The 54,449-nt window shown below is 66.5% G+C and carries 60 protein-coding genes and 1 riboswitch (2 of these 61 running past the window's edge); of the genes, 21 read left to right on the top strand and 39 right to left on the bottom strand.

Annotated features, from left to right (window positions below):
- On the top strand, positions 1-719 hold the 3' portion of the coding sequence (locus tag ACZYY4_RS17735) for a class I SAM-dependent methyltransferase (RefSeq protein WP_463811299.1). 103 nt of this gene lie to the left of the window's left edge; only the last 719 of its 822 coding nucleotides appear in the window; its start codon lies beyond the left edge, outside the window; it ends in the stop codon at positions 717-719.
- Here ACZYY4_RS17735 and ACZYY4_RS17740 read toward each other — a convergent pair.
- Positions 716-1,108, bottom strand: a complete 393-nt coding sequence (locus ACZYY4_RS17740; protein WP_463811300.1) for a GntR family transcriptional regulator — start codon at positions 1,106-1,108, stop codon at positions 716-718. The two genes, ACZYY4_RS17735 and ACZYY4_RS17740, sit on opposite strands and share 4 nt — an antisense overlap.
- Positions 1,109-1,136: 28 nt before the next feature.
- Between ACZYY4_RS17740 and ACZYY4_RS17745 the strand changes: the two genes are divergently transcribed.
- Positions 1,137-1,850, top strand: a complete 714-nt coding sequence (locus tag ACZYY4_RS17745; protein ID WP_463811301.1) for an NAD-dependent deacylase — start codon at positions 1,137-1,139, stop codon at positions 1,848-1,850.
- A 17-nt stretch (positions 1,851-1,867) separates the two neighbouring features.
- Here ACZYY4_RS17745 and ACZYY4_RS17750 read toward each other — a convergent pair whose 3' ends face one another.
- Complete coding sequence (locus ACZYY4_RS17750; RefSeq protein ID WP_463811302.1) at positions 1,868-2,506, bottom strand: methyltransferase domain-containing protein; 639 nt, start codon at positions 2,504-2,506, stop codon at positions 1,868-1,870.
- Positions 2,507-2,675: 169 nt separating this feature from the next.
- On the opposite strand from ACZYY4_RS17750, the gene ACZYY4_RS17755 reads away from it, so the two are divergent.
- Positions 2,676-2,801, top strand: a complete 126-nt coding sequence (locus ACZYY4_RS17755; protein ID WP_019738104.1) for a hypothetical protein — start codon at positions 2,676-2,678, stop codon at positions 2,799-2,801.
- Between the two features lie 137 nt (positions 2,802-2,938).
- On the opposite strand, the gene ACZYY4_RS17760 is transcribed toward ACZYY4_RS17755, so the two are convergent.
- Genes ACZYY4_RS17760 through ACZYY4_RS17780 form a run of 5 tightly spaced genes read right to left on the bottom strand, consistent with a single transcriptional unit; the run spans position 2,939 to position 6,412 of the window.
- Entirely contained in the window at positions 2,939-3,322 is a 384-nt protein-coding gene (locus ACZYY4_RS17760) for a type II toxin-antitoxin system death-on-curing family toxin (protein WP_463811303.1), read from the bottom strand.
- On the bottom strand, positions 3,319-3,450 hold the full coding sequence (locus tag ACZYY4_RS17765; protein ID WP_463811304.1) for a hypothetical protein: 132 nt from the start codon (positions 3,448-3,450) through the stop codon (positions 3,319-3,321). The genes ACZYY4_RS17760 and ACZYY4_RS17765 overlap by 4 nt, the downstream gene beginning before the upstream one ends.
- A gap of 44 nt (positions 3,451-3,494) precedes the next feature.
- The gene (locus ACZYY4_RS17770) at positions 3,495-4,493 is read right to left on the bottom strand and encodes an NAD(P)H-dependent flavin oxidoreductase (RefSeq protein WP_463811305.1); all 999 of its coding nucleotides are present in this window, start codon (positions 4,491-4,493) and stop codon (positions 3,495-3,497) included.
- Between the two features lie 40 nt (positions 4,494-4,533).
- A complete protein-coding gene (locus tag ACZYY4_RS17775; protein ID WP_463811306.1) occupies positions 4,534-5,286 on the bottom strand; it encodes a 3-hydroxyacyl-CoA dehydrogenase in 753 nt (250 codons plus the stop codon).
- A 40-nt stretch (positions 5,287-5,326) separates the two neighbouring features.
- Positions 5,327-6,412, bottom strand: a complete 1,086-nt coding sequence (locus tag ACZYY4_RS17780) for a CaiB/BaiF CoA transferase family protein (protein WP_463811307.1) — start codon at positions 6,410-6,412, stop codon at positions 5,327-5,329.
- Between the two features lie 51 nt (positions 6,413-6,463).
- Here ACZYY4_RS17780 and ACZYY4_RS17785 point away from each other — a divergent pair, with 51 nt between their 5' ends.
- Positions 6,464-7,273 carry an enoyl-CoA hydratase gene (locus ACZYY4_RS17785; RefSeq protein WP_463811308.1) on the top strand — a complete coding sequence of 270 codons (810 nt, stop codon included), beginning with the start codon at positions 6,464-6,466 and terminating at the stop codon, positions 7,271-7,273.
- A gap of 87 nt (positions 7,274-7,360) precedes the next feature.
- On the opposite strand, the gene ACZYY4_RS17790 is transcribed toward ACZYY4_RS17785, so the two are convergent.
- From ACZYY4_RS17790 to ACZYY4_RS17805, 4 genes are read right to left on the bottom strand one after another with little or no spacing between them, the layout of a single operon-like run.
- On the bottom strand, positions 7,361-8,080 hold the full coding sequence (locus tag ACZYY4_RS17790) for a lysostaphin resistance A-like protein (protein ID WP_463811309.1): 720 nt from the start codon (positions 8,078-8,080) through the stop codon (positions 7,361-7,363).
- A 45-nt stretch (positions 8,081-8,125) separates the two neighbouring features.
- A complete protein-coding gene (locus ACZYY4_RS17795) occupies positions 8,126-8,644 on the bottom strand; it encodes a gamma carbonic anhydrase family protein (protein WP_463811310.1) in 519 nt (172 codons plus the stop codon).
- 5 nt (positions 8,645-8,649) lie between these two features.
- Positions 8,650-9,438 (bottom strand): crotonase/enoyl-CoA hydratase family protein, encoded by a 789-nt coding sequence (locus ACZYY4_RS17800; protein ID WP_463811311.1) that lies wholly within the window; start codon positions 9,436-9,438, stop codon positions 8,650-8,652.
- Positions 9,435-10,580, bottom strand: a complete 1,146-nt coding sequence (locus ACZYY4_RS17805) for a thiolase family protein (protein ID WP_463811312.1) — start codon at positions 10,578-10,580, stop codon at positions 9,435-9,437. Before ACZYY4_RS17805 ends, ACZYY4_RS17800 begins: the two co-directional genes overlap by 4 nt.
- A 103-nt stretch (positions 10,581-10,683) precedes the next feature.
- On the opposite strand from ACZYY4_RS17805, the gene ACZYY4_RS17810 reads away from it, so the two are divergent.
- Complete coding sequence (locus ACZYY4_RS17810; RefSeq protein WP_463811313.1) at positions 10,684-11,346, top strand: SDR family oxidoreductase; 663 nt, start codon at positions 10,684-10,686, stop codon at positions 11,344-11,346.
- Positions 11,347-11,400: 54 nt separating this feature from the next.
- Positions 11,401-11,599: riboswitch (cobalamin riboswitch) on the top strand.
- A gap of 116 nt (positions 11,600-11,715) precedes the next feature.
- Positions 11,716-14,019, top strand: coding sequence for a 5-methyltetrahydropteroyltriglutamate--homocysteine S-methyltransferase (gene metE, locus ACZYY4_RS17815; protein ID WP_463811314.1), 2,304 nt, complete (start codon positions 11,716-11,718; stop codon positions 14,017-14,019).
- Positions 14,020-14,096: 77 nt separating this feature from the next.
- Here the strand turns inward: metE and ACZYY4_RS17820 are convergent, their stop codons facing one another.
- From ACZYY4_RS17820 to ACZYY4_RS17830, 3 genes are read right to left on the bottom strand one after another with little or no spacing between them, the layout of a single operon-like run.
- Positions 14,097-14,582 carry a hypothetical protein gene (locus ACZYY4_RS17820; RefSeq protein ID WP_463811315.1) on the bottom strand — a complete coding sequence of 162 codons (486 nt, stop codon included), beginning with the start codon at positions 14,580-14,582 and terminating at the stop codon, positions 14,097-14,099.
- Between the two features lies 1 nt (position 14,583).
- Positions 14,584-14,775: a VOC family protein gene (locus tag ACZYY4_RS17825; RefSeq protein WP_463811316.1), complete on the bottom strand. Its 192-nt coding sequence runs from the start codon at positions 14,773-14,775 to the stop codon at positions 14,584-14,586.
- 21 nt (positions 14,776-14,796) lie between these two features.
- Positions 14,797-15,603 (bottom strand): MerR family transcriptional regulator, encoded by an 807-nt coding sequence (locus ACZYY4_RS17830; RefSeq protein WP_463811317.1) that lies wholly within the window; start codon positions 15,601-15,603, stop codon positions 14,797-14,799.
- Positions 15,604-15,667: 64 nt separating this feature from the next.
- Between ACZYY4_RS17830 and ACZYY4_RS17835 the strand changes: the two genes are divergently transcribed.
- The gene (locus ACZYY4_RS17835) at positions 15,668-16,546 is read left to right on the top strand and encodes a crotonase/enoyl-CoA hydratase family protein (protein WP_463811318.1); all 879 of its coding nucleotides are present in this window, start codon (positions 15,668-15,670) and stop codon (positions 16,544-16,546) included.
- Positions 16,547-16,835: 289 nt separating this feature from the next.
- Positions 16,836-20,849, top strand: a complete 4,014-nt coding sequence (locus tag ACZYY4_RS17840; RefSeq protein ID WP_463811319.1) for an HAD-IC family P-type ATPase — start codon at positions 16,836-16,838, stop codon at positions 20,847-20,849.
- A gap of 5 nt (positions 20,850-20,854) precedes the next feature.
- Here the strand turns inward: ACZYY4_RS17840 and ACZYY4_RS17845 are convergent, their stop codons facing one another.
- From ACZYY4_RS17845 to prpD, 4 genes are read right to left on the bottom strand one after another with little or no spacing between them, the layout of a single operon-like run.
- Positions 20,855-22,588 (bottom strand): DUF3556 domain-containing protein, encoded by a 1,734-nt coding sequence (locus ACZYY4_RS17845; protein ID WP_463811320.1) that lies wholly within the window; start codon positions 22,586-22,588, stop codon positions 20,855-20,857.
- Between the two features lie 47 nt (positions 22,589-22,635).
- The gene (locus ACZYY4_RS17850; protein WP_463811321.1) at positions 22,636-23,754 is read right to left on the bottom strand and encodes a bifunctional 2-methylcitrate synthase/citrate synthase; all 1,119 of its coding nucleotides are present in this window, start codon (positions 23,752-23,754) and stop codon (positions 22,636-22,638) included.
- Positions 23,751-24,668, bottom strand: coding sequence for a methylisocitrate lyase (gene prpB, locus ACZYY4_RS17855; protein WP_463811322.1), 918 nt, complete (start codon positions 24,666-24,668; stop codon positions 23,751-23,753). The genes ACZYY4_RS17850 and prpB overlap by 4 nt, the downstream gene beginning before the upstream one ends.
- A complete protein-coding gene (gene prpD / locus ACZYY4_RS17860) occupies positions 24,665-26,179 on the bottom strand; it encodes a 2-methylcitrate dehydratase PrpD (RefSeq protein WP_463811323.1) in 1,515 nt (504 codons plus the stop codon). Before prpD ends, prpB begins: the two co-directional genes overlap by 4 nt.
- A 130-nt stretch (positions 26,180-26,309) precedes the next feature.
- On the opposite strand from prpD, the gene ACZYY4_RS17865 reads away from it, so the two are divergent.
- Positions 26,310-27,758, top strand: coding sequence for a short-chain fatty acyl-CoA regulator family protein (locus tag ACZYY4_RS17865; RefSeq protein WP_463811375.1), 1,449 nt, complete (start codon positions 26,310-26,312; stop codon positions 27,756-27,758).
- Here the strand turns inward: ACZYY4_RS17865 and ACZYY4_RS17870 are convergent.
- The 5 genes from ACZYY4_RS17870 to ACZYY4_RS17890 are packed head-to-tail and all read right to left on the bottom strand — an operon-like array spanning position 27,719 to position 31,375.
- Entirely contained in the window at positions 27,719-28,240 is a 522-nt protein-coding gene (locus ACZYY4_RS17870) for a DoxX family protein (protein WP_463811324.1), read from the bottom strand. The two genes, ACZYY4_RS17865 and ACZYY4_RS17870, sit on opposite strands and share 40 nt — an antisense overlap.
- Before the next feature lie 10 nt (positions 28,241-28,250).
- Positions 28,251-29,474: a WS/DGAT/MGAT family O-acyltransferase gene (locus tag ACZYY4_RS17875; RefSeq protein ID WP_463811325.1), complete on the bottom strand. Its 1,224-nt coding sequence runs from the start codon at positions 29,472-29,474 to the stop codon at positions 28,251-28,253.
- A gap of 26 nt (positions 29,475-29,500) precedes the next feature.
- Entirely contained in the window at positions 29,501-30,391 is an 891-nt protein-coding gene (locus ACZYY4_RS17880; protein WP_463811326.1) for an alpha/beta fold hydrolase, read from the bottom strand.
- Between the two features lie 10 nt (positions 30,392-30,401).
- On the bottom strand, positions 30,402-30,875 hold the full coding sequence (locus ACZYY4_RS17885) for a hypothetical protein (protein ID WP_463811327.1): 474 nt from the start codon (positions 30,873-30,875) through the stop codon (positions 30,402-30,404).
- The gene (locus ACZYY4_RS17890) at positions 30,872-31,375 is read right to left on the bottom strand and encodes an Mce protein (RefSeq protein ID WP_463811328.1); all 504 of its coding nucleotides are present in this window, start codon (positions 31,373-31,375) and stop codon (positions 30,872-30,874) included. The genes ACZYY4_RS17885 and ACZYY4_RS17890 overlap by 4 nt, the downstream gene beginning before the upstream one ends.
- 25 nt (positions 31,376-31,400) lie before the next feature.
- On the opposite strand from ACZYY4_RS17890, the gene ACZYY4_RS17895 reads away from it, so the two are divergent.
- Complete coding sequence (locus ACZYY4_RS17895; RefSeq protein ID WP_463811329.1) at positions 31,401-32,252, top strand: alpha/beta fold hydrolase; 852 nt, start codon at positions 31,401-31,403, stop codon at positions 32,250-32,252.
- A complete protein-coding gene (locus ACZYY4_RS17900) occupies positions 32,253-33,071 on the top strand; it encodes an adenylate/guanylate cyclase domain-containing protein (RefSeq protein ID WP_463811330.1) in 819 nt (272 codons plus the stop codon). It abuts the gene before it with no gap.
- Here ACZYY4_RS17900 and ACZYY4_RS17905 read toward each other — a convergent pair.
- Positions 33,068-33,232: a hypothetical protein gene (locus ACZYY4_RS17905; protein ID WP_463811378.1), complete on the bottom strand. Its 165-nt coding sequence runs from the start codon at positions 33,230-33,232 to the stop codon at positions 33,068-33,070. The two genes, ACZYY4_RS17900 and ACZYY4_RS17905, sit on opposite strands and share 4 nt — an antisense overlap.
- A gap of 19 nt (positions 33,233-33,251) precedes the next feature.
- Between ACZYY4_RS17905 and ACZYY4_RS17910 the strand changes: the two genes are divergently transcribed.
- A complete protein-coding gene (locus ACZYY4_RS17910) occupies positions 33,252-33,944 on the top strand; it encodes a guanylate cyclase (RefSeq protein WP_463811331.1) in 693 nt (230 codons plus the stop codon).
- Between the two features lie 5 nt (positions 33,945-33,949).
- Here the strand turns inward: ACZYY4_RS17910 and ACZYY4_RS17915 are convergent, their stop codons facing one another.
- On the bottom strand, positions 33,950-34,273 hold the full coding sequence (locus ACZYY4_RS17915; protein WP_463811332.1) for a putative quinol monooxygenase: 324 nt from the start codon (positions 34,271-34,273) through the stop codon (positions 33,950-33,952).
- The gene (locus ACZYY4_RS17920; protein ID WP_463811333.1) at positions 34,270-34,791 is read right to left on the bottom strand and encodes an OsmC family protein; all 522 of its coding nucleotides are present in this window, start codon (positions 34,789-34,791) and stop codon (positions 34,270-34,272) included. The genes ACZYY4_RS17915 and ACZYY4_RS17920 overlap by 4 nt, the downstream gene beginning before the upstream one ends.
- Positions 34,792-34,871: 80 nt before the next feature.
- Between ACZYY4_RS17920 and ACZYY4_RS17925 the strand changes: the two genes are divergently transcribed.
- Complete coding sequence (locus ACZYY4_RS17925) at positions 34,872-35,222, top strand: Fe-S protein (RefSeq protein WP_463811334.1); 351 nt, start codon at positions 34,872-34,874, stop codon at positions 35,220-35,222.
- A gap of 48 nt (positions 35,223-35,270) precedes the next feature.
- On the opposite strand, the gene ACZYY4_RS17930 is transcribed toward ACZYY4_RS17925, so the two are convergent.
- From ACZYY4_RS17930 to ACZYY4_RS17940, 3 genes are all read right to left on the bottom strand, one after another.
- Positions 35,271-35,834, bottom strand: a complete 564-nt coding sequence (locus ACZYY4_RS17930) for a VOC family protein (protein ID WP_463811335.1) — start codon at positions 35,832-35,834, stop codon at positions 35,271-35,273.
- A gap of 64 nt (positions 35,835-35,898) precedes the next feature.
- The gene (locus ACZYY4_RS17935) at positions 35,899-36,297 is read right to left on the bottom strand and encodes a VOC family protein (protein WP_463811336.1); all 399 of its coding nucleotides are present in this window, start codon (positions 36,295-36,297) and stop codon (positions 35,899-35,901) included.
- A 134-nt stretch (positions 36,298-36,431) separates the two neighbouring features.
- Positions 36,432-37,064, bottom strand: a complete 633-nt coding sequence (locus ACZYY4_RS17940; protein ID WP_463811337.1) for an NAD(P)-dependent oxidoreductase — start codon at positions 37,062-37,064, stop codon at positions 36,432-36,434.
- Between the two features lie 449 nt (positions 37,065-37,513).
- On the opposite strand from ACZYY4_RS17940, the gene arr reads away from it, so the two are divergent.
- Positions 37,514-37,924 carry an NAD(+)--rifampin ADP-ribosyltransferase gene (arr, locus tag ACZYY4_RS17945; RefSeq protein WP_463811338.1) on the top strand — a complete coding sequence of 137 codons (411 nt, stop codon included), beginning with the start codon at positions 37,514-37,516 and terminating at the stop codon, positions 37,922-37,924.
- Between the two features lie 553 nt (positions 37,925-38,477).
- Here arr and ACZYY4_RS17950 read toward each other — a convergent pair.
- From ACZYY4_RS17950 to ACZYY4_RS17975, 6 genes are all read right to left on the bottom strand, one after another.
- Entirely contained in the window at positions 38,478-38,978 is a 501-nt protein-coding gene (locus ACZYY4_RS17950; RefSeq protein ID WP_463811339.1) for a hypothetical protein, read from the bottom strand.
- A 133-nt stretch (positions 38,979-39,111) separates the two neighbouring features.
- Complete coding sequence (locus ACZYY4_RS17955; protein ID WP_463811340.1) at positions 39,112-39,687, bottom strand: recombinase family protein; 576 nt, start codon at positions 39,685-39,687, stop codon at positions 39,112-39,114.
- A 128-nt stretch (positions 39,688-39,815) separates the two neighbouring features.
- Positions 39,816-40,814 carry a DUF6602 domain-containing protein gene (locus ACZYY4_RS17960; protein ID WP_463811341.1) on the bottom strand — a complete coding sequence of 333 codons (999 nt, stop codon included), beginning with the start codon at positions 40,812-40,814 and terminating at the stop codon, positions 39,816-39,818.
- A 305-nt stretch (positions 40,815-41,119) separates the two neighbouring features.
- Complete coding sequence (locus ACZYY4_RS17965) at positions 41,120-42,607, bottom strand: hypothetical protein (protein ID WP_463811342.1); 1,488 nt, start codon at positions 42,605-42,607, stop codon at positions 41,120-41,122.
- A 279-nt stretch (positions 42,608-42,886) separates the two neighbouring features.
- The gene (locus ACZYY4_RS17970; protein ID WP_463811343.1) at positions 42,887-44,326 is read right to left on the bottom strand and encodes a DUF3631 domain-containing protein; all 1,440 of its coding nucleotides are present in this window, start codon (positions 44,324-44,326) and stop codon (positions 42,887-42,889) included.
- On the bottom strand, positions 44,326-44,511 hold the full coding sequence (locus ACZYY4_RS17975; protein ID WP_463811344.1) for a helix-turn-helix transcriptional regulator: 186 nt from the start codon (positions 44,509-44,511) through the stop codon (positions 44,326-44,328). The genes ACZYY4_RS17970 and ACZYY4_RS17975 overlap by 1 nt, the downstream gene beginning before the upstream one ends.
- A gap of 138 nt (positions 44,512-44,649) precedes the next feature.
- Between ACZYY4_RS17975 and ACZYY4_RS17980 the strand changes: the two genes are divergently transcribed.
- Together ACZYY4_RS17980 and ACZYY4_RS17985 are read left to right on the top strand one after the other, a co-directional pair.
- Positions 44,650-45,174: a helix-turn-helix domain-containing protein gene (locus tag ACZYY4_RS17980; protein WP_463811345.1), complete on the top strand. Its 525-nt coding sequence runs from the start codon at positions 44,650-44,652 to the stop codon at positions 45,172-45,174.
- A complete protein-coding gene (locus tag ACZYY4_RS17985; protein ID WP_463811346.1) occupies positions 45,171-46,337 on the top strand; it encodes a tyrosine-type recombinase/integrase in 1,167 nt (388 codons plus the stop codon). The genes ACZYY4_RS17980 and ACZYY4_RS17985 overlap by 4 nt, the downstream gene beginning before the upstream one ends.
- Positions 46,338-46,357: 20 nt before the next feature.
- Here ACZYY4_RS17985 and ychF read toward each other — a convergent pair whose 3' ends face one another.
- Positions 46,358-47,431 (bottom strand): redox-regulated ATPase YchF, encoded by a 1,074-nt coding sequence (gene ychF, locus ACZYY4_RS17990; protein ID WP_463811347.1) that lies wholly within the window; start codon positions 47,429-47,431, stop codon positions 46,358-46,360.
- Positions 47,432-47,495: 64 nt separating this feature from the next.
- Here ychF and ACZYY4_RS17995 point away from each other — a divergent pair, with 64 nt between their 5' ends.
- Positions 47,496-48,596, top strand: a complete 1,101-nt coding sequence (locus ACZYY4_RS17995; RefSeq protein WP_463811348.1) for a DUF6542 domain-containing protein — start codon at positions 47,496-47,498, stop codon at positions 48,594-48,596.
- Between the two features lie 44 nt (positions 48,597-48,640).
- Here the strand turns inward: ACZYY4_RS17995 and ACZYY4_RS18000 are convergent, their stop codons facing one another.
- Positions 48,641-49,666, bottom strand: coding sequence for a 4-hydroxy-3-methylbut-2-enyl diphosphate reductase (locus tag ACZYY4_RS18000; protein ID WP_463811349.1), 1,026 nt, complete (start codon positions 49,664-49,666; stop codon positions 48,641-48,643).
- 96 nt (positions 49,667-49,762) lie between these two features.
- On the opposite strand from ACZYY4_RS18000, the gene ACZYY4_RS18005 reads away from it, so the two are divergent.
- From ACZYY4_RS18005 to ACZYY4_RS18020, 4 genes are read left to right on the top strand one after another with little or no spacing between them, the layout of a single operon-like run.
- On the top strand, positions 49,763-50,386 hold the full coding sequence (locus ACZYY4_RS18005; protein ID WP_463811350.1) for a lipid droplet-associated protein: 624 nt from the start codon (positions 49,763-49,765) through the stop codon (positions 50,384-50,386).
- Complete coding sequence (xseA, locus tag ACZYY4_RS18010) at positions 50,383-51,627, top strand: exodeoxyribonuclease VII large subunit (RefSeq protein ID WP_463811351.1); 1,245 nt, start codon at positions 50,383-50,385, stop codon at positions 51,625-51,627. Before ACZYY4_RS18005 ends, xseA begins: the two co-directional genes overlap by 4 nt.
- Positions 51,617-51,859 (top strand): exodeoxyribonuclease VII small subunit, encoded by a 243-nt coding sequence (locus ACZYY4_RS18015; RefSeq protein WP_463811352.1) that lies wholly within the window; start codon positions 51,617-51,619, stop codon positions 51,857-51,859. Before xseA ends, ACZYY4_RS18015 begins: the two co-directional genes overlap by 11 nt.
- A 54-nt stretch (positions 51,860-51,913) precedes the next feature.
- Entirely contained in the window at positions 51,914-53,023 is a 1,110-nt protein-coding gene (locus ACZYY4_RS18020; protein ID WP_463811353.1) for a 3-beta-hydroxysteroid dehydrogenase, read from the top strand.
- A gap of 210 nt (positions 53,024-53,233) precedes the next feature.
- Here the strand turns inward: ACZYY4_RS18020 and ACZYY4_RS18025 are convergent, their stop codons facing one another.
- Together ACZYY4_RS18025 and ACZYY4_RS18030 are read right to left on the bottom strand one after the other, a co-directional pair.
- On the bottom strand, positions 53,234-53,395 hold the full coding sequence (locus ACZYY4_RS18025; protein WP_463811354.1) for a hypothetical protein: 162 nt from the start codon (positions 53,393-53,395) through the stop codon (positions 53,234-53,236).
- A gap of 105 nt (positions 53,396-53,500) precedes the next feature.
- Positions 53,501-54,449 carry the end of a helix-turn-helix transcriptional regulator gene (locus ACZYY4_RS18030; protein WP_463811376.1) on the bottom strand. It continues 1,631 nt past the right edge of the window, so 949 of the gene's 2,580 nt are visible here — the last part of the coding sequence; its start codon lies beyond the right edge, outside the window; the stop codon is at positions 53,501-53,503.

Genomic DNA, 54,449 nt, shown 5'->3' on the forward strand with positions numbered 1-54,449 from the left:
ACGATCCGATGGCGGTCCGGCTGGCGGACTCGATCGACTTCGATTTCGCCAAGTTCGGCTCGACCCGCCAGGACATCGCAGTGCGCGCGCTCGGCATCGACACCGAGGCCCTCCGCTTCCTGCGGCAACACCCGACGGGCACCGTGGTCGCCCTGGCCGAGGGCCTGCAGACGAGCTTCTGGCGGCTGAGCGAGGCGGTGCCGGACCCGCAATTCCGTTGGCTCACTGTTGATCTGCCACCGATCATTGAGATCCGCGAACGACTGCTCCCGGCCGCGCCGCAGGTATCGGTCTGCGCGCAGTCCGCGCTGGACTACAGCTGGATGGACCGGGTCGACACGTCTGACGGGGTGTTCATCAGCGCCGAGGGCCTGCTGATGTACCTGCAGCCCGAGCAGTCCCTGGGGCTCATCGCCGAGTGCGCCCGCCGCTTTCCGGGCGGCCGGATGATTTTCGACCTTCCGCCCGCCTGGATCGGTTGGCTGATCCGCCACGGCGTGCCCACCTCATTGCGCTACCGGGCGCCCTCAATGCCGTTCACCCTGTCGGCTGCCGACTCTGCCGGGCTGGTGGACACGGTGCCGGGCGTCCGGGCCGTCCACGACCTGCAGCTGCCCCAGGGCCGCGGGTGGTTGTTCAACACCGTGCTGCCGAACGCCTACCGGCTGCGATTCCTCGACGACGCGCGCCCGTCGCTGACCCTGCTGGAATTCGGCTAGGCACCGCCCGTACCGGCGTGGCCGAAGGCGGCATCGAGGTACCGCAGTGCGTCGGCCTTGCCCAGGCCGACGGCGCGGGCTGCGGCGACGAATGCGCCCGCCGCCACCGTCATGGTTGCATCCGCCGGATCGCTACTCGCCACGAAAGTGCCGAAACGGCCACGGGTTTCGACGATCCCGGCGGCCTCCAGTTCCCGGTACGCCCGGGCCACCGTGTTGACCGCCAGGCCCAGCTGCCCGGCCAGCTCACGCACCGTCGGCAGCCTGGTTCCCGCGGGCACGGCTCCTTCCCGGACCGCCTCGATCATCTGAGTCCTGATCTGCTCGAACAGCGGCCCGTCCGGCTGCACATCGACCTGCGGGATCCTCAGCAGCTCCGTGAAGTCCATTCGCCCAGTATCCCGCTATGTTGGTCTCGTGCAGGTGGCGGTGTTCAGCGGCGCGGGTATCTCAGCGGAGAGCGGGGTGCCCACCTTCCGTGACGACGAGAACGGACTGTGGGCGCGCTACGACCCCTATGAGGTGTCCAGCATCGACGGCTGGAACCGGCACCCAGAGTTGATCTGGGGCTGGTACCTGTGGCGCCATCAGCTGGCCAGCCGTGTCGGACCGAACGCCGGCCATCGCGCGGTCGCGGACTGGGAGCAACACGCCGACGTACACGTGATCACTCAGAACGTCGACAATCTGCACGAGCGCGGCGGCAGTTCCACGGTGCATCATCTGCACGGCAGCATGTTCAGTTTCCGATGCGCGGATTGCGATCATCCCTACACCGAGAAATTGCCGGCGATGACAGAACCGGAGCTGGAGGTGGCGCCGCCGATTTGCGGTTGCGGCGGATTGATCCGCCCGGACATCGTCTGGTTCGGCGAAAACCTGCCCGAGGGGCCGTGGAACGCCGCGGTCGAGGCCATCGACGGCGCCGACGTGCTGGTCGTGGTGGGCACCTCCGGGGTGGTCTACCCGGCGGCCAGCCTGCCCGAGCGAGCACTGGAGCAGGGCAAGACCGTCATCGAGGTCAACCCCGAGCCGACCCCGTTGACGCCCAGCGCCACGGTGAGCCTGCGCGATACCGCGTCGGTCGCCTTACCGGGACTATTGCAGCGGCTTCCCGCCCTGCTGGGTTAGCGCTGAGTTAGAACGGCTCAGGCCGGTCGGCTGGCACGCCCCAGCGCGAACTCCGACACCGGCACCGGCGCCCACGCCGGGAACTGGTGCCCGCGCCGCGACGTCTCCACCGCGAAGCCGGCGGCGGTGATCGTCTGCTCGGTGTCGCGATGGGTATGGCAATTTCCGAACAGCCTCGGCCAGATCGTGGCGTCGGCCAGTCGCTGCAGCCCACCGCGCGCGCCACTGCTGGCGACGTGCTCGAAGTAGCGCAGCTCTCCCCCGGGCTTGAGCAAGGTGAACAGCTGACGCAGCACATCCTCAGGCTGTTCCACCGAGCACAGCACCAGCGAGCAAACAATCGCGTCGAACCGTTCACCGGCGTCCAACGCCTCCACGGTGCTCGCTACGACGGTGACCGGCACCGGCGCTGCGGCCGCGGCTTCGCGGGCGGCCTCCCGCAGCCGCGATTCGGGCTCGGGGGCGACCACCTCGGTGACGGTGTCAGGGTAGAAAGCGAAGTTGCTTCCGGTGCCGGCGCCGACTTCCAGCACTCGCCCGGTTAGCCCCTCCAAGTTTTCCCGGCGCCGGTCCCGCAGCCAGTCGGTCTCGCGACTGGACATGAACGTCCAGATCCGGGCGAACAGGGGGTTATCCAGAGTCGCAGGTGATGCCATGAAGCCCACCCTAGCGCCCCCGCAAAGCGACCCCGACCATACCGATGACCAGGCAACGAGACCGATCTCAGCCGAAAAGACCGGCAAACGCTACTCGCCAGTAGGATTGCCACAGTTTCCCGAAACGTGACTCAAAGATCCCTTAATAGTGACCCATACGCTCAGTGCCATGTGGATCGACGACTCAAGTGCCGACGTAATCAAGGTCGACTTCGAGGCCCTGTACCACGGCGATGTCCTGGTCGAGGGCGATACCTCGGAGCAGCTGGACGACTGGCATCCGCTGGCCAGCTGATTGACGGGCGCCGCAACAGCGGCGCCTTTCAGTCTGACCTGATCGTGCGAGGCGCACCTGCCCGCGATCGGCCGATCCCCCCGTTTTTGTGATTGACGCACTCTGACCCTTGCCTCAACCGGCGCTCACCATGCGCGTCAGCCCTCCCGGTAGCTCCAGGTTCGCAGCTGTTCGGCGATCGTGTCGAGATCGGGCAGCGCGCCGGTGGCGACCGCGATCACGAACTCGAAGCGGTCATCCTCGGGGGCACTGATCCAGTGGCCGTTGAGGGCGAGGAAGGTCCGGCAGGCCGTCCACGCCAGCCGCTTGTTCCCGTCGACCAGCGCATCATTACGGGCCAGCGAGTGCAACAATGCGGCGGCTTTGAGGTGTAGATCGGGGTAGGCGTCCGCGCCGAACACCGATGCGCGGGGACACGCCAACGCCGATTCAAGCAGGCCGTAATCACCGACGGCGACGTGCGCGCCCACGGCCACCCGAGCGATATCGAGCAGATCCTCAAGATCCAGGTAGTCGATCATGCGTCCTTGAGACGCTCCAGAACCCGGGCCTCCTCACGCACCACCCGCTGCAGCGCCTCGGCCACCTTGGCCTTGTGCGTCCGCCGCTCGATGTACTCATCGATCGCCGACAACGCAACGGCCTGCATCGACCGGCCCTCGGTGGCGGCCTGCCGACGCAGAGCTTCGGTCGCTAGGCGACGTTCTCCTCGTCGTCATCCTCGAGCATGCCGCCCAGCCGCCCGGTGATGATCTCCTCGGCTTCGGCCACTATTCGCGCCACCAGGTCACCGCAGGTGGGGATGTCGTTGATCAGCCCCATCGCGGTACCCACCGACCAGATGCCGGCCTCGACGTCACCGTCCTCGAAGACCCGCCGGCCCCGCACCCCGGCCACCAACTCCTGCACGTCGGGGAACTGTCCGCCCTTGTCGAGGATGTCGACGACTTCGCGCGAGACGGTGTTGGACGCCACCCGCGCGGTGTTGCGCAGCGGCCGGAAGATCAGCTCGGTGCCGCGCTCGTCGCCGGCGACGATGGCTTCCTTGACGTTCTGGTGGATGCAGGACTCGACGGTGCACATGAATCTCGAGCCCATGTTGATACCGTCGGCGCCCAGCGCCAGCGCGGCGACCAGTCCCCGGGCGTCGGCGAAGCCGCCGGAGGCGATCATCGGGATCTCGATCTGATTCGCCGCGGCCGGGATCAACACCAGGCCCGGGATGTCGTCCTCGCCGGGGTGCCCGGCGCACTCGAAGCCGTCGATGCTGATGCCGTCCACCCCGAGGCTCTGCGCCTTGACCCCGTGGCGTACCGAGGTGCACTTGTGCAGCACCTTGATTCCGTTGTCGTGAAACATCGGCAGGTGCGGGGCCGGGTTGGACCCGGCGGTCTCGACGATCTTGATGCCGGCGTCGACGATCACCTGCCGGTACTCGTCATAAGGGGGCGGGTTGATGGTCGGCAGGATGGTCAGATTCACCCCGAACGGTTTGTCGGTCAGATCCCGGGTCTTGGCGATCTCGTTGGCCAGGTCCGCCGGGGTGGGCTGGGTGAGCGCGGTCAGAAAACCCAAGGCGCCCGAATTCGCGACCGCTGCAACAAGTTCGGCGCGGCCCACCCACTGCATTCCGCCTTGGGCGATGGGATGCTCGACCCCGAAGACTTCGGTGAATTTCGTAGTCAGTGACATATGGACTCCTAGCTCTGTTTGACGTTCTTCGCGCGAGCGCTCAGCGCGGGGCCATTCGGATTGCGCCGTCGAGACGGATCACCTCGCCGTTGAGCATCGGGTTGCTGATGATGTGCTCGGCCAGCGCGCCGTACTCGTCGGGGTCCCCGAGCCGGGCCGGGTGCGGCACCTGCCCGCCCAGCGACTTCTGCGCCTCCTCGGGCAGCGAACCCAGCAGCGGGGTCTTGAACAGGCCCGGCGCGATGGTGCAGACCCGGATCAGATCGCGGGACAGGTCCCGCGCGATCGGCAGTGTCATACCGACCACGCCGCCCTTGGATGCGGAGTAGGCGGCCTGGCCGATCTGGCCGTCGAAGGCGGCCACCGATGCGGTGTTGACGATGACGCCGCGTTCTTCACCGATGGGTTCGGTCTTGGCGATCCGTTCGGCGGCCAACCGCAGCACGTTGAAGGTCCCGATCAGGTTGACCTGCACGACCCTGGTGAACTCTTCCAGCGGGAAGGCGCCGTTTTTGCTCAGCGTCTTGATCGCATTGCCGATGCCTGCACAGTTGACGTTGATCCGCAGCGGCCCCAAGGATTCGGCGACGTCCAATGCCGCGCCGACCGCCTCGGGGTCGGTGACGTTGGCCTCGGCGAACCGGGCCCGGTCGCCCAACTCCGCCACGGCGTCGGCGCCCCGCAGGTCGATCACCACTACCTGGGCGCCGGCATCCAGCAGGCGTTTGGTCGTCGCCAAGCCCAGCCCGGAGGCACCGCCGGTGACGACCGCCACGGCATCTTTGATCTGCACTGAAATCCCCTTCGTCGACCAACCAGATGGTTGGTCGGGACTATACCCAGTCCCCCAGGATGGCGTCGTTGTCGGCCCCCAGTACCGACGGCGGTGTCGGGATGTCGGGGATGCTGCGGGAGAACCGTGGCGCCGGCATGGGCTGCAGATAGCCGTTGACGTCGTAGAAGGTGTCGCGCTCGGCGATGTGTGAGTCGGACAGCACCTCGCCGAACGCCAGGACCGGCGCCACACAGGCGTCGGAGTCGGCGAACACCTTGGCCCAGTGGTCACGGTCGTTCGCGGCGAACGCCTTGGTGAAGACCTCGCGCAGCTCCGGCCAGCGGCTGGTGTCGTTCTGCGCCGGCAACTCGGCCGGGTCCAGCCCCAGTTTGGCGAGCAGTTCGGCGAAGAACTGCGGCTCAATCGCACCCACCGAGACGTAGCGGCCGTCGGCGCATTCGTAGGTGTCGTAGTAGGGCGCGCCGGTGTCGAGCATGTTCACGCCGCGCTCGTCACTCCACATGCCTTGCGCGCGGAAGCTCCACATCATCGCCCCGAGCATGCTGGCACCGTCGACCATGGCCGCGTCGATCACCTGGCCCTTGCCGGAGCGCTGCCGCTCCCACAGCGCGGACAAGATGCCGACCAGCAGGAACATCGATCCGCCACCGAAGTCGCCGGCCAGGTTCAGCGGTGGCACCGGGCGCTCCCCCTTGCGGCCGATCGAGTGCAGGGTGCCGTTGAGCGAGATGTAGTTGATGTCGTGGCCGGCCTGCAGCGCGCGCGGCCCGGTCTGTCCCCAGCCGGTCATCCGGCCGTAGATGAGCTTGTCGTTGACCTTGGCGCAGTCTTCCGGTCCGAGTCCGAGCCGCTCGGTGACGCCGGGGCGGAAGCCCTCGATCAGCACGTCGGCCTGGGCGACAAGTTTCAGGACCAGGTCACGGCCCTCGGGCGACTTCAGGTCGGCGGTCACCGACCGCCGGTTGCGCAGCATGGTGTCCTTCGGGGCTTCGCCACCGAATTTCGGCGGGCGGTCCACCCGAACCACCTCGGCACCGAGGTCCCCGAGGATCATCGCCGCGTGCGGCCCCGGTCCGATCCCGGCCAGTTCGATGACCCGTAACCCCGCCAGTGGTCCCGCCATGTCTGCCTCCTCGTCGAATGCCTCTGTGATGTGCATCCTAGGGTGACACCCATGACCGCAATCGACTCCGGCATCGACACCCTGGCCCCGGTGGAGGGCCTGTCCGTAACTCTGGCCGATGGGGTGCTCTCGGTGACCATCGACCGCCCCGACAGCCTCAACTCGGTGACCACCGGCGTATTGGTCGGTATCGCCGACGCCATGGAGGGTGCCGCACGCGATCCGCGGGTGCGCGCGGTGCGGCTCGGCGGTTCCGGCCGCGGGTTCAGTTCGGGCGCGGGGATCAGCGCCGAGGATGCGTCCGACGGGGTGCCGACGGAGATCATCGTCGAGGCCAACCGCGCGATCCGGGCGATCGTGGCACTGCCGCATCCGGTGGTGGCCGTGGTGCAGGGTCCGGCCGCGGGCATCGGGGTGTCGCTGGCCCTGGCCTGCGACCTGGTGCTGGCCAGCGACAAGGCGTTTTTTCTGTTGGCGTTCACCAAGATCGGGCTGATGCCCGACGGCGGCGCCTCGGCGCTGGTCGCCGCGGCCATCGGCCGGATCCGGGCAATGCGTATGGCGCTGTTGGCTGAACGGCTGTCGGCTGCCGACGCCCTGGATTGGGGATTGATCAGCGCGGTGTACCCGGCTGAGGACTTCGACGCCGAGGTGGACAAGGCGCTGGCCGGGCTGCTCGCCGGTCCGGCGGCGGCCTTCGCCAAGACCAAGCACGCCATCAATTCCGCGACCTTGTGCGAGCTGGACGCGACACTGGACCGCGAATACGTCGGACAGTCGATCCTGTTGAACGCCCACGACTTCCGGGAAGGCACCCGCGCGTTTCAGGACCGGCGCACGCCGAACTTCACCGACTCCTGAGAGACTCGACTGCCCGCGAGCGTGCGTAAAAACGGTGTCGCGCGCGGCGTGTCGGCCGGGGACATGCACGCTCGCGCAAGGGGGGTACTACATCCCGAAGATCGACGGCAGCGCGAGGACCATCACCAGCCCCCACACCAGGTGCGTCAGCACCGACGCCAACACGCCGCCGGTGGCGCGGCGCTCGATCGCGCAGACGGTCCCCAGCACCAGCGCGGCGACACCGATCATCAGATTGCCGGCGGCCGCCATCGCCGCGGTGTAGAGCAGCGTCGAAAACACCAGCGGATAGTGGCGGCCGAACGCACTGAACAGCGCACCGCGGAAGAACATCTCTTCAGCGATCGCGTTGACGATGGCGATCAGCACCACCAGCCGCCAGGACACGTGAGTGGTGTAGTCCAAGATCGCGATCACCTGCCCGGCCAGCGGAGGGATCTGCTGCACCGCCAGCCCGCCGAGCAAGAACACCCCGCCGAGCACCAAGCCGACGCCGGTGCCGGTGAACACCGGCCGCTCGTTGCGGCCCCGGAAGCGCACCGCACCCAGGTGCAGCGGACCCGCCAGAACCGCCCCCACCGACCAGATCGCGGCCAAGGCCAGTGACAACCAGTAGAACGCCGCGTCGCCCGGGTTCTTGGTGTGCATGAAAGCCAGTACCGCGGCGCCGATCAGCACCACCACGGCCACGACGACACGACGACGCGTCACAACGGCCCGCGGCTCGTGGTAGGGCAGCGAGACCTTATTGAAGATGTCGGTGAATTCGCGCAGCAGGCCGGGTCGGGCCGAACTGGTCTGGGTCATGCCCTAAAACGTAGCGGCCGAATGGCAGCCGGTGGCCTGATTGCGTCAGTTCGCCCGGTGGACTTCGATCAGCCGCCGGTAGGCCGCGGCGTTGTACCGGTTGTTGCGTACTTCGGCCTCGCTGAGCTCCCGTCGTACCCGGCCCGGCACCCCCGACACCAGCGATCGGGGCGGCACCACCGTGCCCTGCGGGATGACGGCGCCGGCCGCGATCAGGGAGCCTTCCCCCACGACGGCGCCGTTGAGGATGATCGCGCCCATCCCGATCAGGGAGTCATCCTCGATGGTGCAGCCGTGCAACACCGCGTTGTGCCCGACGCTGACCCGGGCACCCACCCGGGCCGGGAACTCCTTGTCGACGTGGATGGTCACCCCATCCTGAATGTTGGTGTCGATGCCGATCTCGATCGGCTCGACTTCGGCGCGCAGCGTGGCCGAGTACCAGACGCTGGCCCGGGCGGCCAGGCTGACCTGGCCGATCAGGCTGGCGTTGGGCGCCACCCATGACTCCGGGTGCAGCTGGGGGGCGCGCCCGCGAATGGGGATGATCAGCGGTTCAGGCACTCCGCTCAACGCGCTTTCCACACCGGCGCGCGCTTCTCGGCGAACGCTCGCGGCCCCTCCTTGGCGTCCTCGGAGCGCAGCAGCGCGCTGAACTCCCGGCCGCTGCGGGCCCAGTCCGCCGCCTCGCCGGGGATGGCGCCGTCCTCGACGCCGTAGGCGATTCGCTTGCTGGCCCGCACCGACAGCGGCGCGTTGCCGGTGATCTGTTCGGCCAGCTCCAGGGCGGCCTCCAGTGCCCCACCATCGTCGACCACCCGGTTGACCAGCCCCCAGCGGGCGGCGTCTGCGGCCGACATCGGGTCCCCGGTGTAAAGCAACTCCAAGGCGACCTTGCGGGGCAGTTGGTCGACGATGCGGAAAACCCCACCGGCACCGGCAATCAGGCCGCGTTTGACCTCTGGCAGCCCGAATTGCGCCCGCTGCTCGGCAACCACCAGGTCGCTGGCCAGCGCGATCTCGGTGCCACCGCCGAGCGCGGTGCCGTTGACCGCCGCAATGGTCGGCTTGTCGATGAAGTGCTGCACGTAACCGGCGAAACCCCACTCCGGGTGCTCCGGGTGGTAGATGTTCTCCCGACTGGCGATCGCTTTGAGATCGGCTCCGGCACAAAAGGATTTGTCACCGGTGCCGGTGATCACCACCGCGCGTACCTCGTCGTCATCCTGGGCCTGCGCCAGGGCGTCGCCGATGCCGGTGCTGACCGCGCCGTTGACGGCGTTGCGGGCTTCGGGGCGGTTTATGGTGACCAGCAGGACGTTACCGCGCCGTTCTACCAGAACGGCCGCGTCGCTCACAGCAGCTCCAAGATGGTGGTGTTGGCCTGGCCGCCACCCTCACACATGGTCTGCAGGCCGTAGCGAATCCCGTTGGCGCGCATGTGGTACAGCATGGTGGTCATGATCCGGGCGCCGGAGCCGCCGAGCGGGTGACCGAGCGCGATCGCCCCGCCATTGGGGTTGAGCTTCTTCGCATCCGCGCCGATCTCGGCGAGCCACGCCATCGGCACCGGGGCGAACGCCTCGTTGACCTCGAACACCCCGATGTCGTCGACGCTCAGGCCGCTGCGCTGCAGCGCCTTCTGGGTGGCCGGGATCGGGGCACTGAGCATCATCACCGGGTCGGCGCCGGCCAGCGTCGCGGTGTGCACCCGCGCCAGCGGGGTCAGCCCGAGTTCACGTGCCTTGTCCGCCGACATGAACAACAGCGCCGCCGAGCCGTCGGAGATCTGGCTGGAGTTGCCGGCGTGAATCACGCCGTCCTCTTTGAACGCCGGCTTGAGCTGAGCCATCTTCTCGATCGTGGTGCCGCGGCGAATACCCTCGTCGGCGCTGATCACGTTGCCCTCGCCGTCCTTGATCCCGACGATCTCGTCGGTGAACGCGCCGGAATCCTGTGCTGCGGCTGCCTTTTCATGCGAGGCCAGGGCGAATTCATCGAGCGCGGTGCGGTCCAAACCCCACTTCTCGGCCATCATCTCCGCGCCGGTCCCCTGGTTCGGAGTCTGGCTGTAACGGCTCCGGAACGCCTCCGGGTAGGGGTGCCCACCGTTGGCCAGCGAGGCGCCCATCGGGGTGCGCGACATCGACTCCACGCCGCCGGCGACAACGACGTCATAGTGCCCGGCCACCACGCCGGCGGCGGCGAAGTGCACCGACTGCTGGCTGGATCCGCACTGGCGGTCCACCGTCACCCCGGGCACCGACTCCGGCCAGCCCGCGGTCAGCAGTGCGGTCCGGCCGATGTCCAGGGCCTGCTCGCCGGCCTGCATGACACAGCCCCAGATCACGTCGTCGACCAGGGCGGGGTCCACCCCGGCCCGCCCGACGAGCCCGTTGAGCACCTGGGCGGAAAGCTCCGCAGGGTGTACCCCGGAAAGTCCGCCGTTGCGCTTGCCGATCGGCGAACGCACTGCCTCTACGATGACTGCTTCGGCCATGGGTGCTCTCCTTCATCAACGATGGGTCCTTGACGACGATTGTCGACCGGCGCCTCCGGCCATCGCCAACGGGGGTGCTCAAGTCTCGCGTAGCGTCGAAACCATGGCGCGCATCGTAATCATCGGCGGCCACGGCAAGATCGCCTTGCTACTCGGCCGCATCCTGTCCGAACGCGGTGACCAGGTGACCTCGGTCTTCCGGAATCCCGACCATTCCGAGGAGGTCGCGGTGACCGGGGCGATTCCCGTGGTGGCCGACATCGAACAGCTCGACACCCACGGTCTGGCCGAACTGGTGGCCGACCACGACGCGGTGGTGTTCACCGCCGGCGCCGGCGGCGGCAACCCTGCTCGCACCTACGCGGTGGACCGCGACGCGGCGATGCGGGTGATCGATGCCGCTGGGCAAGCTGGGGTGCGCCGGTTCGTGATGGTGTCCTACTTCGGCGCCGGACCCGGGCACGGCGTGCTCGACGGCGACCCGTTCTACCCGTACGCGCAAGCCAAGGCGGGCGCCGACGCCCACCTGCGGGCCGCTGACCTGGATTGGACGGTGTTGGGGCCCAGTCGGCTCACCGTGGAGCCGGCCACCGGCCGCATCGAGGTTGGGACTGCGGCCGAGGGTGCCGCTGAAAAGGGATCCGTGTCCCGGGGCAACGTCGCACAGGTGATCGCGGCCTGTCTGACCGACGACTCGACGATTCACCGCACCATCGAGTTCAACGACGGCCAGACGCCCATTCCGGAGGCACTTGAAGCCGGTTGACCAGGTAATCTTGATGACGCAACTGGTTTGTCGATACCGCCGCGAGGTGGCGTCGGCATCGAGCGCGACGCGGGTTTTCCGCGGGGCGCGAGAGGGAACCCGGTGGGAATCCGGGACTGTCCCGCAGCGGTATGCAGGAACGACCGCCGTCAAAGGCACTGGTCACGTGTTCGTGACTGGGAAGCGACGGCCACTAGGTGCACCCCCGTGCGAGCCTGCGAGTCCGAAGACCTGCCTGTTGTGCTGGGCGCGCCGCGCCCAGCGGATCACCGCCTCGCGGAATGGGCGTCTGGTTTTGAGGGTTGTAGTGCATTAAATTGCACAGACCGGATCAGCTGGACGACCGCCGGCGGTGCCCCACCCTCACAATTGAAGGATCAAATCGTGACCGTTCAACCCTTTACCGCCACCGTCCTCGGCTCTCCGCGGATCGGACCGCGCCGCGAACTCAAGCGCGCCACCGAGAGTTACTGGGCAGGCCGGATCGGCCAGGACGAACTCAAGAACGTCGCGGCAGGCCTGCGTCGTGACACCTGGGCGCAGTTGACCGAGGCCGGCCTGGACTCGGTGCCGGTGAACACGTTCTCCTACTACGACCAGATGCTGGACACCGCGGTGTTGCTCGGTGCGCTGCCGGCTCGGGTTGCCGATGTCGCCGACGAGTTGGATCGCTACTTCGCGGCAGCCCGGGGTAACAAGGACATCGCCCCGCTGGAGATGACCAAGTGGTTCGACACCAACTATCACTACATCGTTCCGGAGATCGGCCCGGACACCAAGTTCGAATTGAACCCGACCAAGGTGCTCGCCGAGCTGAAAGAGGCTCAGGAGCAGGGGATCCCGGCGCGACCGGTGATCATCGGACCGGTTACGTTCCTGCTGTTGAGCAAGGCCGTCGACGGCGCGCCGGCGCCGGTCTTCCGCCTCGACGAGCTGACCGACGTCTACACCGAGCTGCTTTCCAAGCTGGCCGAGGCCGGCGCCGAGTGGGTGCAGATCGACGAGCCGGTGCTGGTGACCGACATCGCCGCTGACGCCCCCGCGCTGGCCGAGCAGGTCTACACCCGCCTCGCCGGCGCGGCCAACCGGCCGTCGATCTTCGTCGCCACCTACTTCGGCGACCCTGGCGCGGCGCTTCCCGCCCTGGCCCGCACGCCGGTCGAGGCGATCGGGGTCGACCTGGTCTACGGCTCGGAGACCTCAGTTGCCGCGGTTCCAGAGCTGGCCTCCAAGATGCTGGTCGCCGGTCTGGTCGACGGTCGCAACATCTGGCGCACCGACCTGGATGCCGCGCTGGCGAAGCTGGCGCCCCTGCTCGCAAGTGCGGCTGCAGTGGCTGTATCTACATCATGCTCGACCCTTCACGTGCCATACACGCTGCAAGGCGAGACGGGCCTGGACGAGAACCTGCGTAGCTGGCTGGCGTTCGGCGCCGAGAAGGTGACCGAGGTGGCCACCCTGGCCCGTGCCGTGCGCGACGGTCGCGACGCCTCGGACGAGATCGCCGACGAGATCGCCGCGTCCGACGCCGCCGTCGCCTCGCGCAAGTCCGACCCGCGGCTGAACAACGCCGACGTGCGTGGCCGCATCGCCACGATCACCGCGTCCGGTGCACATCGAGGCAGTGCCGAGGCTCGCCGGGCCGCCCAGGACGAGCGGTTGCACCTGCCGCCGCTGCCCACCACCACCATCGGGTCGTTCCCGCAGACGGTCGACATCCGCAAGGCCCGGGCCGCGCTGGTCGCCGGTGAGATCGACGAGGCGGAGTACACCCGCCGGATGAAGGCCGAGATCGCCGACGTCATCAAGCTGCAAGAGCAGCTCGGCCTGGACGTGTTGGTGCACGGCGAGCCGGAGCGCAACGACATGGTGCAGTACTTCGCCGAGCAGTTGGAGGGCTTCTTCGCCACCGCCAACGGCTGGGTGCAGTCCTACGGCAGCCGGTGCGTGCGTCCGCCGGTGCTGTTCGGCGACGTCTCCCGGCCGCAGCCGATGACGACCGCCTGGGCGACCTACGCCCAGTCGCTGACCGACAAGCCGGTCAAGGGCATGCTGACCGGTCCGGTCACCATCCTGGCCTGGTCGTTCGTCCGCGACGACCAGCCGCTGGCCGACACCGCCAACCAGGTCGCGCTGGCCATCCGCGACGAGACGGTAGACCTGGAGAAAGCCGGCATCGCGGTGATCCAGGTCGACGAGCCGGCGTTGCGCGAGCTGCTGCCGCTGCGCAGGGCGGACCAGGAGGCCTACCTGGATTGGGCGGTCGGTGCCTTCCGGCTGTCGACCTCGGGGGTGAGCGACGCCACCCAGATCCACACCCACCTGTGCTACTCGGAGTTCGGCGAGGTGATCGGGGCGATCGCCGACCTGGATGCCGACGTCACCTCGATCGAGGCGGCGCGCTCGCACATGGAGGTGCTCGACGACCTCAACGCGATCGGGTTCTCCAACGGGGTGGGACCGGGTGTCTACGACATCCACTCGCCGCGGGTGCCGTCCACCGACGAGATGGCAACATCGCTGCGTGAGGCACTGGACGCCGTTCCGGCGCAACGCCTCTGGGTCAATCCGGACTGCGGCCTGAAGACCCGCAAGACCGACGAGGTGACCGCCTCGCTGGCCAACATGGTCAAGGCAGCCCGCGAAACCCGAGAAGCCCGCGCCGGCGTGTAGCCCCGGTCGCCGAACGTGCGCCTGCTGCGAAAGAACCATCAAAATCTCGCAGTGGGTGCACGTTCGGCGTTCCGGGCCTACGCCGACGTACGCCGCGCGAGATATTCCTGGCGCAGTTCCCAATTCGCCCCGTCGTAGCTGCGTTCGTCGCGCCAGCGAAACGAGTCCGGACCGATGTCACGGAAACTCCACCGGATGGCGGTGCCGTCCGGCAGCGTGCCGTCCTGCACGATCCCGTCCGCGTCAGCCCTGCCCAGTTGGCTGAGTCGAAGTCCCAGTTGCGGTTCCGTCCACTGGATGTGCCAGGCGTCGAGGGTGGGGTCGTAGACACGCAGTGTCGTCCCGTGAAAGAGACCTTCGGCGTGCCACACGTCCTGGACGGCCCGACCGTCGAGCACCCAGTCCGCGACCATCCAACCGGCAACGCTGCGGGTGCCGTCGTCGCCGTACCAGGTGATGTCGAGGTCCCACCGGCCGCCGACCAACCATCCGTAGCGGGCCATCGCATCGGAATGCTCGGCAGCGGGTCCGGCGGCGAGCAACGCGTCTGCCAGCAATGACATTTCAGGCCGCCACGATGTCGAACTCGTTGCCCTCGGGGTCGGCCAACGTGCTCCAGCGGTAGCCGTCGTCGCTGCGATCGGCCAACCGGGTGGCGCCGTCGTCGAGCGGCTGGGCCAGCAGCTGCGACCAGAACCGCGCCAGCTTGTCCGCGTCGGCACAGTCGAATGTGACGGTGTGCAGCGTGATCTCCATGGGTGAACTCCTTGTCGTTGGTCAGGATTTGGTGTGGAAGATCGGCCAGCACACCTCGGTGCGATGCGCTGCCTCGTCATCGGTGTCGTAGCCGGACACCAGGTAGTACTCGCGGATCGGCCCGTCGACCCCCAGTTCACGTTCGGCGACGTGGGTGCCCAACGCGGCGTAGGTGCAATCCAGCTCACCGAACGCACCGCGGTGCAGTGCCACCGCCAGTTCGGCGGCGGGAATCTCACGTGCGTGCACCCGGCCCCGAGCCGGCGCGTCGGCCACCGGCCGGAACGCGATCACCTCGCCCCGGCCCGCCTGGAAGAACTCCGCCGAGTACAAAACACCGCGGACGCCCGGTGCGGCGCCCGCGACTGCGGCGTCAAGTTCCGCGAACGCCTGCGCCCACCAGCCCTCGACATCGGTCATCTCAACCTCGTCGACGATCGCCGCTGCCGCCGTCGCAGGCACCGACCGGTAACTCACGTCGGTTGCACTCGTCGGCTGTTCGAGCAAAGACCGCAAGGAGGCGACGCTGGACCGGGTGTGCGTCAGCTGGTCCTCGAGGCGCTGCAGGTGGGCGACGATGGCACGGTTGCGGTCGGCGACATCCTCGGCGCGGATCACCTCGGTCAGCTCGTCCAACGGCATCCCCAGATCCCGCAGCCGGCGGATGACCTGGGCAATCGGCAGCTGGTCGGGACTGTAGTAGCGGTATCCAGAAGAGGGGTCGACCTGGGCCGGACTCAACAGGCCGCGCTCCTGGTACAGGCGCAACGCCTTGACGGTCAGATAGGTCATCCGGGCGAAATCCCCGATTGGCAGCAATGTCGTCACAACGTCGAGTCTGGAGTCTCCCCCGGGGGCAGAGTCAACAGACCGGTGCAACTAGCCTCGACTGATGGACTTCACCACCATCCGCCACGAGGTCGAAGACGGCATCCTGACCGTTTATCTCAACCGACCGGACAACTTGAATGCGTTCACCGTGCAGATGGCCGACGAGCTGGAGCGCACCTTCGTCGAGGTCAACGACGACGACGCGATCCGCGCGGTGATCGTCACCGGATCCGGTCGCGCGTTCTGCGCAGGGATGGACCTGTCCAGCTCGGGCAACGTGTTCGGTCTCGATGAGACCAAGTCCCCGACGCTGGCGGACATGGCCGACCTCGACAACCCGGAGCTGGCCCGGGTGCGCGACACCGGCGGGCAGGTGACGCTGGCGATCTATAGCTGCCGCAAGCCGGTGATCGCCGCAGTCAACGGGCCCGCGGTCGGGATCGGCGCCACCATGATGCTGGCGATGGATGCCCGGCTGTTCTCGACCAAGGCGCGCTTCGGTCTGGTGTTCGGGAAGCTGGGTATCACCCCGGAGGCCTGCTCGACGTGGTTCCTGCCGCGGATCGTCGGCGTGCCAACGGCTTTGGACCTGCTGTACCGCGCCGACATCCTGGACGCCGAAGCAGCCCGTGGCTGTGGCCTGGCTCAGTCCATCCACGAACCGGACGCATTGCTGGCCGACGCACGCACCCTGGCCGATGCCTGGACCAAGGGCCGCTCCCCGGTGTCGTTCGCGCTGATTCGCCAGATGCTCTACCGCAACTCCGCGCAGCCCGATCCGATCGAGGCGCACCGGTTGGACTCGCTGGCGATGTTCTACACCAGCATCGGCGACGGCGCCGAGGGGGTGCGCGCCTTCCTGCAGAAGCGCGACCCGCAGTTCACCTCCCGGGCCTCGGCGATGCCGCCGTTCTACGACGAGTGGGTTGGCGACCGGTAACCGGTTCTGCGGCCGGCTGAAATCTACTGAGTTCACCCGTATTTCAAGTAGGGGCTTGACTCCGTTCAGCCGCAGGCCGCAAAGCGCGTATAGCTTCGCTGGCGAAGGGGAGTAGCACCTACCCGCCGTGTGGCGGATGTGAATGGTCGTCAGTACGGCGGGCCACCCCGCCCGGTCATTCAGCGGGCCTATGACTTTCCGTGAGCGAGACCTTCGGACGAACAACCGTGTCGACCGAGAGTTTCGCCAGATTCCATAGGCACATTCGGTCGCCGAACGAAGGAGACCGATGCCCCCCTCGATAGCTGCTCTCATCGAAGACGCCGAACCGGCGCTGGATGAGTGGTACGACGCGCTTGCCGAGGTCGAGAGCCAACCTCCCGACGACGATCGCGACGAGGCGGCCGAGGGTGAAAAGTCTCGCCCGGCTCCCGCTCCCGGCGACGGTTTGTTGGCCGTAAGCACCGCCGCGATGGCAGGTATCACCGCGGTCGGCTTGGGCATCTCGCTGGCCGGGCGTGCCCTGCGGTTTCCCCGCTTGCCGGCCAGTGTCCAAGGCGCGGTGGTCGCCCTAGACCATCAGCCGCGGCTGCGCCGGCTGCTCGAGGAACGAATCGGCAAGCGTGCGACCGACACTGCGTTGGGGCTGGCATCCACCACCGCCAATGCGCTCGCCCTGGCACCGTCGATACTGGCTGTCGACCTGGCAATCAACACGCTCAAGACCGCTGAAACCCGTGCGGTGGCACGGGCGTGGTCCCGACGCGAACCGGAACTGGCCCGCCCCACCACTGCGCCGGCCGACCAGGCCACACCACAGCCCGTACCGCCGCCGGCCGGGCCCGTCGAACAACACCTGCAGCGCGGCACCTGGATTCAGGCGGTCGGGGCCGCCGTAGTCGGGGCCGTCAGCCGTGATCCGAACCTGGCCGGCACCGCAGCGTTGGTGGCCGTGCCGAAGGCCGCCCGCTCCACCCAGGAATCGTTCGCGGCGACGTTGGGTCGTGGGTTGGCCGACAAGGACGAGGCGTTGCAGGTGAGCCCGGACAGCTGGCGCCGGCTGGACCGGATCGATGTGGTGATCCTCGACCCGCGCGTGCTCCGCAGCAACGCGTTACGCCTGGTGCGGCTTCGCGGCGCCGGCGAGAAGGATCTCACCGTCTGGGAGCGCGCCCAGGCGATGCTGGCAGACGACGGCCTGCAGCCGGGCTGGCACGCGGTCACCGGCACGCGCCGAGGTAAGGGTCGATCCAGAACGGAGGCGCTTTTCGCGCCGGCGCCCCATCCGCTGGCGGCCGCGACACTGGCGGAGACGCAGCAGGCCGAGGTGCAGGTGGTTTCCATCGATGACCCCACCGGCCTGGGCGCATTGCGGCCGGCGTTCGACGAAATCGCTCCACTGACCGGAGACTCGATCGACGACGCGCTGCTCGACGCGCTGCGCCGCTACCAGGAGGAAGGCCACACCGTCGCGGTGGTCTCCTCGGCTGCCACTCAGGCGCTGTCGTCCGCCGATCTCGGGGTGGCCATTTTGCCCGAGGATGGCGACCAGCCGCATCCGCTGGGCGCGGACCTGATCGTCGACGATCTGGCCGGTGTGTGGCGGGTGTTGCACGCCCTGCCCGCGGCCAAGGCAGCCAGCCGCCGGGGTGTCCAGCTGTCCATCGGCGCTTCGGCGATGGGCGCACTTCTGCTGATACCGACCGTTCGGGGCCGAGGTCCCGGACCGATCGTCCTGGGCGCGGCATCAGGGGTGTTCTCCGGTTACCGGTTGGCGCGCAACGTGGTCAACGCACCGTTGCCACGGCCGGTCCCCGTCGATGAGTTCCATGCCATGTCGGTCGAACAAGTTCAGGCCGCGTTGGCCTTATCGTCGGACCCTGCCACCGCGACGCACGCAGCCGCCAACACGCAGCGTCACCTGGTCTGGCAGTTCCTCGACGCGGTGCGTGACGAGTTGTCCGATCCGCTGACCCCGGTACTGGGGCTGGGGGCCACAGCCACCGCGATACTGGGCTCGCCGCTGGATGCACTGATGGTCGGCTCGGTGCTGGCCAGCAACGCTGTCCTCGCCGCCGGGCAGCGGCTCAGCGCCGAGCTACGGCTGAATCGGCTGCTCGCCGAACAGATCCCGCCGGCATGGAAAGTCACGATCCGGCCCGACGGCACCCGCGAACGTGTTCAGGTGCTCCCCGATCAGTTGCAGCGTGGCGATCTGATCGAGGTGGGGCCCGAGGACGTGGTGCCGGCCGATGCCCGCGTGGTCGAGTACGAGAAGCTGGAAGTCGACGAAGCGTCGCTGACCGGTGAGTCGCTGCCGGTGACCAAGCAGACCGACGCCACCCCGGGCACGGAATTGGCCGAGCGGCGCTGCATGCTCTTCGCCGGCACCACCGTGGCGGCCGGGAGGGGCCTGGCGCTGGTGACCGCCGTGGGCCCCGACACCGAGGTGCGCCGGGCGGCCGACCTGGTCGCAAGTCGGCACGGCGACATCGGGCTGGGTCATCAGCTCGGCCAGATCACCGACCGGATATGGCCGCTGAGCTTGATGACCGGCGGCTTGGTCAGCCTGCTCGGGGTGCTACGCGCCACCAGGTTGCAACAGGCGGTGGCCCAAGGTGTTTCGGTCGCCGTCGCGGCCGTCCCCGAAGGCATGCCGGTGGTCGCGACGCTGGCCCAGCATGCGTCGGCGCAACGGCTGACCAAATCCGGTGTGCTGGTGCGGGTGCCGCGCTCCGTGGAAGCACTCGGCCGGGTCGACGTGGTCTGTTTCGACAAGACCGGCACGCTCAGCGAGAACCGGCTGCAGGTGACCGAGGTGCGTGCTGTCTCCGATCACGCCCCCGACGAGGTGCTGCGCTGCGCAGTACAAGCGACACCGGCGACGGAAGGCCATGTCGACGCGACCGACGCCGCGATCATCGCGGCGGCGCAGCCGGTGATCGACGGCTGCCCACCGGCTGCGGCCGACGTCCACCTGCCGTTCCGTTCCGGACGACCGTTCGCGGCCTCGGTGACCGGAACCGAACTGAGCATCAAAGGTGCGCCCGAAGTGGTGCTCGCCGCCTGTGCAGATGTTGCGGCCGACGTCTACGACCTGGTGGAGCAGCTGGCGGACGACGGCCTACGGGTACTCGCCGTGGCCCGGCGTGAGCTCAGCTCCGAGCAGGCGCAGTCGCTTTCGCACTCCCCCGACCCGGACGATCAACTGGCCGCCATGGCCCAACAGTGCGCCCACGGGCTGACATTGATCGGATTCGTCGGTATCTCCGACACCCCGCGCGCCGGGTCGGCCGGTCTGCTGGCCGAGCTGCACCGCCGGGAGGTGCCCGTTCGGATGATCACCGGCGATCACCCGACCACCGGCCGTGCGATCGCCCGCAAGATGGGTCTGCCGGTCACCGAAGAGCAGGTCATCACCGGCACCGAATGGGAGAGCCTGTCGGGTAAGGAGCAGGAGCGCGCCGTCACCGAGCGGGTGGTGTTCGCTCGCATGTCACCGGCGAACAAGGTGCAGGTGGTGCAGGCACTGGAACGCAGCGGCAAGGTGTCGGCGATGGTCGGCGACGGCGCCAACGACGCCGCCGCCATCCGCGCGGCCACCGTCGGGATCGGGATCGTCGCCCAGGGCAGCGACGCCGCCCACACCGCCGCGGACGTGGTGCTGCTCGACGGCCGTATCGAGATGCTGTTGGACGCCCTCAACGAGGGCAGCCAGCTGTGGCAGCGGGTGCAGGCGGCGGTGGCGGTGCTGCTCGGCGGCAACGCCAGCGGCGCGGTGTTCGCCATCATCGGTAGCGCACTGACCGGTCAGGCACCGCTGAACACCCGGCAGTTGCTGCTGGTCAACATCGTCACCGACGCGTTCCCGGCCACCGCGCTGGCGATGAGCCAACCCCGGCGGCCGATGCCCTTCAGTGGCCGCGGACCCGACGAGAAGGCGCTGCTGCGTGCGGTGGCGCTGCGTGGTACCACCACGGCCGGCGCCACGCTCGCAGCGTGGTTCATGGCGCGAGCCACCGGCTTTCCGCGGCGCGCCGCCACGGTGGCCCTTGTCGCGCTGGTGACCACCCAGTTGAGTCAGACCCTGCTGGAGTCACGCTCCCCGCTGGTGGCCCTCACCGCGGGCGGTTCGTTCGCGGCGATGGCGCTGCTGATCAGCACCCCGGGTGTCAGCCAGTTCATGGGTTGCACGCCGCTCGGCCCGATCGGCTGGGCGCAGGCGCTGGGATCGACTGCGGTCGCAACCACCGCGGCAGCCATCGCACCCCGCTTCCTATCGCGTGCCCCGGAGGCTGCGTAAGCGCATCACCGAGATGCGGTCTCGTCGACATATGCGGGCAGATCGTCTTCCCAGGGCTGGCGAGCCACCATGTCGGCCACCTTGACGTAGCCGCGCTCGAATTCCCCGGTGGCGGCGTCCACCAGCCGGTAGGCCTGGGTCTGCCGGTGGATCGGCTGGGCGTCGAGTATGACCACCCGCACCTCCCCCGGTTCGAATCCGCAGCGCTGCTGCAGCGCCTCGATCAGCTGCTCATTTGACATGTGGCCGTCGCCGAAGTTCCAGCCGATCGCCGTCGAGCAGATCCGCTCGCCGTCGGTGAGGGCGTAGTCGTTCTCGTCCTGGCCGGTCATCGCACGGTGCGCCAGACTGAACAGTGCCCGGCCGTGAGTGTTGAAGCCGCGGAACGCATATCCCATGTAGATCGGGATCTGCGCGGCTTCCGGGCTGCCGTAGAAGCGCTCCAGCTGCGCGGCGGGCATGCTGGCGATGGCGACGATCCCACGCGCGATCTTCTCTTCGGCACCGGCTTTCAGGCACCACAGCGTGGTATCCCAGTTGCCGGCGTAGTAGCGCATCCCGGCCAGGAACGAGACCTTGTGCGGGAAGAGGTTTCCCAGTACGACGGTGCCCGCGCTGATGGCGAACAGTAGCGCCACTGCCCAACCGTTGTTCACATCGCTCAAGCCGAGATCGGCGTGGGCGACGAACAGCGACAACACCCCGAAGATCATGAAGACGTTCCACTCCAGCGGTACCCCCATCGGGATCGCCACCAGGATGCCCAGATGGAAGCAGACCATGACGAAGGCCGCGATCGCCGTCGGCCAGCCGCCGTGGGAGAAGAACAGCACCAACGGCACGCACATCTCGATGAACGTGCTGAAATGCGCCAGCGTCTTGGACGGCCGTCCGGGGCGCAGATCTTCGGGAAAGTCCTTGAAGAAGAGGCGTTTGAGCGCCTTCGGCCTGACCAACGGGTTGTTGCTCATCATCGTCGAGATGACATAGGGGAAGTGCCGGTTGAGTTTTGACGTCGCGGCGCCCATCCAGATCACCATGAAGATCGCTTTGGCCGCGACGACCATGTCGACTCCGGTGAACAGGAACGCCGCTGCCAGCGGGGCGTAGACCTCACCACGGGCAGCCAGGAAGATCACCTTGTCACGCAGTCCGGCCACCGCCAGGATTGCCAATATCGCCAGTATCTGCCAGTGCGGTAGTACCCCCACGGTCGTGTGCAGCGCCGGAATCGGGCCGGTGCCGTCAGAAGACAGAGCGACCAGGATCATCACCAGCAGTGCTGCGTACAACGCGACATCGAGCGGTGTCCGGTTGGTGCCGGCAGTCAGCGGAATCCGGCGCGGCCACGGCGGCAACCGAATGGTGTTCGGCCGCAGCCAGTAGAGGATCGAGCCCATCGGCGGGAAGAACCGGTTGTTCAGCGGCCCGAACCCACAGCCCAGGCCGATCACCTCGAACAGCATCGTGTAGAGCACGAGCTTCTCGAAGACGATCGGTTCGCTCCACCACTGCCGCACGTCGGTGAACCCGTCGATGCCCGTGGTGCCCAGTGCGAACAGCCAGGCGCCGAGGATGTAGAGCGCGATCTTGAACACGTAGAACAGGTGCAGCACCACCGGCGTGCCGAAGCCCACCTCGGCCCAGTGCCGGGCCATCGGGCGGATCTTCTCACTGCGGCTGCCCTTGCTCCATTCGGCGAAGTCGACGACGGGCAGTTCGGGCTTGAGGAATCCCATGACCGACAGACTAGAACGCGTTCTAGATCATCGTGGCGTTAACGGGCTCAGTCGACGTCGAGGGCCCGCTGCGATCGGCCGGAATAGGCACTCAGCGGGCGGATCAGCGCGTTGGCGGCGGTCTGCTCGATGATGTGCGCGGTCCAGCCCACCACCCGGCTCATCACGAACAGCGGCGTGAACATCTCGATGTCGAACCCCATCAGGTGGTAAGCCGGGCCCGTCGGGAAGTCCAGATTGGGCTTGAGTCCGGTGGCGGCGAACATCTCGGCCTCCAGCACGCCGTAGATCTCCATCCAGCGCCCGCCGTCGTGGGCTGCGGCTACCCGGTCCAGGGCCTGCTTCATGGTCGGCACCCGTGAATCACCGTGCTTGTAGACCCGGTGACCGAACCCCATCACCTTCTCCTTGCGGGACAGCTTGCCGTGCAGCCACTCCGCGGCCCTGGCCGGTTCGCCGATCTCGATCATGTCGTGCATGACCGCCTCGTTGGCGCCGCCGTGCAGCGAACCCTTGAGCGCGCCGATCGCGGCGGTGACCGCACTGTAGATGTCGGACTGCGTCGAGGTGACCACCCGGGCCGCGAACGTCGAGGCGTTGAACCCGTGCTCGGCGTAGAGGATCATCGACTGCTCGAACGCCGAGACGATCACTTGGTCGGGCACCTCCCCGAAGCACATCCGCAGGAAGTTCTCGGAGTAACCGAGGTGGCTGTGCGGCGCCACCGGTGGAAGGCCGCGCCGGCGGCGCATGTCGACGGCGACGATCGTGGGCAGCACCGCGAACATCCGCAGCGCCTTGGCGACATTGGCCGACTCCGCACTGTCGTCTTCGGCGGGGTCCTCGGCGCCCAGGTAGCTGACCGCGGTGCGCACCACATCCATCGGGTGGCAGTTGTCGGGGAGCTTGGCCACCAGCGCCAGCAGTGACTGGTCCACCCGCCGCGCCGCGCGCTCCCGCTGGCAGAACAGCGCCAGTTCGGCATCGGTCGGCAGCTCACCGTGCCACAGCAGGTAGGCGACCTGTTCGAAGCTGCAGTGCGCGGCCAGATCCTGCACGGGGTAACCCCGGTAGGTCAACGAGTTGGTCTCCGGCACCACCTTGGAGATGGCGGTGGTGTCGACGACGACGCCGGCGAGTCCCTTGTGAATGTCCGCAGTGGTCACCGGCGGCCTCCCTCGATGGTGAAGTTGAAGATGTCGTCGTCGAACTGGTTGTAGTCGGCGTAGTGCAGCAACTCATAGAGCCTGCTGCGATGCTGCATCCGGTCCAGCAGGCCGGATTGAGTTCCAGCCGTTTCGATTTCACGCAAGCCGGATTCGACGGCGAACATCGCCAGCCGCAGCGTGGTGACCGGGTAGATGACGACGTTGTAGCCGATGTCGGCCAGTTGAGCCGCGGTGAGCAACTCCGACTTACCGAACTCGGTCATGTTGGCCAGCAACGGAACGTCCACGGCTGCGCGGAACCGCTCGAAATCGGCTGGACCACGCAACGCTTCGGTGAAGATCAGATCCGCTCCGGCGTCGGCGTAGGCCTTGGCGCGGTCGATCGCGGCGGGCAGTCCCTCGATGCCGGCGGCGTCGGTGCGGGCGCAGATGACGAAGTCAGGGTCGCGGCGCGCTGCGATGGCGGCCCGCAGACGCTTGACCATCTCGGCGGGCGGCACCACTGCCTTGCCGTCGAGGTGTCCGCACCGCTTGGGGTTCACCTGGTCTTCGAGGTGGCAGCCAGCCAGTCCGGCGTCTTCGAGCACCGTGATGGTCCTCGCGGCGTTCATCGGCTCACCGAACCCGGTGTCGGCGTCGATCAGCGTGGGCAGATCGGTGGCCGCCGCGACCTGCGCCCCGCGGGCGGCCACCTCGGTCAGGGTGGTCAGCCCGATGTCGGGCAATCCCAGGTCGGCCGAGAGCACCGCACCGGAGACGTAGACGCCCTCGAACCCGATCTCGGCGACCACCTTGGCTACCAGTGGCGAGAAGGCACCCGGAAAGCGTTGCAGCCGGCCCGAAGCCAGACCGGTCCGAAATGCCGCCCGTTTGTCGGCGGGCGCCGTCGCAGAGCCGAGTAGTCCACTCACCGGAAGATTCCCTCCGGTGTGTCCGGCGCCTTGTCGAGCACCAGCGGATCGATGAGGATGTTCAACGCGCCCAGTTCACCGCCATCCAGCGTCGCCAGGCCCTCGACCGCCGACAGGAACCGTTGCTGCTCAGCGGGTTCGACCACGCCGTCGGCGAGATCGGTGAACTTCGCGATGTACTGCTTGCGGCCGAATGGCCGGGCCCCCAGCGGGTGCGCGTCGGCGAGCGCCAACTCGTCGGTGATCACGTCGCCGTTGCGCAGCGTCACCTCCGCGCGCGCCCCGAACGCCTTCTCGCCTGCGTCGGTCGAGTGGTAGCGGCGCGTCCAGCGCGGGTCCTCGACGGTGGAGATCTTGCGCCACAACGCGATGGTGTCGGGTCGGTGCGCGCGATCCGGCGCGTACGAGCGTTCGTGGTGCCAGCTGCCGTCCTGCAACGCAACGGCGAAGATGTACATCACCGAGTGGTCCAGGGTCTCTCGTGAGGCGTCCGGGTCGAACTTCTGCGGGTCGCCGGATCCGGTGCCGATCACGTAGTGGGTGTGGTGGCTGGTGTGCAGCACGATTGTGGCGACCTGCTCCAGATCGCCTATACGCTCACGCATTCGGCGGGCCAGGTCGATCAGCGCCTGGCTCTGGTATTCGGCCGAATGCTCCTTGGTGTAGCTGTCCAGGATGGCCCGTTTGGACTCGCCGGGGCCGGGCAGCGGCACCTGGTAGGTGTGGTCGGGCCCGGACAGCAGCCAGGCGATCACGCCGTCTTCGCCCTCCCAGATCGGCGCCGGAGATTCCTCGCCGCGCATCGCGCGGTCGACCGCCTCGATGCCCACCTTGCCGGCCAGGGCGGGCGCGTACGCCTTCCAGCTGGAGATCAGCCCCTTGCGGGACTGGCGGGTTGCGGTGGTCAGGTGCAGTGCCTGGCCGATCGCGGAGTAGATGACGTCCGGGCCCAGCCGGAGCATGGTGCCGATGCCGGCGGCCACCGACGGTCCCAGGTGCGCGACGTGGTCGATCTTGTGTTCGTGCAGGCAGATTCCCTTGACCAGGTCGATCTGCACCTCGTAGGCGGTGGCCAGGCCGCGGATCAGGTCGGCACCCGAGACGCCGAGCTGCTGGGCGACGGCGACCAGCGGTGGGATGTTGTCACCCGGGTGGGAGTACTCGGCGGCCAGGAACGTGTCGTGGAAATCCAGTTCGCGCACCGCGACCCCGTTGGCCCAGGCCGCCCACTCCGCCGAGAACCCGCCCGGCACCCCGAAGACCTGCGCACCCGGCCTGGGCGGGTGCGCCGGGTGGGCCAGCGCCTGACGGCGGGCAACGGTCACCGGCCGGCGCAACACCGAGGCGGCGCTGACGCCGGCGTTGTCGATGATCCGGTTGATGACCATCTCGGTGGTGTCGTCGGGGACGGCCACCGGGTCGGCAGCTACCTCCGCGATCTTGGCGGCAAGGTGCTCGGAACGGGGGAAATCCTCGGCGCTGCGACGCGTCCGGACGTCATGTACCTGCATATTTCACACACTACGCACGTTTTCAGGGGGCCGAAACGACCTGTAATTGCGTAGTTATGCATCCTCGCTTTGCCATTTTTGCGAACACTGCGAACTTCTCGGGAGACTAGGGTTCTTTGCCATGGCACGTATGGCACCCCCCACCAACCGGACCTTCGCCGGGGCTCGGCTGCGACGCCTGCGCGAGGAGCGCAACCTGACGCAGGTGGCGCTGGCACGCGCGCTGAACCTGTCCACCAGCTACGTCAATCAGCTCGAGAATGACCAGCGGCCGCTCACCGTATCGGTGCTGCTGGCACTGACCGACCGGTTCGCCCTGCCACCGCAGTACTTCTCGGGCGACTCCGATGCCCGGCTCGTCGCCGACCTGCGCGAGATGTTCACCGCCGCCGCCGGCGAACACGCTGCCAGCGATACCCAGATCGAGGAACTCGTCGCACGCATGCCGGAGATCGGGAACAGCCTGGTGACCATGCACCGCCGGCTCCGTGGCGCTACCGACGAGTTGGAATCCTATCGGTCACGGGTGTCTGGCGACTCGGCGCAGACCGTGGCCCGCCCGATGCCGTTCGAGGAGGTCCGGGACTTCTTCTACGACCGGAACAATTACATCCCCGAGCTCGACGACGCCGCCGAGCGCCTGTTCGCCGACACCGGGATGCGGTTCGGCGGCTTGGATATTCAGCTGTCTGCGCTGATGGCCGAACGCTTCGACGTCACCGTCGCAGTCGTCGACGACCTGCCGCCGGGGACCAAACGCGTCTTCGATCCGGCGACCGGGGTGCTGCGCATCGCGCACTGGCTGCTGGCCGGCCAGCGCGCTTTCCAGATCGCCACCCAGCTGGCACTGCTGACCCAAGCCGAGCTGCTGTCCGAGGTCGTGGCGCAAGACCAGTTGTTGAGCCCGGAAGCCCGCGGGGTGGCCAGGATCGGGCTGGCCAACTATTTCGCCGGCGCGTTTCTGCTGCCGTATCGGCAGTTTCACCGGTCAGCTGAGGAGTTGCGGTACGACATAGACCTGTTGGGGCGCCGCTTCGAGGTCGGCTTCGAGACGGTCTGCCACCGGCTCTCGACACTGCAACAGCCGGGCCGGCGCGGGGTGCCGTTCATCTTCGTGCGCACCGACAAGGCGGGTAATATCTCGAAACGCCAGTCGGCCACCGCGTTTCATTTCAGCCGGGTCGGCGGCAGCTGTCCGCTGTGGGTGGTCCACGATGCGTTCAGCCAGCCTGGCCGGATCATCACCCAGGTCGCGCAGATGCCGGACGGACGCCAGTACTTCTGGATCGCCACCACCACGCCGCCCGAGGGCCGCGGCTATCTGGGGCAGCACAAGACTTTCGCCGTCGGGCTGGGCTGCGACCTGGCACACGCCGACAAACTCGTGTACTCAACGGGCGTCGCTCTGAGTGATGCCGCCACGGTGGTGCCGATCGGATCGGGTTGCAAGGTCTGTGACCGCGAGGCGTGCCCGCAGCGGGCCTTCCCCTATCTGGGTCGGCGGGTCGTCGTCGACGAGAACGCCGGCAGCGGGCTGCCCTACTCGCCGGTCTCGGCGGTCTTGGCCGGCGGGCGGTAGAACAGCGCCAGCTGTCCGATCGCACCGGCCAGCCCGAGGCCGACCGAGATCAACAGGCCGGTCCAGCCGTTGGCCCAGCAGTGGCAGAAGATCTGGTGATCCAGGCTGAGCCGGCCCGGCCCTAGCATCGCCACCACGACGGCGCCGGTGGCCAGCACCAGGTTGTATTCCCAGCCGTTATTGAGCACGAAGAAGCCGTTCGCACGGTGCACGGTCCACACCGCGACTGCCATCAGCGCCACGAACCCGGCGGCTGCGATCGGCGTGAGCAGCCCGGCGGCCAGCCCCAGCCCGGCGGCGACCTCGGCGGTAGCGGCCGTCACGGCCTGGAATTTTCCGTACTTCATCCCGATGCTTTCGAACCACCTCGCGGTGCCGGGGATGCGGCCCCCACCGAAGAACTTGTTGAAGCCATGCGCCGCCAGGCCCAAACCCAGAACCAGGCGCAGAATCAGCAATCCGACGTCAGCAGCAGTAGCCATGCGCCCCAACCTACAATGCCGCGTCCAACAGTCGTAGATAGACCTCGATATCGCTGATCGCCGACTCGGCGGCGTGCACGCTGATCACCACCGTGTCGCCGATCCCGTGTACGCCGTGGGTGAGGCCCATCGCCGGGGACAGCGCGGGAAACCCCGCGGTCAGCAGCACCGGCGCCGTGCCGAAGCGCAGGTCTGCCGCGCCGCGGTGCACGCTGGACACCACGGTGTTGCCGGCCACCCGCACCGGGCGGGTCTGCGGGTCGAACTTCCCGACGCCCCAGCGCAACAGGGCCGCCGGTGTCGCTGCGAACGCCCGGTCGGCGGCGGCCGAGGCGGGATGGCCGGCGCGAAGCCGTCCATCGGCGATGTCGGCGGCGATCGCCTCGATGCGGGCAGCCCGGTCATATCGCGGGTACAACCCCACCCGGATGTTGCCGAAGTGGTTGTTCGCCAGGCGAACACCGGTTTTGGCCATCGGCACCTCGGCGCCCAGCGAGTCGCACGGCTCGTCGAGATAGGCCGACAGCGCCGTGGACACCGCCGACAGCACCGCCACGGTGACGGTGGCTCCGCTCAGCTCCGCGCGCCGCCGCACCAGGGTGCGCACCGTCCGAGCACCGGCCGGCCGGTTGTTGGTGACCAGCGGCGGCCGGTCTGCGACCGGGGGCGGCAACAGTCCGGCGCGGGTGGCGTCGACCCGGCCGCGGTGGGCGCGTGCGGCGACGGCGGCGCGCCAGGGCAGGAATCCCCGGTCCGGTGTGTCGACCGCGGCGATCGGTGTGGCACGCCCGAACAGCCACGCGGCCAGCGCTGAGGCCCGCGCGCCGTCGGCCAGCGCGTGCGCCACCTGCAGCACCACTACCGTGCCCGCGCCGTGGTGGCCCGGAATGCCGTGCACCGGCGCGAACACGTGCAGCCGCCAGGGCGCTGCCCGGACGTCGAGTTGGTCATCGGTGAGCCGCACCACCGCGTCCAGGCAACCGGCCCAGCCGTCGTCGGGGGCCCGGTGCCGAACGGCGCCGACGTGGTCGAACATCGGCACCCACCGCGGGTAGCCCAGCGCACCGGCATCCTCGACCCGCATGGTCAGGTCCGGGCTCACCCGGGCGCGGTCGAGCACCTGAGTGACGGCGTCGTCGACATCGGCCGGCACTCCGGCGAAGGCGTACAGCAGGAACTGGTCGCTGGGGATCTTCGCCGACATCCAGTAGAACTGGGCGTCGGTCGCGGCCATCGGGTGCTTCCCCGTCGCCCCGCTCATCAAGTGATAAAGGTCAGCACCCGGTCGGCCACCTCGTCGGGCTGCTCGAGTTGCAGGAAGTGCCCGGCGTGCTCGACCACGGCCACCGCACTGCCATCCGGTAACGCCTGCTCCACCCACCGCGTGAAAGCCGGTGACATGCAGCCGTCGGTGCGCCCGTGCAGATACAGGCTCGACAATCGCGGCAGCTGCAGCCAGTGCCGGTGCAGCTCGGCGTAGCGGTCGGGCACCCGGGCGCTGCGCAGGGCCCGGTACGGTCCGAGCGCCGCCCGCCAGCCCTCCGGCGTCCCGATCGCCGCGTCGACGTGCCGCAGATCCTCATCGGCGGGATAGCCCTGCGACCATCGCCGCCACAGCCGCGGCAGCACCCAAGAGGCCGATCGATCCGGCAGCCACGGCAGTTGGAAGTAGCCGATGTACCAGCTGCGCAACATCTGCGCCGGCAGCTGGCCGGCCACGGCGATCCGCTCGGAGGCCCCGACCGAGCGAAGCGCCGCCGGTGGGGGCACCGACATGATCACCGCCTTGGCGAACGGGCTGTCGGGCATGGCGGCCAACCCGGTGGCCGTCAGCGCGCCCCAGTCGTGACCGATCACCACATCGCGACCGGTCGATCCGACCGTTTCATACACCCGCAGCGCGTCGTCCATCAGCGCGCCGATGTGATAGCTGCCGTCATCCGGGATCGAGGACGGGGCGTAACCGCGCATGAACGGTGCCACCACATGCCAGCCGGCCGCGGCCAGTCGGGGCGCCACCCGGCGCCAGCCGTAGGCGGTGTCGGGAAAACCGTGTAGGCACAACGCGACCGGGTTACCCGGCTCTCCCCAACTCAGTGCCCTGATCGCCACCCGGGGCGTCGTCACGTCGATCCACCGCGGCTCCGTCATCGTCTGCCCCTCAGACCGGCTCGAAGTCTGCGACCAGCCACTGGCCGTCGACCTTGTCCAATGTCACCCGGTAGCTCGCTACGACCTCGCCGGGCTCGGCCGAGCCGAGCGTGACGGTGCGGTCCACGAAGACCAGCACCGCAGCGCGTTTCGGCGTGGCCCACACCGATGCCGCTCCGGGGACCTCGGCGGTCGCGGTGACCTCGCGCGCCTTGGCGTCGGGGATGATCTGATCGCGCGCCCGCACCGCGAACTCGTCCCGGAAGCCGTCGGTCATCAACTCCTGGGCGGCAGACAAATCGCGCTCGACGGTGTCGGGCCGAAAAGACAACATCCTGATCGTCGATTCGGTTGCCGCGTTGACGGTTTCGTCGCGTAGCAGCTCTTCGGCGCGAACCGATCCGTCGTGCCACTTCAACAGGCCGGCCGCTACCGCCAGCGCCAGGATCAGACCCGGCAGAACCCCGTAGATCAGGCGGTTCATGCGACGTACTCGATGTCGGAAACCTTGGCCTGATTGCCCACCCGCTGCACGGTCATCCGCATCCGCAGCTCATGGGGGCGCATCTCGAGGCCGCCCAGGTGGGTGGACGCGACGCTGACGGCCACCAGCACCTGCGCCTCGTCACGCGACTGCCATTCCAGGCCCGCCTCGCTCACCGAACTGACCGCCTGCGAACGCTCCCGGGTGACGGTCTCGATGAGCACCGGGGCCCGCTGGGAGAACCGCTCATAGAACTCACCGGTCGCCGAATCGAGCACGCGCTGCACGTCGCCCTGCGGGTCTTGGTAGTCGACCGTGGTGAGGTCGAGCGCGGTCCGGCGGGCCGCCTGCACGAACATTTCCCGCTGCGCGGCGGCGCCATGGGCCGCTTCGGCGTGAAAGCCGAGCCAGACCACCAGGACCGCCATGACCAGCACCCCGATCAGTCCCGCGATCAGCGCCCGACGCTTCCCGACGTCACCGATGTCTTCACCCACCATGATCCAAACTGTCTACCATCTCCTGATGAGCACAGCCCAGACTGTCGAATTCGACGGCGTCGACGGAGTCACCCTGGTCGCCGACGAATGGAACCGGGGTATCGCCGCAGACACCGTCGCCCCGACGATCGTGATGCTGCACGGCGGCGGCCAGAATCGGCACTCCTGGCACAAGACCGGCCAGATCCTGGCCGACCGGGGCTATCACGTCGTCGCGCTCGACACCCGCGGCCACGGCGACAGCGACCGCGCACCCGGCGCCGACTACGCCATCGAGACGCTTGCCGCCGACGCCGACGCGGTGATCGCGGCGATCGCCCGACCGGTGGTGCTGATCGGGGCGAGCATGGGCGGGCTGACCGGGATACTGGTCGCCGACCAGGCAGGGCCGCAGCGGGTGGTCAAGCTGGTGCTGGTCGATGTGGTGCCGCGCTACGAAAAGGACGGCAGCGCCCGGATCCGGGACTTCATGCTCAGCCACATCGACGGCTTCGACTCGCTGGAGCAGGCCGCCGACGCGGTGGCGGAGTACCTGCCGCACCGGACCAAACCACGCAGTCCCGAGGGCCTCAAGAAGAACCTGCGGTACCGCCACGGCCGATGGTATTGGCACTGGGATCCGGCAATGATGACCAAGCCCGATGACGACCCGGGGCTGCGCACCGAGAAGATCGAGGCGGCCGCCGTCGGGCTGCAGATCCCCATCCTGCTGATCCGCGGCAAACTGTCCGACGTGGTGAGCCCTGAGGGCGTTGCGGACTTCCTGGCCAAGGTTCCCGGCGCACGCTTCGTCGAATTGTCCGAGGCGGGGCACACCGCGGCCGGCGACGACAACGACGCCTTCAGCTCGGCCGTCGTCGAGTTCGTGTCCGACTGAATGTTCGGGATCGGATGGCTGACGCCGACGCTGCTCGCGGTCGGCGTGCTGGCGGCGGTGGTGGTCGCCGAAGGGCTCGCCCTGGCGGTGCTGACCGCGCGGCTGCGGGCGGCCGAGGCTCAGGCCGAGGCACTGCGACAACGAGTCGACACCCGCAACCTGCTGCTGTCCAGCGGGCGGGAAGCCGTCAAAACCGTGTGGCAGACCGCGAACCTGGTGCGCAAGCAGGGCTTTGGAGCCGCTGTGCGCAGCTCGATCGAGGATCTCGCCGATTGGGCGGAGGTGGAGCGCCCCGACCTGGCCCGCCTCACACCGGACGGGCATGTGGTGATCCTGTTCACCGACATCGAGGAGTCCACCGCGCTCAACGAGCGGATCGGTGACCGCGCCTGGGTGAAGCTGATCGCCCGGCACGACGACATGGTGCACCGCCTGGTCGGTGAGCACTCCGGGCATGTGGTCAAGAGCCAGGGCGACGGTTTCATGATCGCGTTCGCGCAGCCCGAGCAGGCGGTGCGCTGCGCCATCGACATCCAGCACGCCCTGCAACGGCGCGGCCGCAAGCCGCAGCACCCGATCCGGGTCCGGATCGGAATTCACATGGGTCGCTCGGTGCGCCGCGGCGACGACCTGTTCGGGCGCAACGTCGCCATGGCCGCGCGGGTGGCCGCCGCCGCCGACGGCGCCCAGATCCTGGTCAGCGGCCCGGTGCGCGACGCCGTCAAGGACTGCGAGGACATCACCGTCGGCGCCGGCCGCGACGCCGAGCTGAAGGGCTTCGCCGGCACCCACCGGCTCTACGCGGTGGAGCCCGCCTAGTCCTCGCTGCCGACTTGGGCCAGCCGCGCATGCAGTCGAGCGCGAACCTCCTCGGGCGTGTAGGCCCGTCGCCGTCGCTGGTCCCGCGCCACCAGCACTCCCCCGGCGGCGACGCCGACCACCCCCGCCAGGCCGATCCATTTCCAAATGCTGCGCACCATCACACCTTAGGGTGCTGTCGTGGACGAACACACGGTGACTTTGGAGCATGCGCTGGCCGAGACCCGCACTGGCGACCTCTGGCTGTTCCGCGGCCGCTCCGGTCCCGACCGCGCCATCCAAACCCTGTCCAACGCCCCGGTGAACCACGTCGGGATGACGGTGGCCCTCGACGACCTGCCCCCGCTGATCTGGCATGCCGAGCTCGGCGACAAACTGCTCGACTTCTGGACCGGCACCAACCACCGCGGTGTGCAGCTCAACGATGCCCGGGCCTCAGTCGAACAGTGGACGGGCCGCTACGAGCAGCGTTGCTGGCTGCGTCAACTCAACGGAACCATCACCCGCAAACAGGAGGACCGGTTGCTGCAGGTGATCGCCCGGATGGACGGCACCGCGTTTCCCACCACGGCACGGCTCACCGGCCGGTGGCTGCGGGGCCGGTTGCCGACCGCGGGCGACTGGACCCGCGGAATCCCGGTGCTGGACCGCAAGGTCCGCGAGGTCAGCCAACGCCGTAAAGCGCGCAAAGCCAGAGTCGCGCTGCAGACCGCCTACTGCGCGGAGACGGTGGGCATCACCTATGAGGAGATGGGTTTGCTGTCGACCGACAAGGACGCGAACTGGTTCGACCCCGGGACATTCTGGAGCGGCGACATCTTGCCGCTGACCCCCGGATATCAGCTGGGCCGGGAGATCGCCGTCGTGCTTTAGGCGCCCTAGTCGATCGTGAGTTCACCCATGGCCGACCAGTCCGCCGCATCGAGCTGCTGGCTGATGATCTTCGGTGTCGACACCAACGCCTGTGGCATGTCGGTCATGGCTTGTTTGAAGTGGTCGCTGTTGACATGCGCACTGCCGGCGTCACCATCGCGGAACGCTTCGACCAGGACGTATTCGTGTGGATTGTCCAGGCTGCGTGACCAGTCGAACCACAGGTTGCCCGGCTCGGCCCGGGTGGCCTCGGTGAACTCCGCGACCAGCTGCGGCCAGCGCTGGGCCCACTCCGGTTTGGTCTCGAACTTGACCACGATGAAGATCACCGCTGTTCCCCCACTTCGAGACTGCTGCGCACCGGTGTGACGTTGGTGGTCAAATCCAATACCGGGCAGTGTGATTCGACGACCCGGTGCAGTTCGGCGTAGCGCTCTTCGGTTTCCGGGCCGGTCACCGTGACGACCACCCGCACCTCGCTGAAGCCCGGGCGGACCGTGTCATCCAGGCCGAAGAAGCCGCGCACGTCCAGATCCCCCTCGGCGCGCCCGGTGATCTCGTCGACCGTTATGCCCAGCTTCTCGGCCCAGTACCGCCAGGTGACGATCTGGCAGGACAGCAGCGATCCCAGGTAGTACTCGACCGGGTTGGGGGCGGTGTTCTCACCGCCGAGCGTCGGCGGCTCGTCGACTTCGACGCTGTAGCGGCCCATGGTGATCGTGCTGGCCACTGCGTCGTGCGCGACGGCGGAGGCCCGGAACACGACCTGGTGGCCGGCCGGGTCGGCAGCATCCGGGTCGCTGGTGGCGGCGACGACGGCGGCCAGGCGGGTGGTCGATGAGGTCATGCCGGTCAAGGGTAGTGGTCCAGGTCAGGCTTGCCAGGCGGGAATAGCATTTGCCACCCCCTCGGGCTAGCCTGAGCGACGTGGAGGTACTACGGCACGTAATAGTTCTGCTGCACATCGTCGGGTTCGCGGTGATATTCGGGGCCTTGGCCGCGGAGGCCGCGGCGCGGCGTTTCCAGCTCACCCCGTTGATGGACTACGGCGTGGTGCTGTCGTTGCTGACCGGGCTTGCGCTGGCGGCGCCCTGGCCGGCCGACGTGGTGCTCAACTACCCCAAGATCACCGTCAAGCTGGTGCTACTGATCGCCCTGGGGGCTGTGCTCGGGATCGGCCGGGCCCGGCAGCGCCGGTCGGGTGAAGCTCCGCGCGCGCTGTTCTACGCGGCGATTGCATTGGTCCTGACGGCCGCAGGGATCGCCGTCATCTGGTAATCCGCTGCCATTCGTTCACGGCGGCTGCAATACCGCGTGTGTTGATGGCTAGCTTCGCTGAGTTCGGCGCGGCAGGGTTCGGCTCGCCTGCAGAATGACGCCGGGCACCGTGTTCGCCAGATCCGAACGTGTTGTCGTGAAGCCACGAAGCGCCCGGTAGAACGACCAGACTTGGCCGGGGGTAGGGATTTTCGGCGTCCACGCCAGCTCCCAATGGATACCGTTGATCGGGTCGTCGAAGAACACGGCGTAGTAGCCGGGCCAATACTGCGGGTAGTCCTTTGGTTCATCGGTGACGGGGATGTCCCGCGGGATCAAGAAGTCACGGTGAAAGCGGTCGACCTCTTTCCTGCTCCGCGCCCACAGCGCAACGTGGTTGATCCCGACCGCCTGGTCACGGTGCGCCAGCTTCTCCCCCGTCCGGGCCGGTTGGATGCCGAGGTAACTATGCGGGTTGGCATGGTTCGTCATGTAGTACGTCGACTGGTATTCCATGTCCAGCGACGAGAAGCTGCTGTACCCGAGCCAGCCGAACAACGCGTCGTAGAACGCGATGGAGTCGTCGTAGTCCAATACCGCGAACTCGACGTGACTCACACCGCGCCACCGCATATGACCCCCTAGAGATCAATCTACGACACAACGTAGTACAGATGGTGGGCGGCGTGAAGCCCGGTCACACACCGAACTTCGCACGGGCCTGATCGGTGACGGGGGTGAACAGGTTGACGAGGTTTCCATCCGGATCCCGGAACAGCAGCGCGCGGTTACCCCACGGCATGGTCGTCGGCTCCGTCACGATCTCGCTCAGGTGCTCACCGAGCCGCCCATACTCGGCGTCCACGTCGGCGACCATGAACTCGAGAATCGCACTGCGGTTGGCTGCCGGCTCGGCGGATCCGTCTCCGAACAGCGGGACCGTCTTGACACTACCGATGGCCAGCGTGCCGACCGAGGTGGGAATCTCGGCGAAAAGCTCGTTCCCCCAGACCGCGGAGACGCCGGTGACCATCTCGTAGAAGCCGACCAGTCGCTGGACGTCGGCGGTGATGATGCGAGTCGAAATGAACTTCATATGGCCCTCCCGGGCGGCGTAGGTGCAGCTTGCCTGAGGCACGCTAGCCCCACCGTCCGACAACAACGCCCGCCGGATGACCACTCAGCTGCGGTACACGTCCCGTCGGTGACGGATGCACCTCCTTGTCTGAGCTATTTGGTGTCGGTGACCACGACGGTCTGACCGATGAAGCTGCCTTCCACGGCGGAGCGGAGGAGGAAGTCGGCGACGTTTGTGCGAGAAGTCGAGGGGAAGATCGGCATTTTCGTGACGTCCTCGAGCACGACCGCGTTGTAGCGGGTCCTGTTCCGGTCGTTCAACGCTCCGGGGTATTCGAGGGTCCATTTCAGATCGCTGGCCCGCAAGAGCACTTCCGACGCGGCCTTGTCTGCGTAGGCCTTCCGGAGCACGGTGCGAAATAGGGGCCCCACGAGGAATGAGGCCTTGGCGAGGGAGTCGCCGACTCCGAACGCAGACAGCATGACAAAACGGTCCACGCCCGATGTCCTCGCGGATGTGATGACGGCACGGACGGTGTCGGCGATCAGCGTCGGGGTCTCGCGGGCGCTCTTCACCCCGAGCGTGCTGATGACCGCATCGTGGCCGCGGGCTGCCGTCGCGATTACGGCGGCGTCGGTGACGTCGCCGCTGACGACGTGAGCACGCGGGTCAACAGTGGCGTCGGCCCGCCGAACGAGCGCGGTGACCTGGTGGCCCTGATCGAGCGCCTTTTCGACGAAGAGGACGCCGGTGCGACCGGTTGCTCCAAGGACAAGAAACTTCATGATGTTTGACTTTCTCTTGAGGGATGAATGGGCGCGGGGCCGGGCTCCCGGCACCCCATCCACCGCCTGGCGATCATCAGGAACATTGACCATGTTAGTCAGTAATATTGACTATTGTCAAGGCGGAGTCGAGGCCTGGTGACGTCCGCCGGCCCGGCGGCCCGCCGATCCGGCGGCTCGGAAGAACGGGAGTCGAGGACGAACGGCTCTGCGCGGCCAGGGTTACCGTCGGGATGCCAGTTTTGGGCTGGCTGCGGTGCGCCAGCGACTTCACCGTTGTTGCTATCGGCGATGCCGCATGACTACAGTAGTCAATGTCTCTGACCAGCACGAGTGGTCCGAGGGTCTGATTGACGGGGTGCCGACGGCCGGTCTGTGCAGAGCCTCTCGACTTGGATATCACGGACGCATTCCCCGGAGGGCTGTCACAGGCCGATAGCCTTTAGATAATGAACGCGGTACTTGACGAAGGTCCGTTTTTCCACGGAACCAAGGCCGAACTACGGGTCGGAGACCTGCTCACCGCGGGCTTCCGTTCCAATTACCGGCCGGAACTCATCATGAACCACATCTACTTCACCGCCCTGCGCGACGGTGCCGGACTGTCGGCCGAGCTCGCGCCCGGCGACGGCACGCCGCGGGTGTATCTCGTCGAACCAACGGGTGAGTTCGAGAACGATCCGAACGTGACCGATAAGAAGTTCCCCGGCAATCCGACCCGCTCCTACCGCAGCAGCGAACCACTGCGGGTCGTCGAAGAGATCCACGATTGGCCGCGGCTGACACCCGAGGCACTGCAGGAGTGGCGTGACCGCTTGGCGGCGATGCGCGCAGCGGGGATCGACGTCATCATCAACTGAACGACGCTCCCGAAGACGCCGCTACCGTCAACCACCCGCTGGAGCACGGCTGCACCGCCAGCTGCCACCGCCCGGTACGGGACGATGACGCGCTCGATGGACAGTCGCACGATGTCGATCAGCCCAGCCACCTGGCGGCGCCTGGCACGAAGCTTCACCACGTAGTGGCCTCCGATGCAGGCCGCAGCCACCACCACAAGAATCCAGAGCAGCGCCGCCACCAGATAGATCACCTCAACCACCGACATGAGGACGAGCCTCCCCTACCGCCGTCGCGGTGAGGTCACCTCCGAGACACACGTCGGAGACTTCTCATTGGTGGTCTATCCACTCCTCAACGAAGCGATCGCGGTGATCTCAAGCGGTCACACGTTAAACCGGAACTCCTTGCTGGGAGTTTATCGCCGCTGACAGCGTTGGATGCGTTAAGTATATGCAGGTCAAGAGGTTGACTACGGTTGACGAGCCGGGACCCTTGCCAGAGCTACTGCGGACGGTCTGCGGACGCGGCGCCGAGGCTCAACTGGTGTGCGTCTCACTTGCCGACGGACGGTCATGTGGCGCCCTCATCTTCGCTTGAGGGCTCAATGACCACGCGGCGCATCCACTCAAGTACCGTGCCAACGCGGTGATACTTGCGCTGCGGGGCAAGCATCTCGTGGAACTGATAACCCGCCCCCGCGATTCGCCAAGCGGCATAGTCCAGATGCATCCCACGACCCCTGATTGACGCATCGATAGTGTTCTTGCCGTAGGTAAGTGTGAGTGTCGTACTTGCAATGCCCCACTCGGCATCAACTTTGGTTTCCTCGCTCATCGCCCAGCCGGTCGCAGCGGCTACAGCCCGAAACCGTTCGATGACTGGAATCTGAGGCCCTTCTTGTGGAGCGCCGTAGGACGCTACATCGTGCACCGTTTCAGCTAGCTCGGCGAAGCCCAGAAGCTCCAACCGTTGCGACGCCGCCCCCAACAGTTGATCGAAGCCGCTAACGGGGGGCATAGCCCTGATTGCTTCCCGGAGATCCGCCTGTGGATCCGGTTTCTGACTAACCATGAAGCCATTCCACCAGCAAAGTGCTCAGATTTTCTGGAGAGAGAGAAGCCGCTGGCAGTGCGAGGCGTGTGCTGGCCTGGGGGGAGGGGGTACCCCCAGGGGTCTACCGCCTGCGCCCTCGCGGGGTTGCCGGTCAGTCGGCCAGTACCCGGTACACCGTGGCGCGACTGACGCCGAGGGCCTTGGCGATCACCGGAGCCGGTTCCCCACTGGCGCGCATACGACGGGCCAGCTCGGCCTTATCGGTGTCGAGCGCCTTCGGTCGGCCGATGTGTTGGCCACGTGCCTTACGTGCCTCACGGGCGGCAGAGCGACGCTCACGGCCCAGTTCTAGCTCAAGTTCGGCCAGGCTGGCGAGGACACCGGCGACCATCCTCCCGGCGGCGGTGCTGGTGTCGATGCCCTCGCGTAGCGACCGCAGCACGATGTTGCGCTGACCAAGGTCGCGGATGGTTGACATGACTTCGGCGGCGTTCCGGCCCAGGCGGTCGATGCCAACGACCACGATGGTGTCTCCCCCGCGGGCGTAGTCCAGTAGGCCGGCGAGTCCGGTTCGCTGCTCGCGGGTGCTGGTGCCGGTCAGCTTGTCGCTGTACAACCGGTTGGGGTCGACCCCGGCGGCGGTGAGCGCATCCTGTTGAGCGTCGAGGCTCTGGTGGCCGGTGGACACGCGCATGTAGCCGAGGACGGTTCCCGTGGTGGTGGGCATGCGTCCATTCTGTCTCATAAGTCGCAGAACAGCAAGCTTTGCGACAATTGTTTTGAGGCAACTTGTGAGACGATTTGACGTGAGACTTAGAGAACCGCTTCAGCATCCGGCGCTGGTGTCTCAGTTCTTTAGTTCTGAGACTCCCCCAATAGACCTGGCGGGGGCAACTCGCCTAGAGGGGCGACCCGCGGGATCAATGCCGCGCCGCCGAGGAACGGCTTGTAGTTCTGCCCGATTCCGTACGTGTGAGGTAGGTCGGTGGGGTCCTCCAGGACCGAGTTCGTCGCGTGACCGTAGAGCTTGGCCACCAGGGCTCCAAGAGGCGATTCTCCAGACTGACCGCTTGATTCGATAAGCATGAGGGGTTCGACAAGGTCGTCGGGACCCATAAACTTCGCCATTTGGGCCTGGGTTGATCCTTGCGGAACCCACCCCCAGAAGTAGCACCCTTCGCCGAGTACGCACAGGCAATGAACCATCTGGTTCCGATGCGGGTGAAGTCGTCGGTTAATCTCAATGAATCGGGCGACTAGAGCGTCCAGACTGTCATCCGCTAGGCGTATCGCAACAACGGCGGTGAAGAGCGGATTGGCGATCTGTACGTTTCCGGGCAATCCGTCAATCCGCCTGTTCTCCGTCACCTGGCTCTCCGGGACCGACGGTCGGTGAAGCCTGCTGCAAGTAATCAGTTTGGCCATCGCCGCGTCAAGGGCTTTGACGCTCAATGACTGCTTGACCTCAAGAATCGCGTACGCACCCTCCACCGGCATGACCCGTTCACGGTCGGTCGCGGTAGGCGGCGGCTTGATAACAGGGAACCAGATGTCGTTGAAGATCACCACATCGCAATCGCCCGCAGTATTGCCCTGCCTGTCTGACAGGGTTCCGCAAGTCACCTGGTATCGATGAGGAAGAATCTTGGCAAGCTCATCCCGAAATACCGCCTCGATTGGAAGTCCCGCTGAGAAATTATGTTGACTCATCTCGATTTCAGCAAGGGAGCGGACACCGAGCATCAGTTCCACCCATTTGCATCGCTCGTAGAAGGCGCGCTGCATACGTTCAGTCGATGGCTTCGGATGCGCACCATCCAGGAGAACATCGATCTCGTCGGGCGGGTTAGCCATGTCTCACCAATCCTCACAGTAAAGTGATTAGTTCTCGATTGTTGTCGCAAGTGCGAGTTTATGCCATGTTTGGCACAGCCCAAATACTCACGCTGGCCCGCCCTGTGACGCGAGAACATCAAACATCCCGTGCGTCCAGTCCGCACCAGTCTGTACCGTACCCGCCAGCGACGCCGGACTAACATTGTTGCGAGGAATCGTTCCGCACAGCTGCTTACGGCAACGCCGGCAGACCATCATGAATTTGCGAGCGATAGCTAACGGCTTGCCCGTGCCGCAGAGCCTAAGGCGGATTGCAAATCAGGCTAATTGATAAGTGCTTTGAATCGGGTCGCCAGCAAGCCGTTGAGCCCACTGGCCGTGCCCGTGCTCTTCACCTCTTCGGCTAGGGCGGAAAGGTCGGCATCGTCCAAGGCCGTCACATATCCGCGGTCATCACGCGCGGTATCGCGCAGAGATTCCAGCACCTTTTCCTTGTCAGAATATGCACGATAGACAAGCAAGCCGTACTTGCCTCGCGAGGGCGAGAACCGTCCGGCGATCTGATCAAATTCCTCATTGGCCAGAGGCCGCGTGTAATTTTTACATTCAACAAAGATTTGACCACTAGGATAATGATTAGCGAGCCACTTAAAGAACCCATCGGCTGCCATGTTGCTATAGGCAATGTCTATCCGCTTTCGACCACCATGAATATTGTGCTGACGTACGGGGTTTACCAAGCTTGGATAGAAAAGGGCGGTTAGAAACGCCTCGACTACGTTCTCATAGCGCCAGGCCGAATCGCGTCCCGCTTCAACGTCTAACACTTCTTGGAGTAGCGCGTCAAAATCCGGTCCGGATGTTTGAGCGTTCCTCGCGATGTCTTCATGACTCAACGCCCCTGGGGGACTGGCCGCCTTGTTGCGCTTGAATCTTTCGAGGATTTCGGAACTCTGATCTGTGGCGTCGAGATTGATGCGTTTCTCTACGCCAAGCTTATCGGGATTGTGTCTTGCCTTTTGCTTGGCATCGACGTCCTTCTTGTATACCCTCGGTTCTCCAGACCGCAAGAAGTGCACTAGCGATGATTGATTTGCGATTTCCTGTGCCTGAAAGAAGGGCAGTACATAGTGTGTGTAATATTCACCCGGGTCGTGGTACAACGTCCGTCTGACGATGCTTTTGGGAACTAGTAGCAGTGGCCCATTGGGAGCTAAGGGAAGATCGAAATGGCGGGGTTGATCCCACCGTCGTAAATGGCTATTCCAGCAGCTACGAACGGCAATATTTTTGGTGAGGGGTATTCCGTAATATTTGGCCGTGGCCTGAGTGTATTCGATGAGTTGTTTGCGAATTATATTTGTGACCACATCGGACACGCGGTCCTCGCGCACACCTTCAATAAATAGCGCGGTGTCTTCGAGATCGGTTATTAGTCCTGATTTCACAGCTTTGCTGGTTGAAAGTTCTTCGTAGAATGCTGCCGCCAATCCAGCGCCCACCCCGCTTCCTTTGCCCCGGCTTGAATAGCCCAATCTAGTAGAATTGTCCTCGCCTAGAAATGTCAGCGACGATAACGCTTGGGCCTCATCGCCAACGCGTATCAGATCGATGATGGTTTGAAAGAAGGCTTGAACCGCGCTGGCGCACTCGTTTGCCCATTCAGAGTTGAGCGTTGCCAGGATGGTTGGATCGATAAACAGTGGAATATCTCTGGCAACGTAGACGTCTACGAAGTCAAGTGCGCCTTGCGTCTTAGTTAATCCAAAATAACCGGAAACGCGCTGCGAACTCTTCTCGGACTTAGCCACCTGCGTAGAATAAGCGAATCAACCCTGACGCGGGGCGGATCGCCTCTTCGTGTCGTGGAAGGTTCCTGTTAGCCCGCGCAGTGCAATTTCACCCTGGCACCAGGGCAACGCCTCGTCTGCCCCAGCGCGATCCAGGATCACAAGCTGGCTGCTACTTGCGCGATGCATATCCCACCGCCGTCGACACAAGCCGGGAAAGCAAATTCGGGTTCCGAGATAAGCTGCGCCTCTGCGGCACCAAAGCTAACCGATACCGCCCCGGACAACCGGACATCACAGCTAGTACGTCACAGCGCTGGGCTCGCGATTCCGTCGAGGCGAGCGCCCGCTCCTCGTCCGCAACCGTTGATGTTCCTGGCGGCCGGAAGTTTCGACTGTTCCCGTCGGCCGGCACTTCGGCATGACTCCAGGGCTCGGTCGACTGGCTTGCCCCTCCACGAGGCGTCCGACGGTGTCCGGGGTGTCCGGCGCCTGCCTTCCATTGGCGTCGTCAGCCAATTCCCCACCGTCGCCAACGCACATTTGGGACAGGTCACTCCGTGCTCTGGACGAACTCAACTCTCCGCTGGTGTCCACCCGCCGGTCCAGGTCAAGGTTACCTCGGACGGGTTGGACGTCTTCGGACGCCAGTTCGGGCGGGAGGTAGCGGACGAATGCGTCGGTAAAGTCATCAAGGTAGTAACCACGTCCCGCCTTGTCTTCGGTGTGACGGGTCTTTATCGAGTATTCGCGCAGACGTACACCGAGCCGGGATGGGTTGAGTTCAATCTGCCCCCACGGCGATTCAGAGATCGCACGCAGCTTGCTGCACAGGTCATCGGACTTCATGAACCTGCTATCGAACACCGCCCGAATGTCCGCGAGAAGTTGCAGTTCCGGAGACCGCGCTGTGTCATCCTCAGCCGCAGAGTTCACCAGTGCCACAGCGGCGTCCCGAGCGAGTTGGGGCCACGCACCACCGGCGAGGTCCGCAACGGCTACCAGCGGTTCCCATACGTCCGCGGCCCGGTCATCAATAGGTAACTCGGGGTACGTCTCGCCAGCCCGATCCCTCACGGTGTCGGCCCACCCGGCTAGGCGGTCGCGGAGATCATGCAACATAGGACCATCGCGGCGCAGGCGGTAGGGATAGACCGTCTCCTCGGCAGTGCGGCGCTTCATCACGACAACCACAGCACGATCCTCAATGGTCTCCGGCATCCGGCCAATTCCCGCCAAGGCGGCCATCGCGAACGTGGAGAACTCTTGCGTCGCCAAATCCGATCCCACGACGCGACCGAACGGCAACCCCCGCTGAAAGCCGGCATTGAGCAGCCCGCGCAACTCCTCGTTCTTGTCCGCGACACTCTTAGAACCGAAGATGGTGTCGGCCTCGTCGAACAACAGAGTCGGCGGCGGATTCCTGTCGAGGGAGCGGAACACGAACGCGACCGTGGCGTTGACCGCACGCAGCGGCGAATAGGCCAAGGCGTCAACTATCTCCAACAATCGCGACTTACCCGACCTCTTCTCCGCCGATCGAATGACTAACCGCGGCGCATAGTCGAACTTCGTCAGCAGATGCGACAAGGCGGACCACAACACCACCGCGACGAGTTCATGCTCACCGGGCAACACACAGAAGCGGCGGACAACGTCGCGAACATCGGCAAGCAGATCAGAACCGGTCGAGTCTCCACCGTCTCCATCGATCTCCGAGGAAGCCGTCTCGTTGTACATCAGGCGACGCCTTCGCCTCGACGAGTGTTGCGCTCCTGCGCATCAACCCAGGCGATCACATCGGCGCGCCGATACCGCACCCGGCCAGCCAACCGGAAGGACATCGGCCCGCTGCCGGTGGAGCGGTAGTACCGCAGCGTCCCTACCGGGATTCCCAGTTCATTCGATACATCGCTGGTGGTCATGAGACCCACTTCAGCCGTGGTAGCCATAGCCCCTCAATCTTCTAACGCTTGGCTTTCCAAGCGTGTCGCGTCTCGACACCAGGGATACTAAACGTACACGGCTTGAATATTCAAGCTATGAAGGCTTATGGTGTGTCGATGACCGCTCCTGAACCCTGGGCCCTCGCCGCAGTTGAAGGCCAACAGCTAGCCCGTGACCTGCGAGAACAACTCCCGACGGAAGCCGCTGAAATCGCTATCAACGAGCTCGCGCTGGCCCGTCAGCGCCACGAATCCTGGGAACACCGCTTCGGCGAGGTCGTGCGCGGCTGGCGACAGGACCGAAATTGGTCACAGGAAGATGTGGCTGAACGGCTCCGCCGCCAGGGATTCGAGATGCACCAAACAACCGTTGCGAAGATCGAGCGCGGAGCGCGGCCTCTGCGCGTCGCGGAGGCGACCGCCCTAGCCGAAGTATTCGAGATGCCGATCATGACGGTTTTCGGGCTCTCTTCACCGATGGCCCCCACGACCAATCTCGACTCGCGGCAACGGGAACTTGAAGAGGTACGTAAGCGCGTCGACCACAGCCGAGAAAACCTCTACAGCGTCGCCCAACAGCACGCCTACCTACTCGCGGAGGTCGAAAAACTCATCCTTCAGATGGGCGGAGGTGCCGAATGACCCAGAAGCGAAACCGCCGTCATAGTGTCGAGGACCGCTGGCAAAAGGCGGATGGCGCCCCCAGTGCGGTAGCGGGCTCCGGCCTGCGTTGGCGTGCAAGGTACGTCGATTCCGAGAGTCGCGAGCACGCCAAAGGGTTCCGCACGAAATCAGAAGCAACCCAGTGGCTCAACGGAATAGTCGCCGCGCAGGAGACAGGCAACTACATCGATCCCCGTCTAGGGAGGGTCACTTTCAGCAGCTACTACCAGGAATGGTCGAAGTTGCAGACGTGGGAGACCAGCACGTTGAAAGCCATGAACCTGGCCGTGAACTCGGCCACCTTCGGCAATGTGCCGTTCGCGGATTTGAAGCCGTCCCACATCGAGGCATGGGTCAAGTGGATGCGCGACAAGCCCCTAGAACCGTCCACCATCAAGACACGCTTCAACAACGTCCGCGCGGTTATCCGGGCGGCAATCGGCGACCGATTCCTCGCCCACGACATCTCCACCAAGGTCACCCTGCCGCGACGCCCGAAAGCCTCAGAGGCGATGGCGATACCGACACCCTCCGAGGTCGGCAAGCTCCTCAGCGAGGCGGACGACCACTTCTCCGCCTTCGTCGCTCTGTGTGCGTTCGCAGGCACCCGCTTAGGCGAAGCTGCCGCACTCCGAGTCGGAGACATCAAGTTCCTGTCCAAGGAGATTCGCATCGAGCGCCAAGTCCAGCGAGCCAATGGGGGTGCCGTGGAGATCAGGCCACCCAAATACGAATCGGTGCGAACTGTCTACGTGCCGGACGAGCTACTGCACATGCTGAGCGAACACATTCGATTGCAACTGCCCGACAGCAACCCAGACCGGTGGATGTTCCCCGGCCAAGGTGGTCACCCACTCCACCAGAACTCGGTCGGTTACCTATGGCGTAAGGCTAGGAAGGCAGTGGGCGTCGACTGTGTACTCCACGATCTCCGACACTTCTACGCCTCTGGTCTCATCAATGAGCACTGCGATGTGGTGACGGTCCAGCGGGCGCTTGGGCACTCATCGCCGAGCGTCACCCTGAACACCTACGCGCATTTGTGGCCTAACGCCAACGAACGGACTCGGGCAGCTGCCGCAAGCCTGTTCCGGGCGGCGGTAGGCCCTACTGCGGACGAACTGCGGACGGACAGCTGCTAAATACGTGCTGACCTACACCTCTACACGTTGAACCGGAACTCCACCACGTCCCCGTCGGCCATCACGTACTCCTTGCCCTCCATGCGCACCTTGCCGGCGGCTTTGGCGGCAGCCATCGACCCGGCCTCGACCAGATCGTCGAAGGAGACCACTTCGGCCTTGATGAAACCCTTCTCGAAGTCGGTGTGAATCACCCCGGCCGCCTTGGGCGCGGTGTCGCCTTGGTGAATCGTCCACGCCCGGGCCTCTTTTGGCCCCGCGGTCAGGTAGGTCTGCAACTTCAGGGTGTGAAAGCCGGCCCGCGCCAACGCATCCAGGCCGCGCTCGGTCTGCCCGATCGACTCCAGCAGTTCCATCGCCGACTCGTCATCCAACTCGGCCAGCTCGGCTTCGATCTTGGCGTCGAGGAACACCGCGTCGGCCGGGGCGACCAGCTCGCGCAGCGACGCCAGCCGCGCCGGATCGGTGAGCACCGACTCGTCGGCGTTGAAGACATACAGGAACGGCTTGGTGGTCAGCAGGTTCAGCTCGCGCAGCGGGCCGGCGTCCACGCGAGCAGCGAATAGGGTCTTGCCGCTGTCGAGGATCGCCTCTGCGGCCACCGCGGCCTCGTGCATCGGCTTGCGGTCCTTGTTGTTGCGGGCTTCCTTCTCCAGGCGTGGCACCGCGCGTTCCAGGGTCTGCATGTCAGCCAGGATCAGCTCGGTCGCGATCACCTCGATGTCGGCTTCGGGGTCCACCTTGCCGTCGACGTGCACCACGTCGTCGTCGGAGAACACCCGCACCACCTGGCAGATGGCGTCGCACTCGCGGATGTTGGCCAGGAACTTGTTACCCAGCCCGGCCCCCTCCGAGGCACCCTTGACGATGCCGGCGATGTCGACGAACGTCACCGGTGCCGGCAGGATCCGCTCGGAGCCGAAGATCTCCGCCAGCTTGGCCAGCCGGGGATCGGGCAGCGGCACCACGCCCTCGTTCGGCTCGATCGTGGCGAACGGGTAGTTGGCGGCCAACACGTCATTGCGGGTCAGCGCGTTGAACAGGGTCGACTTACCGACGTTGGGCAACCCCACGATTCCCAGGCTCAGGCTCACAGGGAGCCAAGTGTAGAGCGTGCCGGGATACGTGCCCGCCGTTGCCAGCCGGTACCGTCAGTGTGTGGCAGCACAGCGGGAGAAGTCGGCGGTGGCGCCTGATCACCGGTCGATCCTGCCCAGCGCCGCCGGTTTGCCGTGGTGGAGCGCCGCGGCGGTGGCGGTGATCACGGCCGCGATCGGGATCGCGTTCGACGCCGGATCCGGCGACAAGGAACTGTCCACCGTGTTCTCCGCACTGTATGTGATGGGCTGCGTCGCGGCGGTGCTCATGGTGCAGCAATCGGGGCTGTTCACGGCGGTCATCCAGCCTCCGCTGATCCTGTTCTGCGCCGTTCCGGCCGCGTACTGGTTCTTCCACGGCGCCGGGTTCCCCGGGCTGAAGGCCATCGTCATCAACTGCGGATATCCGCTGATCGAGCGATTTCCGCTGATGCTGTTCACGGCGGCTGCGGTGCTGTTGATCGGGATGGTCCGCTGGTATCTCGGGATGCTGAGCGGCGCGGCGACGCCTGCGGCCGACGACACCGGCACAAGCCAGCGGCCCACGCTCCTCGGCAAGCTCGGCGCCATGCTCACCGCGGTTCTCAACCGCAACCCCGCCCACGCCATCGAGCCGTCGGCGTCCCGGACCTCGCGCGAACGGCGCCCCGGCGGCCGACCCCGGCGGGCCACCCCGGAAGCGCGGCGCGCCGCCCGGCAGGCCACCTCGAACCGGTCCGCCACCCGGTCCGGGGAGCGTCGCCGCGGGGCGAACGGATCTGCGCCGTCGCGCTCCCGCCACGTCCGCCCACCGATGGACGACGTGCCGGTGACCGAGCGTCCGCGGCGGCGGCCGGCACCCGACCTGCGCGATGAGCCGTTGCCACGTCGGCGACGCCCGGCACCCGAGCGGTACGACGAGCCGCCGCGGAGACGCGCTGAACCCAGAGCCGACCGGGATCCCCGGGGGCGCGGATATCGGCCCGGCGAGGCGCCCGAATCGCTACCCCGCCGGCGCCCGGCGCCGGGAGCAGGCCGCAGCGGCGGCAGCGGCACCACCCATCATCCGGTCTCCCAGGTGCGCTATCGCAAGACCAGCGGCGATGAGCCCGGCGCGGAGACCAGCGCTCGATCCCGTAGCTCACGCAACGAGGAACCCGACTCCTGGGAGTACGACATCTGATGAAGCCCGGCTGGCGGTCGACCTAGCCCGATGGGGCCGACCCGCTAGCGGCGGTCCGGCCGAATCTCCCGAGGCAGCGCGAACACCAGCGTCTCGTTGGCGGTCGCCACCGGGTACACCGTGCCGTAGCCGTGCTCGGCCAACCGCTCCAGCACGCCGCGGACCAGGATCTCCGGGACTGACGCGCCCGAGGTGACCCCGATGGTCTGCACTTCGCCGTTTGCGGGTTCAAGCCACGACGGGTCGATGTCGGCGGCGTAGTCGACCAGATGGGCGGCGTCGGCGCCCGCGCCCAGCGCCACCTCGACCAGCCGGTTGGAGTTCGACGAGTTGCGCGATCCGACGACGATCACCAACTCGCATTCCGGGGCCATCGCCTTAACAGCGGTCTGCCGGTTCTGGGTGGCGTAACAGATGTCGTCGCTGGGCGGATCCTGCAGGTTCGGGAACCGCTCGCGCAGCTTGACCACGGTCTGCATCGTCTCGTCGACGCTCAGCGTGGTCTGGGACAGCCACACCACCTTGTTCTCGTCGCGCAGGCGCACCGAGTCCACCGCGTCCAGGCCGTCGACCAGCTGGACGTCCTCAGGCGCCTCACCGATGATCCCGACGACCTCTTCGTGGCCGGCGTGGCCGATCAGCAGGATGTCGTAGCCGTCCCGGGCGAACCGTTTGGCCTCGTTGTGCACCTTGTTGACCAGCGGGCAGGTCGCGTCGATCACGCGCAGACCGCGGTCGGCCGCCAAGTCGTGCACGCTGGGTGCGACGCCGTGCGCGGAGAACACCACCATCGCGCCTTCGGGCACCTCGTCGGCCTCGTGGACGAAGACCACGCCCTTGTTCGTCAGCGTGTCCACCACATGCTTGTTGTGCACGATCTCGTGCCGCACATACACCGGCGCACCGTGCTTCTCCAGCGCCCGCTCCACCGTCTCAACAGCCCGGTCGACGCCGGCGCAGTAGCCGCGGGGCTCGGCCAACAGCACCCGCTTGCCGGCGGGGCCGCCAGCGATCGGGGCCCCTGAACTGCCTTGATTATCAGCGGTCTCCATATCGAGGGTTGGCGGCATGGCAACCAGCGTACGGTCTGGCGCCGCGGGACCGCCAGCTCGCGCCCGACCCCTCAGTACTTGGAGATGACCGGCAGGTAAGGCAGGCTGGTGGCCATGGCTACTGCACCATTCGGAGTCCGGCTCCTGGTCGGCGCGGCAACCGTTGCCGTCGAGGAGACCCTGAAGCTGCCGCAAACCATCCTGACCTACCCGATGACACTGGCCAGCCAGGCCGCGCACGCCGTCATGCGCTGGCAGCAGGGCATCGCTGAGCTGGTCAACAAGGGTGACTCCACGCTCGAGTCGATCTTCCCGCCCAAGGACGAACAGCCCGAGTGGGCAACCTTCGACGAAGACTCCGGGGACACCGTCAACGGCGCCGACTTCAGCGACGCCGCGGCCTTCGACGGTTTCGATGAGGCCGATTCCGGCCCACGCACCGACGGGCGCTTCGCCCTGTATTCGTTCAGCGAGGGCGACGACGACCGGCCCGCAACGCCCGCTGAGACCGACGTCACATCGGGCAGACGCAAGGCCACCGACCCGCAGGTGCCCACACCCGATCTGGTAGACGAACTCGACTACGGCACCCTGACGCTGGCCCAGCTGCGGGCCCGGCTGGCCTCGCTGAGCGTGGACGAGCTGGAGACCCTCCTCGCCTACGAGGAGGCCACCAAGGCGCGAGCGCCTTTCCAGACGCTGCTGGCCAACAGGATCACCCGCGCAACCACGAAGTGACTGCCGCCGCGCCGGGCAGTTCCGCCGACAACCCGTTCCCGGTCCGCGCGGTCGCGATCCGGGTCAAGGGCTGGATCGACCGGCTGGGATCGGTGTGGGTGGAGGGTCAGCTGACCCAGATCAACCTGCGTCCCGGGGTCCGGACGGTGTTCATGGTGTTGCGTGATCCCGCTGCCGATATGTCACTGACGGTGACATGCAGCCCGGAACTGTTGGCCGGCGCCCCGGTCAAGCTGACCGAGGGTACCCAGGTGGTGGTCTGCGGGAAACCCAACTTTTACACCGCCCGCGGAACTTTCTCCTTGCGGCTCAGCGAGATTCGCGCTGTCGGGATCGGTGAACTGCTGGCCCGCATCGAGCGGTTGCGCCGCCTGCTGGACGCCGAGGGGTTGTTCGATCCGCGACTCAAGCGGCCCCTCCCGTTCCTGCCGGGCACGATCGGCCTGATCACCGGTAGGGCCAGTGCCGCCGAGCGGGATGTGATGACGGTGGCCGGCGCGCGGTGGCCGGCGGTGCGCTTCGAGGTACGTAACACCGCCGTGCAGGGGCCGAACGCGGTTGCCCAGATCGTCGAGGCACTGCGCGACCTGGACGCCGACCCGCACGTAGAGGTCATCGTGCTGGCCCGGGGCGGCGGCAGCGTGGAAGACCTGCTGCCGTTCTCCGACGAGACGCTGTGCCGGGTGATCTCGGACTGCCGCACCCCGGTGGTGAGCGCGATCGGTCACGAACCCGACAACCCGTTGTGCGACCTGGTCGCCGACCTGCGGGCCGCCACCCCCACCGATGCGGCGAAGAAGATCGTCCCGGACGCGTCCGCCGAACAGGCGCTGGTCGCCGACCTGCGCCGGCGCAGCGCCCAGGCCGTGCGCAACTGGGTGGTGCGCGAGGACCGCGTACTGGCCCAGTTGCGCAGCCGCCCGGCGCTGGCCGACCCGTTACGCGCGCTGATCGAGCGCGCCGAGGAGGTGGGGCGCGCTCTGGCTGCGGTACGCCGCGACGTCACCCGGCTTATCACCGTGCAGACCGAGCGGGTCGGGCACCTGTCGGCGCGGCTGGCCACCCTGGGCCCGGCCGCCACACTGGCCCGCGGCTACGCCGTCGTCCAGACTGTCAACACCGACGGGCCGACGCAGGTGCTGCGGTCGGTGGAGAACGCCCCGGCCGGCACCCATTTGCGGATCCGGGTCGCCGACGGGGCGATTGCCGCTACCAGTGAAGGGCGCCACGATGGCAACTGACGAACCCGCGGCCATGAGGCCCGTTAGTGATCTCGGGTACGAGCATTGTCGCGATGAGCTGATCGAGGTCGTCCAGCGACTGGAGCAGGGCGGCCTGGATCTCGACGCTTCCCTGAGCCTCTGGGAAAGGGGTGAACAGCTGGCTAAGCGGTGTGAAGAGCACTTGGCCGGCGCCCGCCGGCGCGTGCAGGAAGCCCTGGCCGCCGAACCTGACGACGGCGGCCGGGCGTGACTTCCGCCGCTGGAGGCCCACAAGAACTGGAACACGTTCAGTTATGCTCGGCCGATGGGTGATCCATCACTGACAACTGAGCTCGGCCGGGTACTGGTTACCGGGGGCTCCGGCTTCGTCGGAACCAATTTCGTCAAGACGCTGCTCGAGCGTGGCTACCAGGTGCGGTCCTTCGACCGGGCTCCGTCACCATTGCCCGAACACCCCAACCTGCAGAAGCTGCAAGGCGACATCTGCGACCCGGAGACGGTGGCCGCGGCGGTCGCGGACATCGACAGCGTCTTCCACACCGCCGCGATCATCGATCTGCAGGGCGGCGCGAAAGTCACCGACGAGATCCGGCGGCGCAGCTTCGCGGTCAACGTCGACGGCACCAAGAATCTGGTTCTGGCCGGGCAAAAGGCCGGGGTGAAGCGGTTCGTCTACACCGCATCCAACAGCGTGGTGATGGGCGGTAAGGCCATCTCGGGTGGTGACGAAAACATGCCGTACACCACCAAGTTCAACGATCTCTACACCGAGACGAAGGTGGTCGCCGAGAAGTTCGTGCTGGGCGAGAACGGTGTCGGCGAAATGCTGACCTGTTCGATTCGCCCGTCGGGAATCTGGGGCGACGGGGACCAGACCATGTTCCGCAAGCTGTTTGAGAGCGTGGTCGCCGGTCACGTCAAAGTCCTGATCGGCAGCAAACGGGCCAAGCTCGACAACTCATACGTGCACAACCTGATTCATGGTTTCATCCTGGCCGCCCAACACTTGGTGCCGGGCGGAACGGCGCCGGGGCAGGCTTACTTCGTCAATGACGGAGATCCGATCAACATGTTCGAGTTCGCCCGGCCGGTCATGAAGGCGTGCGGCGAGCACTGGCCCCGGTTCCGGGTCTCCGGCCGGCTGGTGCGCGATGTGATGGTGGCGTGGCAGTGGCTGCACTTCCGGTTCGGGCTGCCGCAACCTCTGCTGGAACCCGGTGCGGTGGAACGGCTCTACCTGAACAACTACTTCTCCATCGCCAAGGCTCAGCGCGACCTGGGCTACCAACCGCTGTTCACCACCGAGCAGGCGACAGCCGCTTGCCTGCCGTACTACGTCGAGTTGTTCCAACAGGTCAAGGCCGAAGCGCATCCGCACCTGGCGACGTTGGTCGCCGAGCCGCACCCGGAGTAATCAGGGGCCATCGCGATTCGTGACTCTGCCCCTGTGCCCACCGCGCCTCGGCGCGATGCGTTTCCTCGTCCGAACCTCTGAACTGTCGAATCACGCGCAGACTCTGGTCGTAGTGCGTGGCGACCCAGCCGATGCCGCGTTCGAAGTCGACACGAAGCAGGGTGCCGTCCCTGGCCCATTCGTGTCCCGTGGCATGTAACGGGATCATGATTACAGCCGGTACATCTCTCGGTCCATCGCAGCCGACTCGACGATGGTGTTGAGCAGGGGCTGATAGTGCAGCGACGCCGGCCGTTCTCCCTGAGATGAAACCTGGAACATCGCACGCAGGACACCCCAGAGATCTACGGGTGCCGTGGCAAGTGTGGACATGGCGCGCCTCCTTATAAACGCTGTGACCTGATAAATCATCACCAGCGTTCGGTGCGCAGCCTGCCGTAGCGCACCACTGCAATCTCGCCCGCGGTCGCGGCGGCGCTACTGAGTGCGGTCGTGATGTGGCCGCAGGGCGGCGAGTTCGTCGCGGTTGGCGGTACCCGTTTTCAACATGGCCCGGTAAATATGGCTTTCGACGGTGCGTACGGACAGCGTCAGTCGCTCGGCGACGGCGCGGTTGGACAACCCTTGACCGATCAGCATCACAATCTCACGCTCACGATCGGTCAGCGGCAAAGGTTCGGCTGCTTGGCGAAGCGCCGGAGTATCGACGCCTCCGCATTGTTCGGCCAGGGCGGCGGCGCGCGTGGCACATGTCAATGCCGTGCCCCGCAGGTCTTGGCGGCGATAGGCGAGCGCGGCCTGCGCGCTGGCATCGACCGCGGCGACGAGATCGCCGATGTCCTCGAAATCCTGCGACACCGCGGTCAACTCCGCCCCGTCGCCTTCTCGCAGCGCCGTGGCGAACCTCGCCGCGATACCGACGCGCGGCCCCTCCACGATAGCTTCGAGCTCACGCAAACGCACTGCGCCAGAGCCGTCCCCGAACTGTGCCGCGGTCTGCAGGCAGAGCACCTCAGCCGCGAATTGCCCGCTATTCCTGGCGCGTTCGGCCGCAGATAATGCCACGGTAACCGCCTCACTGACGGCGCCCTGGGCAGCGGCCACCCACGAACGGGCCAGGCTCCGCTCATAGTCGAGAGACCGGAACGGACGACGCAACCCGTCGAGCGCATCGAGGGCCACCGCAGCTTCGGCGGTTGAGCCGCGCATCGCCAAGGCCGTGATACGCGGAATGAGATATCGGTATCCCCATCCCGTGGCGTGCTTGCTGTCGACGAAGGCCGCGGCAGCCTGGTCAAGCAGGAAGCAGGCCGTGTCCAGGCGGCCGGCGGCGAGGGCGGCTCGGCCCGCCACCGCGGCACCCAGTGGCTGCGCCGCTCCCGGCAGGTCGACCGCCTGCCGACGCATCCGGTCAGCCACATCAAGG

This window comes from Mycobacterium sp. IDUB_21, from assembly GCF_055419425.1.

Coding starts and splice junctions, on each gene's coding strand:
- ACZYY4_RS17740 (WP_463811300.1), bottom strand. CDS start 1,108: ATGGACTTCACGGAGCTGCTGAGGATCCCGCAGGTCGATGTGCAGCCG.
- ACZYY4_RS17750 (WP_463811302.1), bottom strand. CDS start 2,506: ATGGCATCACCTGCGACTCTGGATAACCCCCTGTTCGCCCGGATCTGG.
- ACZYY4_RS17755 (WP_019738104.1), top strand. CDS start 2,676: ATGTGGATCGACGACTCAAGTGCCGACGTAATCAAGGTCGACTTCGAG.
- ACZYY4_RS17760 (WP_463811303.1), bottom strand. CDS start 3,322: ATGATCGACTACCTGGATCTTGAGGATCTGCTCGATATCGCTCGGGTG.
- ACZYY4_RS17765 (WP_463811304.1), bottom strand. CDS start 3,450: ATGCAGGCCGTTGCGTTGTCGGCGATCGATGAGTACATCGAGCGGCGG.
- ACZYY4_RS17770 (WP_463811305.1), bottom strand. CDS start 4,493: ATGTCACTGACTACGAAATTCACCGAAGTCTTCGGGGTCGAGCATCCC.
- ACZYY4_RS17780 (WP_463811307.1), bottom strand. CDS start 6,412: ATGGCGGGACCACTGGCGGGGTTACGGGTCATCGAACTGGCCGGGATC.
- ACZYY4_RS17785 (WP_463811308.1), top strand. CDS start 6,464: ATGACCGCAATCGACTCCGGCATCGACACCCTGGCCCCGGTGGAGGGC.
- ACZYY4_RS17790 (WP_463811309.1), bottom strand. CDS start 8,080: ATGACCCAGACCAGTTCGGCCCGACCCGGCCTGCTGCGCGAATTCACC.
- ACZYY4_RS17805 (WP_463811312.1), bottom strand. CDS start 10,580: ATGGCCGAAGCAGTCATCGTAGAGGCAGTGCGTTCGCCGATCGGCAAG.
- ACZYY4_RS17810 (WP_463811313.1), top strand. CDS start 10,684: ATGGCGCGCATCGTAATCATCGGCGGCCACGGCAAGATCGCCTTGCTA.
- ACZYY4_RS17820 (WP_463811315.1), bottom strand. CDS start 14,582: ATGTCATTGCTGGCAGACGCGTTGCTCGCCGCCGGACCCGCTGCCGAG.
- ACZYY4_RS17825 (WP_463811316.1), bottom strand. CDS start 14,775: ATGGAGATCACGCTGCACACCGTCACATTCGACTGTGCCGACGCGGAC.
- ACZYY4_RS17835 (WP_463811318.1), top strand. CDS start 15,668: ATGGACTTCACCACCATCCGCCACGAGGTCGAAGACGGCATCCTGACC.
- ACZYY4_RS17840 (WP_463811319.1), top strand. CDS start 16,836: ATGCCCCCCTCGATAGCTGCTCTCATCGAAGACGCCGAACCGGCGCTG.
- ACZYY4_RS17845 (WP_463811320.1), bottom strand. CDS start 22,588: ATGGGATTCCTCAAGCCCGAACTGCCCGTCGTCGACTTCGCCGAATGG.
- prpD (WP_463811323.1), bottom strand. CDS start 26,179: ATGCAGGTACATGACGTCCGGACGCGTCGCAGCGCCGAGGATTTCCCC.
- ACZYY4_RS17865 (WP_463811375.1), top strand. CDS start 26,310: ATGGCACCCCCCACCAACCGGACCTTCGCCGGGGCTCGGCTGCGACGC.
- ACZYY4_RS17870 (WP_463811324.1), bottom strand. CDS start 28,240: ATGGCTACTGCTGCTGACGTCGGATTGCTGATTCTGCGCCTGGTTCTG.
- ACZYY4_RS17875 (WP_463811325.1), bottom strand. CDS start 29,474: ATGGCCGCGACCGACGCCCAGTTCTACTGGATGTCGGCGAAGATCCCC.
- ACZYY4_RS17880 (WP_463811326.1), bottom strand. CDS start 30,391: ATGACGGAGCCGCGGTGGATCGACGTGACGACGCCCCGGGTGGCGATC.
- ACZYY4_RS17885 (WP_463811327.1), bottom strand. CDS start 30,875: ATGAACCGCCTGATCTACGGGGTTCTGCCGGGTCTGATCCTGGCGCTG.
- ACZYY4_RS17890 (WP_463811328.1), bottom strand. CDS start 31,375: ATGGTGGGTGAAGACATCGGTGACGTCGGGAAGCGTCGGGCGCTGATC.
- ACZYY4_RS17895 (WP_463811329.1), top strand. CDS start 31,401: ATGAGCACAGCCCAGACTGTCGAATTCGACGGCGTCGACGGAGTCACC.
- ACZYY4_RS17900 (WP_463811330.1), top strand. CDS start 32,253: ATGTTCGGGATCGGATGGCTGACGCCGACGCTGCTCGCGGTCGGCGTG.
- ACZYY4_RS17905 (WP_463811378.1), bottom strand. CDS start 33,232: ATGGTGCGCAGCATTTGGAAATGGATCGGCCTGGCGGGGGTGGTCGGC.
- ACZYY4_RS17920 (WP_463811333.1), bottom strand. CDS start 34,791: ATGACCTCATCGACCACCCGCCTGGCCGCCGTCGTCGCCGCCACCAGC.
- ACZYY4_RS17930 (WP_463811335.1), bottom strand. CDS start 35,834: ATGCGGTGGCGCGGTGTGAGTCACGTCGAGTTCGCGGTATTGGACTAC.
- ACZYY4_RS17935 (WP_463811336.1), bottom strand. CDS start 36,297: ATGAAGTTCATTTCGACTCGCATCATCACCGCCGACGTCCAGCGACTG.
- ACZYY4_RS17940 (WP_463811337.1), bottom strand. CDS start 37,064: ATGAAGTTTCTTGTCCTTGGAGCAACCGGTCGCACCGGCGTCCTCTTC.
- arr (WP_463811338.1), top strand. CDS start 37,514: ATGAACGCGGTACTTGACGAAGGTCCGTTTTTCCACGGAACCAAGGCC.
- ACZYY4_RS17950 (WP_463811339.1), bottom strand. CDS start 38,978: ATGGTTAGTCAGAAACCGGATCCACAGGCGGATCTCCGGGAAGCAATC.
- ACZYY4_RS17955 (WP_463811340.1), bottom strand. CDS start 39,687: ATGCCCACCACCACGGGAACCGTCCTCGGCTACATGCGCGTGTCCACC.
- ACZYY4_RS17960 (WP_463811341.1), bottom strand. CDS start 40,814: ATGGCTAACCCGCCCGACGAGATCGATGTTCTCCTGGATGGTGCGCAT.
- ACZYY4_RS17970 (WP_463811343.1), bottom strand. CDS start 44,326: ATGTACAACGAGACGGCTTCCTCGGAGATCGATGGAGACGGTGGAGAC.
- ACZYY4_RS17975 (WP_463811344.1), bottom strand. CDS start 44,511: ATGACCACCAGCGATGTATCGAATGAACTGGGAATCCCGGTAGGGACG.
- ACZYY4_RS17980 (WP_463811345.1), top strand. CDS start 44,650: ATGACCGCTCCTGAACCCTGGGCCCTCGCCGCAGTTGAAGGCCAACAG.
- ACZYY4_RS17985 (WP_463811346.1), top strand. CDS start 45,171: ATGACCCAGAAGCGAAACCGCCGTCATAGTGTCGAGGACCGCTGGCAA.
- ACZYY4_RS18000 (WP_463811349.1), bottom strand. CDS start 49,666: ATGCCGCCAACCCTCGATATGGAGACCGCTGATAATCAAGGCAGTTCA.
- ACZYY4_RS18005 (WP_463811350.1), top strand. CDS start 49,763: ATGGCTACTGCACCATTCGGAGTCCGGCTCCTGGTCGGCGCGGCAACC.
- ACZYY4_RS18015 (WP_463811352.1), top strand. CDS start 51,617: ATGGCAACTGACGAACCCGCGGCCATGAGGCCCGTTAGTGATCTCGGG.
- ACZYY4_RS18020 (WP_463811353.1), top strand. CDS start 51,914: ATGGGTGATCCATCACTGACAACTGAGCTCGGCCGGGTACTGGTTACC.
- ACZYY4_RS18025 (WP_463811354.1), bottom strand. CDS start 53,395: ATGTCCACACTTGCCACGGCACCCGTAGATCTCTGGGGTGTCCTGCGT.